The sequence below is a fragment of the Bacillus sp. FSL K6-0138 genome (assembly GCF_037982765.1).
GTDB lineage: Bacteria > Bacillota > Bacilli > Bacillales > Bacillaceae > Bacillus > Bacillus glycinifermentans.
This window is the reverse complement of record NZ_CP150286.1, coordinates 446472-504142: the sequence shown is the minus strand read 5'-3', so window position 1 is coordinate 504142 and position 57671 is coordinate 446472. Positions and strand designations below refer to the sequence as shown.

Sequence of the window (57671 nt, the reverse complement as noted above, 5' to 3'; positions counted from 1 at the left end):
ATCCGAACATGGCTCCGCCGCCTAAAATGATAAAAAGAATAATTACGATGATCTTGATGCCTGACAGCCAAAACTCCGCCTCACCGAAAGCCTTTGCCGACAGGGCATTCAGCAAAAACAGCAGCCCGCAAAAAATCAGGCACCAAATCCAGGCGCTCGTATTGGGAAACCACCGATTCATCAGCTGTCCCGCGGATAGAAATTCCAAAGCCGCTGTGACCGCCCAGCCGAGCCAATAAATCCAGCCGACGGCAAATCCTGTCGCCGGTCCGATAAACTTAGTCGCATACGTTTGAAAAGAGCCTGAGACGGGCATTGCCACCGCAAGCTCGCCGAGACATAACATTGTGAAATACATGATCAGCCCGCCCGCCAAATAGGAGAGGATCGCTCCAACGGGTCCGGCTTGACTGATCGTAAAGCCGGTTCCCATAAAAAAACCGGTACCGATCACGCCGCCGAGCGAGATCATAAATAAATGCCTCGATTTCATCGTCCTTTTCAATGTGTGTTGTTGATCTTTTTCATGGTTCAAACCTTTCACACCCTTCAAATACTTCTCCCTGTATTATGCACCCCTTATGCGTCTACCTGATACTAAAATCCCTTAAATCCGACAAAATCATTATTTTTAAAATCTTCTGAATCATTCCCTTATATTTCAATTTTTGACAATTTTCGCAGACCGGGCGAAAAAACGGGCTGAACAACCCCTTATTGCTCAGCCTTTCGCCTTACTTCGACAACACGCGGGAAATTTTTGCGATGGCCCAATCAAGATCCTCTTTGGATATGACAAGAGGAGGCGCAAAACGGATAACCGTCTCATGCGTTTCTTTGCAGAGCAGTCCCTCTTCCTTCAAGCGTTCACAGTAAGGCCTTGCAGCCTCTGAAAGTTCAACTCCGATGAAAAGGCCTTTTCCGCGAACCTCTTTGATTTTCGGATTGTCGATTTGCGAAAGCTTTTCTTTAAAATATTCTCCAAGCTCCAAAGAACGTTCGGCAAGCCTCTCATCTTCCAATACGTCAAGCGCGGCGATAGATACGGCGCATGCGAGCGGATTTCCGCCGAAGGTCGATCCGTGGGAGCCTGGATTAAATACGCCGAGAACGTCGCGGTTTGCCGCGATGCATGAAATCGGAAACACGCCGCCCCCGAGTGCCTTCCCTAAAATGTACATATCCGGAACAACTTCTTCCCAATCGCAGGCAAACATCTTGCCCGTACGCGCCAAGCCTGATTGAATTTCGTCGGCGATAAACAGGACATTATGCTCCTTGCAAATCTCGGCTGCCTGCTTAAGATAGCCTTCCGGCGGAATGACGATTCCAGCTTCCCCTTGGATCGGCTCAAGCAGGAACGCCGCCGTGTTAGGCGTAATCGCTTCTTTCAGCGCCTCGGCATCCCCGTACGGAATCAGCTTGATGCCAGGCAGCATCGGTCCGAAGCCGCGCTTGTATTCTTCTTCTGATGAGAGAGAGACCGCAAGCATCGTCCGCCCATGGAAGTTTCCTGTACAAGCGATGATTTCCGCTTGATTGTCGGCAACGCCTTTAACATCATACGCCCAGCGCCGCGCCGCTTTGACCGCAGATTCAACCGCTTCTGCGCCGGTATTCATCGGCAGCACCATGTCTTTTCCCGTCAATGATGCGACCTTTTCATAGAAAGGGCCGAGCTGGTCATTGTGAAAAGCTCTTGACGTCAAGGTGATTTTATCGGCCTGATCTTTCAGCGCCTGAATGATTCTCGGGTGTCTGTGCCCCTGGTTGACTGCGGAGTATGCGCTCAGCATATCCATATATTTGTTTCCTTCAGGATCTTTTACCCATGCCCCTTCAGCCTCGGAAATGACGATCGGCAGAGGATGATAATTGTTGGCACCGTATTGTGCCGTCTGCTTCATAATTTCTTCGGACTTTGATAAAACAGTCATTCAGATTCCTCCTTCTTGTGTGGCGGACAACAGCCAGATGTTGTTTTTCTTTCTCGCTCTTTCATATTTGCAAGTTTCGTGCCAAGTGAGAAAACTGCGAATTGTGAAGGAATGCCGGCGGTCCCTCCGCAAATATTTTTGCACTTTTCAAAGGGAGTGCAGAATTTCTATGTATAAAAATTTTGCACACTGAAGCGTTCGTGGCTTACAATAAAAGCAGTTTCAAACAAAGGGGGAAATACATGTGCTAAGGGATTTTGAACTGCTGAAGCTGATTTTTCAGCGGATTATCAATGAACTTGATATCGGTCTGCATATCGTCGATGAAAACGGCACATCTGTCGTTTATAACAATAAAATGATGCAAATCGAAGGAATGGATGTCGAGGATGTGCTCGGCAAAAACCTGCTAGACGTGTTTACGTTTGCCGATCAGCATGACAGTACGCTCGTCCAGGCTCTCCAGTACGGGAAAACGATCAAAAACGTCAAGCAGACATACTTCAATAATAAGGGCCAGGAGATTACGACCGTCAATCATACGTTTCCCATTTTGAAAGACGGGAATATTAAAGGTGCGATTGAGATTGCAAAAGACGTCACAAAGCTGGAGCGGCTCATTAGGGATAATATGAATAAAACGGAAAATGCGAAGTACACATTCGACAGCCTGATCGGCGCGAGCCCGGCGTTTACGGAAGTCTGCGAACACGCAAAGCGGGCGACCCGCACCTCTTCATCCATCCTGATCGTCGGAGACACCGGAACGGGAAAAGAGCTGTTTGCCCAAAGCATACATAATGGAAGCCAGAGGTCAACAGGTCCGTTCATTTCGCAAAACTGCGCCGCCCTCCCCGAAAGCCTTGTCGAGGGCCTTTTATTCGGAACGGCAAAAGGAGCGTTCACGGGTGCAGTCGACCGCCCCGGCCTTTTTGAACAGGCACAGGGAGGCACGCTGCTGCTTGATGAAATCAACTCGCTCGATTTAAATTTGCAGGCGAAACTGCTGCGCGCCATCCAGGAGAAAACGATCAGACGAATCGGCGCTTCAAAAGACACGCCGATCGACGTCAGAATCATCGCGACGATGAACGAAGATCCGGTCGATGCCATCAGCGCCCAGCGGCTCCGCAAAGATCTGTTTTACAGGCTGAGCGTCGTCACATTGTTCGTCCCGCCGTTAAAAGACAGAAAAGAAGATATCATCCCTCTCGCAAACCATTTTATTGATAAATACAATGTGCTGTTTCAAATGGAGGTCAAAGGATTGGAAAACGATGTCGCCGATTTCCTTCTTTCTTATGATTGGCCGGGAAACGTCAGAGAGCTTGAGCATTTGATCGAGGGCGCGATGAATTTAATGACATATGAAGAAAAGATCGATCTTACGCACCTTCCTTTGCAATACCGGGCAAAATCGAAAGCATCGGACAAGCTGCCGAAACATCCGGGCTTCGACCTTTTTGCCCAGCAGCCTTCCGGATCGGCTCCTCCTTTAAAAGAGCAGATCGAGAATGCCGAGAAATATTTTATTCAAAAAACGATCAAAAAATGCAACAACAACATATCCCAAGCGGCACGGTCGCTCGGAATCAGCAGGCAGAGCCTCCAATACCGTTTGAAAAAATGGGGGATCCGGCCTGATCGGGAACGGGGATGAAGCTTCTTTATTTTCATCACTAAAAACGTATTTCTTGACTCATACTAAAAAAAGTTTATGCTTTACTTTTGGAAGACCCTTAAGTAAAATCATATCAAATAAATCCAATAAGAAAAGTGGGGAATAAAATGAAAAAAGCAATATTCGCAGTTCTCATGACGCTTTTGATCACCGTAGCTGCAGCTTGCGGAGCCTCCGGTGACAATGCTGACAATAAAAACACAGGCAGTGACAAAAACCTTTGGTCACAAATTAAAGATAAAGGCGTTCTCACCATCGGTACGGAAGGAACGTACGAACCTTTCACATACCATGACAAAAAAGCCGACAAATTAACCGGGTACGATGTTGAAGTCATGCAGGAAGTCGCAAAGCGCCTCGGACTGAAAGCAGAGTTTAAAGAAACGCAGTGGGACAGCATGTTTGCCGGTCTTAACTCAAAGCGCTTTGATGTCATCGCGAACCAGGTCGGAAAAAAAGGCCGTGAAGACAAATACGATTTTTCTGATCCATATACAACATCACAGGCAGTCGTCGTCACAAAAGCCGACAACAACAGCCTGAAATCTGAAAAAGACGTTAAAGGAAAAAAAGCGGCACAATCATTGACGAGCAACTACAACGACCTGGCTAAAAAAGCGGGCGCGAATATCGAGGGCGTTGAAGGAATGGCCCAGTCTTTCCAATTAATCCAGCAAGGCCGCGTTGACCTCACATACAACGATAAGCTCGCAGTGCTCAACTATTTGAAAACATCAGGCAACAAAAACTTGAAAATCGCTTTTGAAACAGGCGAACCTCAGACGACTCATTTCGCTTTCCGCAAAGGCAGCGGCGAGCTGGTTGACAAAGTGAATTCAGCGCTTAAAGACATGAAAGAGGATGGCACGCTTTCTAAAATCGCGAAGAAATGGTTTGGCGAAGATGTTACTCAATAATATTCAGACGGCCATCGGTACAGCCATCCCGTGGGATCTTGTACGGGAATCGTTTTGGCCGATTTTTGTAAGGGGAATCTATTATTCGATTCCCCTTGCCATTCTCTCTTTTATATTCGGGATGATCATCGCCCTCATTACGGCGCTGGCGAGAATGTCAAAATCGCGCATTTTAAGGGCGATTTTCGGCATTTATGTTTCGGCGATCCGCGGAACGCCGCTGCTCGTCCAATTGTTTATCATTTTTTACCTATTCCCGGCGTTTCAGGTCACGATTGATCCGTTCCCAAGCGCTGTCATCGCGTTTTCATTGAACGTCGGCGCTTATGCGTCAGAAATCGTCCGCGCTTCCATCCTGTCGGTTCCAAAAGGGCAGTGGGAAGCCGCTTACTCGATCGGAATGACCCAGAAGACGGCGCTCTCAAGAGTCATTTTGCCGCAGGCTGTGCGCGTTTCGATTCCGCCATTATCCAATACATTTATCAGCTTGATTAAAGATACATCTCTCGCATCGCAGATTCTGGTCGCCGAATTGTTCAGAAAAGCCCAGGAAATCGGCGCCGCCAATCTCGATCAAATTTTAGTTATTTATATCGAAGCCGCATTCATTTACTGGATCATCTGCTTTGTGCTGGCGATCGTTCAGCAGCTGGTTGAGCGGCGCGTGGACCGGTATGTGGCCAAATAAGGAGGGATCAGACAATGCTTTCGATCAAGGGGCTTAATAAATCGTTCGGTGAAAACGAAATTTTGAAAAAGATCGATTTGAATATCGAAAAAGGAAAAGTAATCGCCATTTTAGGACCTTCCGGTTCGGGAAAAACGACGCTGCTCCGCTGCCTGAACGCGCTCGAAATTCCAAACCGCGGCATTCTTTCGTTTGACGACTTTACGATCGATTTTTCAAAGAAACAAAAACAGGCCGACCTGCTTCGCCTGCGGAGAAAGTCGGGAATGGTGTTTCAGGCGTATCACCTGTTTCCGCACCGCACTGTACTCGAAAATGTGATGGAAGGACCCGTCAAGGTTCAAAAACGCGATAAAGCGGAGGTCAAAAAAGAAGCGATCCAGCTTTTGCAAAAAGTCGGCCTTAAAGAAAAAATGGATCTTTATCCGTTTCAGCTTTCGGGCGGACAGCAGCAGCGCGTCGGCATTGCCCGCGCCCTTGCGATCAAGCCGGAGCTGATGCTGTTTGACGAACCTACATCCGCCCTCGATCCCGAGCTGGTCGGAGAAGTGCTGAAGGTCATGAAAGACCTGGCAAACGAAGGCTGGACAATGGTCGTCGTCACCCATGAAATCAAATTCGCGCAGGACGTCGCGGATGAAGTCGTGTTTATCGACGGAGGCGTGATCGTTGAACAGGGGCCGCCTGGGCAAATCTTCTCTGCCCCGAAGGAAGAGCGGACCAAACAATTTTTAAATCGGATTTTGAATCCGGTATAAACGAAAAAACAGCCTGACCGGTCAGGCTGTTTTTGTCGTTTATTCGGCTATTTTAAAGCGGGATGCCGCTTTATTCAGCTCCTCAGACAGAGCTGAAAGCTGCTCGATCGCTGATGCGATCTCCTGCATGCCTGCGCTTTGCTGCTCGGCTGCTGCCGCCACTTCTTCAGAACCTGCCGCCTGCTCTTCTGTAACAGCGGAAATCTGCTCCATGGCTGAAGAGATCTTTTCATACGATTCCTCTACTTTTAACAGCGATTTCAGCAATTGATCCGTTCTCTCGGCAAATTGAGAAATCCCTTTAAAGATTCCTGAAAAATTCTCATACGTTCCATTGATTAAAATCTGTCCTCTATCGACGGCTTCATTGCCCTCTTCAATGCGCTCCATCACAAGACGGCTGCTTTCCTGCGTTCCCGCCACCAGCTGTGAAACGGATAAAGCGGCTTCAGCCGAGCGTTCGGACAGCTTTCTGACTTCCCCTGCGACGACCGCAAAGCCCTGACCTTCTTCTCCGACGCGCGCGGCTTCAATCGAAGCATTCAACGCCAGCAAATTCGTCTGTTCGGCAATTGAAGAAATCATTCCGATGACTTTTTCGATTTCGTCGGTATGGTTCTGCATCTCTTTAGCGGCTTGCTTCGACTCTTCCATGACGTTTTTGATCGTATTGGTTTGCTGCAGCGTTTCTTCCACAAGCTCCTGGCCTGTTTTGGAATCTTTGCTGACGCCTTCGGCAACCTGCTTCATTTCGTTCACTTTTTCGGTCACGTGCGAGATCTGTTTGTCTATTTCAGCAGTGGATGTACTGCAGTCAGTAACCGATGAAACGACCTCGTTGATTCCCTCGCTCATGCTGTTCATCGATTCTGCGACCTGAACCGCGCTCTCGCTCGATTCAGAGGAGACATTTTTCAGCTGAAGGCTCGTTCTTGATACCTCTTCGGAAGATGCTGAAATGTGCCCGATCAAATTCCGCAAATTATCGCTCATCCGCTCGAACGAAGCCGCTAATTTGCCGACTTCATCGCTGCTCTTAACGGTTACTTCAGCTGACAGATCACCGTCTGCGATTTTTTCCGATGCATTCATCAGCTTCCGAATCGGCTTGGAAATGTATGTACCGAGGAAATAAGCCATCAGCATCCCGATCAGCATCACAAATAACGAAATGCCGAGCGTATACCATTTCGCTTTCTCAGCCGTTTGCGGAATGACGGAAGCATCAAGGTCAATGCCCAATATGCCGGTCTGCTGCCCTTGAGAGTCAGTAAGCGGCAGAAAAATCGATTGATGAATTCCGTACTTGTCTTTATATACATCGCTTACCGTCGTTTTATTTTCAGCCAACGCCTCTTTCATCTCAGCTGAAAAAGCATATGGCGTCCCGAAATCATCGGCCGTATCAGATAAAATGATGATTCGTTCTTTTCCTCCCTGATTGGAAAGGATGTAAAGATTTTCGAGCTTGTTTTTCTTTTTCAGCTCATCCACCGTTTTTTTCGTCTGTTGATACAGATCGCTGTCTGCGGATGTAATGTCCAGTTTATTGCCTTTTATCCGATTGATTTGGTCTTCCGCAAGATTAATGTCTGTGTGAAGACGGTTTTGAAATTGCTGTTTTAATTGCTCTGACAAGTCCTTGCTGATCACATTAAAAACGGCCGAAAAGCAGGCGATCGTAATGATCAAAACCAACGCGACGCCGGCCATGATTTTAACGGAAATGTGTCCTGTCAACTTTTTCTTAAGCGTATTCATCATCCATATCCCCTTTTACTTCGTCATGGCAGATTCAAACTGCCGGCAGACTTCTTCTATTTTTTCTTTTAAGTAGGCGACGATATGCGGCACGTGCTCAGGCAATGTATAAGGAGAAATCACGAAAAATTTGCTGACGTACAGCGGAACTTCGATCCCTTCCCGCGTCCCGGCGATCAGGTGCTTTTTCGTATCGCCGAAAAACATTTTGTCCCGATGCTCCCCAAGCTTCTCGAATAATTTTTCATTCAGCAGATTGTTCCTCTTTAGCTCCTGAACGCTGCATTCTCCCGACATCTCATCGGCAAACCTCGGCGCCCCTTCAGGATAGATCCGGAACAGCGTTGACATCCCGTGGTTGTCGGGGTTCATAATGTCCGCCTGCGGAATCTGGCGGATGAGCTCCCCGCGGAAATGATGATTGACGTCAAGGAATTGGCCGAGGAGCTTTTGATAGCCTTCTCGCCCAAACGACAACAGCGCACTGTACATGCTGATGGAGCTGGCCATCCGTGAACATTCCAGCGTATAGCCCGTATGATACTCGCCATAGCCGCGGTGGCCGACATAAGGCGTCTCCTCAGGATCGAGGTCAATTCGTTTCAAATCATTGGCATCTTTGACAAGGAACAGGCTTGTGACATAAGGCGTCTGGCCGAGCTTTTGAAAATCAAAACAAAGCGAGTCGGCTTCGTGCAAGTGCTGCATTTTCTCCTTGATCGGCTTGATCATGCTGAGGACGCCCGGACTGAAGGATAAAGCGTTCTCATCCAGATCATAATCATTAAAAAACGCAAAAAATCCGCCAAGTGCAGAATCGGCGTGAATGTGCGGTACAGGCAGTTCAAAATCGCGGGATACCTCTTCAGCGGCAAGCCGCACGGCACGGACGTCATCGATCCCGATCGCATCCGTTGTTCCCGTCGTGGCGACGATATAAACCGGAATACCGCCATTTTCGCAAACCTCTCTCATCTTTTTCCGCAAATCGCCCGTGTCCATTGAGTGATCAAGGTTGGTTTTGACTTTGATCAGGCGATCGCTGCCGAGCCCTGTCGCTTCCATTGACTTAAACAAGCTGTAATGCGCAGCTTCTGAACAGAAGGCATAGAAGTTCCCAGGAACGCCTTCCTTAAGTGCAGATGGCGCCATTTTCGCAATCGCGATCCGAAGTCCGGTGAAGACCGCGCCTTGTCCGCCCCACGTCGTATAACCTCCGCTTTTTTCGGCATCATAGCCCGCCAGCTTTGACATCATCGCGATGACCTTCACTTCAGCCTCTGCGCCGGCCGGCCCGTACACATCCCACAAATTATTGCCGTTGACCATGAAGGCCGTGATCATTCCTAAGATTCCCGGAATGCTGGCCATCGGAAGAATGTTGGTAAAAAAGTATTTTGAATGGTACGGATGGCTGTGCAAAAGCTTCAGCAGCTCTTCATTGACATCTTCCATCGGACGTCCTGAAACCGGAATTTTGCTTTCGGAAATCAATTTTTCATAAAAAAGCCCTTCCCGGTCCTTCACTCCATTGAGGTTGACCTGATCCGGATTTTTCAAATCGTCGACTCCGCGGATCAGCTGCTCGATGAGCGATAAAAATTCGCTTCTCTTCGCTTCATTTCCGTCTTCGCTCGGAAACCATTTCTGTACATCTGATGTCTTGCTTTGCTGCATGTTTCTCTCTCCTGACTGTATTTATGTTTATTTCAAAAAAATATCTCACTCGCCATATCGGGCAATATACCTAATTTTTTAGGATTTCTAGCCAATTTTCTTTAAATTGTTTTATTTTTGCGGTTTTTGCGGTTTTTGCGGTTAATGTAAAAAACTTCTTAACGCATTGTTAAGAAGTTTAAGTAAAATTATGTTTAAAAACATGTTCTATTAACCTTTAAAAAGAAGCTTTCGGATTGAAGGGCTTAAACGCGGGACAAAGGCGAACAAGAGGGGGCAAACCTGCCGGCTAAAAGGCAAAATAACGATAAATCTCCATTCTATTTCATTCGGAAAACCTTTCGTTTCTATTCATTGTACATAAGCGACTGGGTAAGCTCTCTAAACTGCTTTTCGATCGGTGTCAGCTGATGATGCAAACGGGTGATCATATACGTATTGACGTATCGGCAGGAAGGCGGCGCCTCCAAAAACGGCCCGGCCTTAAAGCGTTTTGCGACTCTTTTGGAAACGAGGGAAATGCCCATGCCGATTGAAGCAAGCTGGACGAGCGTCTGCATGTCGCCGACCTCGATCGTTTCGCCGCGGGTGATGTTCATGTCCGCGAACATATTGTTCAAGATCGAGAGATACAAACATTGATCTGAAAGGATAAGGACGTTTTTGCCCTCTATGTACTCTTCCAATCTCGTCCTTTCTTCAATCCCTTCCCCGATGATAACCATTTCCTCCACACCCGATTGTTCGTAATGGATGTTTTTGTTGTTCATTGATCCGATCGTATATGCTATATCAATATTTCCCAGAAGAAGCTGTTCCTCGATATATTCCGTCGATCCCGTTTTCAGCGTCACTGATAAGTTCGGATACAATTGATAAAGCCTGCTTAATGACGAACCCGCCAATTTCGTTCCCCCGATCGATAGCATCGTGCCGACCCGGAGCTGTTCATCGTACATTTTCATTTTATTTTCTGTTTCTTCCCATAACAGCAGCATTTTTTTAAACTGCCGGTAGAGGATTTCCCCTTCTTTTGTCAACCGGACGCCTTTCGAACTTCTGATGAACAGCTCCTGTCCGTAATGAGCTTCTATTTTTTTAATCTTGGCCGTCATATTGGATTGCAGATGATTCAGTTTAACGGCGGCAGCCGATATGCTTTGCAGCTCCGCTGCGGAAACAAACGCCTTCATGTTTTCTATATCCATCAGTTCCCTGCCTTCCCATCAAAAAAATTGATATAAGCATCATATATTAACATTTTTCATGATCATCATATCTCATTATACTGGTGAAAAGCACATAATGGAATTGGAGGGATCATTGATGAAGCATGGTATGATCAAAACGGGAATCATCGGAGGCTCAATGAATAATCAATGGGCCAGCCGGACTCATATTCCGGTTCTTACGGAACATCCGGATTTTCAGATTACGGCGATCGGAACGTCCAACATGGAATCCGCAAGAGTGAGCGCAGCGGCAATCGGCGCACCGCTCGCGTTTGCAGATCACCGGGCATTGGCGGGATCTAAGGATGTCGATTTAGTCGTTGTCAGTGTAAAGGTTCCGTTTCATGATGAAGCAGTCACCGCAGCAATTCGGGAGCAAAAGCACGTGTATTGCGAATGGCCGCTTGCGATCGACACAAACCAAGCGAAGAAGCTGGCTGAATTGGCAAAGAAAACGGGCATCCGCCATGCCGTCGGACTGCAGGCAAGGCAATCCCCGGAAATCAACTGCTTAAAGCAGGCGGTTCAAAAAGGCGACATCGGAAGGGTGCTGTCTTGCACGATGCACGTCTCCACGCACGGAAAAGGCGGGGTAACGGACGAGAAAAGCAGCTATCTGCTGCAAAAGGAAAACGGCGCTGATCTGCTCGCCATCAACGGCGGTCATTCGCTTGATGCACTTTGCTATATACTCGGCGGCTTCAAAGAACTGTCCGCATTGATGAATATCAATTATCCGGAAGCCGTCATCACTGAAACAGGCGAAACGATTGCCAAAAATACCGCTGATCAAATCGTCATAAACGGAACGCTTGCGAGCGGCGCATCAGCATCCGTTCATATTCAAGGCGGCGTGTACCCGGCATTTCGTTTAGAAATCCAAGGGGAAAAAGGCGCTTTCCGGCTTTCACAGCAGCGTTCACTCGGACATGTGCAATTCGGCGGCCTTATACTTGAAAAAATGGCCTATCCCGAGGTTTCAGCTTTGTTAACAGGCGCTGACCATATCCGTTGGCAGCACGTCAGACAGTCAGCAGAAAAAGACGCTCACCCGGCTGGATATGTTGAAAAAGCGTATCGCGTGCTGGCGAAAGATATTCTTGAAAACGAGCGGAACATTCTCGACTTTGATGATGCCGTGAAGCTGCACATGCTGCTGGATGCGGTTCGGGAGTCTGCTGAAACAGGGCAAACCGTCGTTTTGAATTAGCCAAAAGGCTTGTTTCACAGGCTTTCGGTCGATAATTCCTATTCTGATCGGCATCGGATTGTGTTACAATAACACTCGATTGTTTTTTTCGGAAAGAGGGGAATCGATTGAAGCGGGAATTCGTTCTGCGCTGGCTTTTTTATTTTGTCGGATTGATTGTGTTGTCTTTTGGGGTTTCTCTTACAATTGAAGGAAAAGCGCTCGGCATCGGTCCGTGGGACGCGTTCCATTATGGACTGTTTGTCCTTTTGGGGCTGTCCGTCGGCCAATGGTCGATCATTGTCGGAGCAGTCATCGTCGGCTTGACCTCGCTGTTTACAAAGGCTTGGCCGAAAATCGGCGCCTTGTTAAACATGCTGTTGATCGGTATTTTTATAGATTTTTTTAACTTCATCCTTCCAGACCCTGAAACACACGTCTCAACGGCCGTCATTTTTCTTTTAGGCATCGTTTTTACCGGTTATGGCGTCGGCATTTACGTGTCAGCCAATCTCGGCGCGGGTCCGCGCGACTCCCTGATGCTTTTGATCTCTGAGAAAACGGGCTGGAATGTGCAGTGGGTCCGCAACGGCATGGAGCTGACGATTTTGTTTATCGGCTGGCTGCTCGGCGGCCCGATCGGCATCGGCACCGTACTGACCGCAATTTTGACAGGCGTGATTTTGCGCTTTTCGCTGCCGCAGTCCAAACGGCTCCTTGCATACGCTGTATCAGGACGCCGTGCTGAAGCGGCCCGGCCGGTTCAGTTTTCATTGAGGAAAAACGGATAAGAGGAAACCAGGACGACTGTTCCGGTTTCCTCTTTTTTTACCGCCGGCTGTTCACCTAACTGCCGATCCTTTATCTCATTGTACATTTCCTCAATCTCGCATTTTCCGGATTTTTGCTTTTTGACGGATGGTCAATTTGAATAAATCAATCATATATATTTAGCGTTTCTTCACAATCGGAATCCAAATCTGTGTGACATGGTCTTCAGCCAGGATGTTCCCGTCTACCGGGTAGGTTTCTAATTCGGGGACGTCTGCATGTTCATAACCTGTAGCCGCAAACCATTCCGAGAAAATCCGCTCCCATGTTGCCTGAACGGTTGGATTCACGGGACCTGCGGCATCGAACACGGCCCACGTTAATGCGGGGACTTCTTTCACGATACAGCCCTCAGGAAGATCTTCGGTCGTTTTTTCGACGCCGATGACATAGGTGAATGTGTCGGCTTGCTCGCTAAAATCCATGCATACACCGAGAAAGCCGAGCGGTCCGGCGAACGGTTTCAATGATTCTGTAAAGCCGTTTCGGTTCAGCTCATCCCAAAACGCCGGAATCTCGACTTTGTTTTGCTCCATACTTACATTTGTCTGAATAGCTTTGCCCATGATGTGAAACGATTCTTTCTGGACGATCTTATAATTCATGTCCTCTGCTCCCTTGATTTGAATTTGAAAGGAAAGACGGGGAAATGCCTTGAGCGTCCGGCCTTTTTCTCGCGCCTGTGAAGGGCTCATTCCGTGAAGCTTGCTGAACGCTTTAGAAAACGATTCAGGTGTGTTGTATCCATACTTCAAAGCGACATCAATGACTTTTGCATCTGATGAAGCCAGTTCCTGGGCTGCAACGGTCAGCCTCCGTTTGCGGATGTAGTCAGCGAGCGTACTGCCCGTCAGCATATAAAACATGCGCTGAAAATGAAATTTTGAACAGCAGGCGATCTTTGCAATATCTTCATGGCGCAATTCCTTGTCAAGATTCTGTTCGATAAAATCAATGCTATCAGCCAAACGATTCACGACTTCCATTGTTGTTTCTCCTTTCAGTTCCCACCATATCAGTCAAAGGTCAGGAATTCCTGTCATTCTGTGCTTTGTTGTGACAGAAAAGGCCGGCTGTCTGCAAACAGCCATTTGACCGCTTCCGGAAAACGCTTCGCAAACCGCTCGAATCTGTGCGCTCCGCCTTCATCAATGACAAATTTGAGATGTTCCCCTGACACCCCGCTTTCTGATAAAATGCGGAAGGCTTCCTTTGTTCTCGGAATCATTTCTTTCTGAAGATTGTCCCGGTCTGTTCCCTCCGTGCTCCCCACATCCATATAAATGCGCAGATCTGGATTTAGAAAGGTGTGTCCGCGCATATATTCAATCATTCCTTTAAACCAAAAGGAACCCGACAGGCTTCCGATTTTCCCGAACGTTTGCGGTTCCAAATATGCTGTATACATCGAGATGAGCCCGCCGAACGACTTCCCGATGATCCCGGTGTTTTCGCGGCTCCCATCTGTCAAATAGTTCCGGTCGATAAACGGCTTTAGCTGCCTTGCCAAAAATTCGGCGTAATGAGCGCTGTTTCCTCCGTATGTATGATCCGTTTTTTTTAAGTGAGGCTGCGGAAAAGGGGTATACTCGTTTTCCCTGTCTTCTGAAGCCACGCCGATCATGATCAGTTCCGGCATTTCCCCGCGGCGGCAGAAATGTTCAATCATCTCTAAGCTATCGCTAAACCCCGGATTAAACAGATCCCCCCTGTCATGAACGTAAAGCGCCGGATAGCGTTTTCGGCCAGTCTGATATGAAGGAGGCAGATAGATCTATAGCTCTCTGCCGGAAAACGTGTCATTTATCAGTGTTCCATTCATCGTTTTTTAACTCCTTTCGTCTACCTTTCATGTTTGCTACAATCAAAATAGATTAAATTTCATGTAAAGAGGTTGCACGTGATGAAGATTTACGCTGTTTCTATGAATGAGCTTCCGAATTCCGGCCAGTTCGAACGAATGATGGCCATGGTGTCTGAAGAAAAGCAGGACAAGGTGAAGCGATACAGATATCCGGAAGACGCCAATCGGACGCTGATCGGGGAAGTCCTCATAAGAAAGATCATCAGCGAAACGTTCGGCCTGGCGAATGAACAAATTGCATTTACCTCCGGCCGGTATGGGAAGCCGTCTGCTCTCGGCTTGCCGAACTTTCATTTCAATATCTCCCATTCCGGAAAATGGATCTTATGCGCAGCCGGAAGCTCCCCGGTCGGAGTGGATGTCGAAAAAATCAAACCGGTCAATTACGATATTGCTGAACGTTTTTTTTCCTCCGAAGAATATCGCGACTTGATGGAAAAAAGCGAGCCTGAACGGCTATCCTATTTCTATCATTTATGGACGATGAAAGAAAGCTTTGTCAAACAGGCGGGAAAGGGCCTGTCTTTGCCGCTTGATTCGTTTTCCGTCAAGCTCGCAGAAGACGGCCGCGTTTCACTGAAGGTTCCTTCAGGCCACCCGCCTTGTTATATGAAAACGTATGAGCTTGACCCCGATTATAAAATGGCGGTCTGTTCCGCTGAGCCCGATTTTCCCGGCAAAATTGAAATTAAAGGGTATGATGAGCTGTAAAAGGCTGTGATCTAAAGAATCACAGCCTTTTTTTAATAACGCGATGTGCAGATCGTCTGTTTTAACAGCTCGATACCGCGCGGAATATCCTCCTCTTTTACATTGGTGGTATTGATTTTCAACAAATTTCGTTTTTGAAAACCTGCTAAATAATGGGCATCGACAGGCTCCAGCAAAACGCCGCGCTTTCTCATGTTTTTGATGATCCGGGACGCCGGGAGTTTGCGGTCCAAGACGAGATGGGTATGGACGCATGGCTGATCAGGAAGGTGAAAGTCAACAAGTTCTCCCGCTGATCCGGCGAGCTCACTCAGCAAGCCATGCAAAAGGCGCGACCGTTTTTCGTATGAAGCGCGGATTTTTTGCTTATGCCTTTCGAACATTCCGCTTTTTAAATAGATTTCCAAAGCGGCCTGCGACAGCATCGAACTGTCGATATCCGTCAGCCGTTTGTATTGATTAAACGCCTCTGTCAAAGAATCCGGCAGCACGGCAACACCGACGCGCAGCCCGGGAAAAATGATTTTAGAAAAACTTTTCAAATAAATCACGCGTGAGGAAACATCGTAGGAAAACAGCGGGTCCGCCTTCTGATTCCCCTCTAAATCTCCTAAAAAATCATCCTCGACGATGAAAACGCCGTACTTCTCCGCCAATCGGACGATGCTCTTTTTTTCTTTTTCGGTATAGGAGCTTCCGAGCGGATTGTGAAACCTGGGCATCGTATAGAAAAACTTAATATCTTCTGTGCGAAAAAGCAGCTCTAACCGCTGCAGATCGATTCCTTGCGCCGTCCGTTCGATCCCGGTCACCGGAAGCCGGTGAACTTCAAGATATTTGAGCAGCAAATGGTAGGTTGGCTGTTCAATCAGGATTTTCCGCTTCTGATCGGGAAAAGGGATCGAAGCAAGCAATGACAAAGCCTGCTGAACGCCTGACGTGATGAAAATATTGTCCTGCTTCGTAAAGACCTGTGCATTTGCGAGCTCTTTTTGGACGACTTCGATCAAAGACGGAAGGCCTTTCGGCGTTCCGTATATAAATAAATCGTTTTTGTACGTATCAATGGCTTTGTTGATGCAATGCTGAAAATCGAGGTACGGAAAAACATCAGGATCAGGGGCGGATGCCGCGAAATCAATGACGCTCCTCTCCCTGTTCAGCAGCTTGTTCGTCTTTTTCACGACGTAATAGCCGCTTTTTGGCACCGAGTAGATCATATGCCGCTTTTCCAGCTCGCTGAGCGCCCGGATCACCGTGCTTTTGCTTACGCGAAACTCGCCTGCAAGCGTACGGATTGACGGGAGCTTATCCCCCTCTTGAAATGAGCGTTCCTCGATCAACGACTCCAGTTTATTCATCAGCCCGACGTATTTTTGCATGCTTGTCTCCTTCTCCAAATCTGTATCGGTACAGATATGCTTTTTTTGTATTGTATCAAACTTTTCCGCCGTATATGATGACAGAGACCGGTCAAATCACATGTATTGCATGCATACGATTCGGGGTGATCCTATTTGCATAAATCTGCTTATGTTGCAGCTTTGTTATACGCCTTTATCATCGGTTTTTCATTTTTGTTCGTAAAACTGGCGCTTGCAGCGGCGGGACCGCTTGACCTGCTCGCACACCGCTTTACCGCCGCATTCTGCGCCGCGCTCATTCCCCTTTTGTGCGGCTGGGTCAAGATCGGCATCCGCGCGAAGGACGTGCTGTTGATTTTGCCGCTCGCTTTATTTTATCCGGTGATGTTTTTTGGTTTTCAAGCCTTTGGGCTCGTCTATACGTCTTCCTCGGAAGCGGGGATTATACAAGCCTCGATCCCGATTTTGACGATGCTGTTGGCTTCTTATTTTTTAAAGGAACGCTTCAGCAGGCGGCAGTTCTTTTTCACGGTTTTGTCAGCGGCTGGCGTGGCTTTCATTTTCTTAATGAAAAGCGCGGGCGTTAGCAGCACCAATGTAAAAGGAGCTGTACTGATCCTGCTGTCGGCGTTTTCTTCAGCAGGCTACAGCGTCTTGGCCAGAAAGATGACAAAAAGATTCAGCTCATTGGAATTAACGTATGTGATCACGGCCGCGGGCTTCGTCTTTTTCAACGGAATCGCCGCGTTCGGCCATATGACTGATGGGACGCTTAACGATTTCTTCGCGCCATTCCGGCATCCGGCCTTTGTACTGGCGATTCTTTATTTGGGTGTGCTGTCATCGTTTGCGACATCCTTCTTGTCAAACTATGCTTTATCGAAAATTGAAGCTGCGAAAATCAGCTTGTTTAATCATTTGGCCACATTGGTGACGATTTTGGCGGGTGTTGTTTTGCTGCGGGAAACGCTCGCATGGTATCATATCGCCGGTTCGATCGTGATTATTGCCGGAATCATCGGCGCTACAAGAAAAGAAAAGCGTCCTCAATTAAAAAAACGCGGAAAATCGGCTGACAATCGCCGATTTTCCGTTTTATCGTATTGTTTGGCCCGCTTCCGCGAGGATCGACCTGATGCATGCTGCAACTTCCTCCGTTTTTGAGAGGAGAAACATGTGCCCGCCTTCAAACGTATGAAATTCGGCTTCCCTGACCCACTTTTTCCAGCCGGAAGCGTCTCTCATGCATTTCTCATCTTGATCGCCGTTCAATATGTATACAGGCGAGTTGACAAGCGAATGATCGGTGTGAACAAACGACTCCAGCGCGCGGTAGTCTGCCCTGAAGGATGGGAGGAAATAGTTGATGACTTCCCTGTTCCTTACGAGCTCATCGGGGATTCCGCCAAGCTGGATGATATGGTCGAGAAAGGCATCATCATCATAATGGGACACCTTTTTCCGCTTGCAATCAGGGGGCTGGATCGCCGAAATAATGACGGCGCTCGGAAAGATTCCTTCCTTTTCGAGCTTCTGCGCCATTCTGTATGCGACTATTCCCCCCATGCTGTAGCCGAACAGCAAAAACGGACGCGTCAGCTTCGGCTTCAGTGCCGTCTTGTACATCCCGATGAGCGCCTCCAAATCATCGACAAGCTCCATTTGATTCGTCCCGTGGCCGGGCGGTTCGATAGCCATCATGTCACAGTCCGCTTTTAAGCAGTCATAAAGCGGCCGGAATGATGCAGAATAGCCCCCTGCATACGGAAAACAAATCAATTGCATGCCGCCCGAAGACGGCCCGAAAGTTTTCAATATATCGTTCATGATTATACACCCCCGTTTACAACGGCACGCTCGCTTAAAGCCCGTCTGACTATCTCCGCGTTTTGTTTTACAAAGCCGTCAGCGAGCATTTCATCATGCGTTCCGTACCCTTGATATTCTCGATAAGACGCCCTTGTTCCTTCTTTCCACGAAGAAAGCCATACCGGGAGCGGTTTTTGCGACTCGGATTGAATAAAGTGAATATCGGAGTCAACCTGTCCTTGATGGATCAAGCCGACAAAATACGAATAGTACGCTTCAAGCTTTCCGGCAATGCCTTCCGCAACTGCTTCGATTTGCATGTATTCGTTGTTTTTGTTGACTTCTAGCAGCGCTGCGACGTCATCTTTGACAGTGCGGCCTTCCAAATCGCTGACATTGTTTTTCATATACGAATCGATCATGATCAGCCTGTCGACTTCACGGCCGCTTTTTTCAAGCTGCTGCGCCACTTCAAAGGCAAGACCGCAGCCTGCAGAGTAGCCGAGCAATGTCAGCGGACCTTCAGGCTGAAGCTTCGTGATCGTGTTCGCAAAACGCTCGACTCTGTCTCCCGCTTCGATAAAATCAAAGGCGCAAATCTTATATTCCGGCAATTGTTCGGCAAGCTTGCCGTACATAATGCCGTATCCGAGAACGGGCGGGAAAGCGAATACGTATCGGCCGGCTTCCGGATTGAACACGGTTCTATCGGCTTCATCCGTTTTGCCTCCGCCGTCTATATACGCAGCCATTGCCGCAATTGTCGGAGATTCGAATATGATGTTCACCGGAACTTCCGCCCCCAGCTCCTTCAATATCCGGGAGATGACAGCCATCGCCTTCAATGAATGGCCTCCGATTTCGAAAAAGTTCTCGTCTATGCCGATGTGCGGACGGCCGAGCACATCTGACCAAATCCTCTCCAGCTTGGCTTCCGTTTCATTGCGGGGTTCCCTGCGCTCCTCTCGTACCGAGGCTTCTCCTGCTTCCGGAAGAAGGCGCCGGTTCACTTTTCCGTTCGGCGTCAGCGGCAATTCTTCAAGTATGAAATAGACAGGCGGCACCATATAGGCCGGCAGCTTTTGCGCAAGGCGGCCGCGAATCGCTTCTTCCGTGACGCCGCCGGAAGCCGGAACGACATAAGCTGTCAGCGTTAAATCGCCGCTTCCGCTTCGTGCAGCAAGGACAACAGCTTCTTTTACGCCGGGACAACGGGTAAGCTGTTCCTCAATCTCGCCAAGCTCAATCCGGTGCCCCCGGATTTTCACCTGATCGTCAATCCGTCCGGCAAATTCGATATTGCCGTCCGGAAGCCATCGGGCCAAGTCCCCGGTCCGGTACATGTTTTGGCCAGGGATAAACGGGTGCGGGACGAATTTCTCCGCTGTCAGATCGGGTCTGTTCAAGTAGCCGAGCGATACGCCGGCTCCGCTCAGGCACAGCTCGCCGACCGCTCCGAGCGGCTGAAGCTCGTTTTTCTCCGTCAAAATGAAAGCCGCAGTCTGATTCAATGGTTTGCCGATCGGAATCGAAACTGCTTCACTGCTCACGCTGTCGACGGGATAGAATGTCGCAAACACGGTCGTTTCGGTCGGGCCGTATACATGGATGATCCTTCCCGGCCCCATTTCCGCCAGCGCCTTTCTGACATGGCTGACAGACGAGCGTTCGCCTCCGAACAGCACTTTGCGCAGTCCTTTCATCCAGCCGGTTCCTGAGTCGACGAGAAGATTAAACAACGCCGTTGTCACAAACATGACAGTAATCTTTTCTTTCTCTATCGTTTCCGTGAGCCCGCTGATATCGAGAATGGTGTCCTGACCTGCGACCACCAGTTTTCCGCCGTTCAAAAGAGCGCCGTACAGGTCAAACGTAAATCCGTCGAATGCGTAGTTAGACAGGGACAGCAAGGTGTCCTGGCGGGTGATGTCGATGTAATTCGTGTCTCTGACGACTCTTGTGATGTTGGCGTGTGTCGTCAGGTTGCCCTTCGGTTTTCCGGTCGTTCCCGATGTATACATGATATACGCAAGATCGTCAGGGTCAATGGCTATCCCAAGGTTTTCTCCGCTTTCACCGGAAACGGCCGGATCATTGATCAACACCGTTTCGTTTTTAAAGGAAAGCGACACGGTTCGTCCGGCGAGCTCCTCTTGAGTCAGCAGGCACAGCGCACCGCTGTCTTCAAGCATGTATTGGATGCGGTCATCGGGATATTCCGGATCGATCGGCACATAAGCCCCTCCCGCTTTTAAAACAGCGAGAATCGCGGCGGCCATGTCCGGCGAGCGGCGGAAAAAGAGGGCTACCGCCTTCTTTCGGCCCACTCCTTTTTTTCTCAAGTAGCGGGCGAGCCGGTTGGCCCGGTCGTTCAATTCACGATATGTAAGCGTGCAGCCCGCCGCCGACACGGCCGGTTCGTTAGGCATGAATTCAGCATAATGCTCAAACCATTGCGGAATCGCCATAGCGGATGTTGTTTTCTCCTCAGGCGCATTAAAGTCATACAGCAGTTGCTTTCTTTCGTTTTCAGGGACGATGGTGATGTCATTAAGCGGCTGATCCGGATTGCCGGCAATCCGGCTGATCGCTTCTATGAGCTGATCCTTTAAGCGCTCCACAAACGATGTATCAAAGACATTTCCGTTGTAAGCGAACTTCAGCATCATTTCTTCGCCCGGCGATGCAAGCAGATTCAAGTCATAGTTCGATTTTTCAAACACGCTGACACGCCCCATTGAAAAGCCGAGATCGTCTTCCTCCTGCTGTTTGTTCGCTTCCTGGAGCGGATAGTTTTCAAACACGATGATATGATCGATCAGATCAGGCGACGCCGTTTTGCTTTGGATATCGTAAAGCGGCACGTATTGGTGCGGCTCTGATTCGAGCGTCTGCTTCTGCAAGCGGGCGATCAGCTCCGAAAAGGTCGTTTTGTCGCCGAATGTGACCCGCTTCGGAACAACATTAATAAATAAGCCGACCATATGCTCGACGCCTTTTATTTCGGCGGGACGCCCCGAGACCACGGTTCCGAATATCAAGTCGCGCGAACGCTGATAGCGGCTGAGGAGCACCGACCATACCGCCTGAAGCGCCGTGCTCAGCGTCGTATTGCGGGCTTTTGCGAGTTTTGCAAAAGCTTCCGTTTCGGCTTTCGGCAATGTAAACAGCAGCTCTTCAGGCTGATAGCCTGTTTGATTCGTCTTTTTCCGCTGTTCGGCAAACGTCGTCTGCCCCTCAAATCCGGCTAAATATTCTTCCCAATAGGAAAGCGATTTTTGTTTGTCCTGTTGTTCGAGCCATTTGATATATTCTTTGTACGGTTTGACAGGTTTCAAGCTGTAAGACTTGTTTTTCCGGAGTGCATTGTACACTTTGAACAGCTCTTGAACGACAATGCCGAAGCACCAGCCGTCAAGCAGGATGTGGTGGTAGCTCCACACCCATTCATACGCATCTGCTCCCGTTTTGAAAATCGCCGTTCGCATCGGGATGTCTTTTGACAGATTAAAGCCTTTTCGTTTGTCTTCCTGTTTATAATCCTCGATACGCTCTTTCTGCTCCTCTTCGGAAAGCCCTGATAAATCGACTTCTACCACATGAAAATGCCTTTCTTTTAAGACGACTTGAACAGGCCTTTTCATTTTTTCGTGAACGAATATGGTCCGGAAGATATCATACCTTTCGACGATCACGTTCATGCTTTTTTCCAATAGATCTTTTCGAAAAGAGCCTTTTACCTGCATGCTGATCTGTTCAATATAAAAGCTCTGTCCCGGATGCAGCAGAGTATGAAACAGCATCCCTTCCTGCATTGGAGATAAGTAGTAAATATCCTGCACATGCTCTTTTTTAAACTGGCTCACGTTTTGTCCCCCTTTCACGGAGTTGCCCGCTTGGGAAGCGGGCAACTCGCACAATGTTTATTTCAAATTTTCTTCAAGCACATCAAACAAGTCGCCCATCTCTTCCATTTCAAGACCGCCGGCGCTGAAGTCGCTAGGCGTGAACTCCCGCTCCTTTTTGGCCGTGCAATGGTCGATCAATGAAAGCAGATGATGCTTAAACCGTTCGATCCTTTCCTGCACGGTCGACCTGTCAAACTCCTTTGTATTAAAGGAGCAGGACATGATGAGTTTTTCATTGCTGATGATGCCGCTGAAGCTCAGGGCGTAGAGGGCTTCCGATTCTTCCGAAACCTGATGTCCCATATCGTATGGAGACGGGCCGAAAAATTCAGTCTGCACTTCATTGTCTATCTGCCCTAAATAGTTAAAGCTGATCTCCGGCTTGATGGAGAAATCGATATCGCCGGCTTTTTGCCGGTCTGTTACATACCTGAGAATGCCGTAGCCGACTCCCTTATCAGGGATCTGCCGGAGCGTTTCTTTTACGGTTTTAATAAGCTCCGGCAAACCTCCCTCGCCGGCTTTTAAGATAACCGGATATTGGGCGGTGAACCATCCCACTGTTCTCGAGATATTCATATTCGGCATGATTTCTTCCCTGCCGTGCCCTTCCATATTGATACAGACCCCCGATTGATTCGTCCATTCCCGGATCGTCAGGCTCAAGGCGGAAAGGAGAATATCATTGATATCCGTACCGTACGGCTCATGAACTTTCGTCAATAAGAGACGCGTTTCTTCCTCGGTCAGCTCGAACTTGGCAGCGGCTGTGTCTTTTGTTTTTCTCTCGCTGACAATGCGGTCTTTCGGCAATGCCGGCACCCGTTCTTTTTCCAGTTCGCGCCAATAGCCGCACGTCTTGAGGAACTGTTCGGACTGCGCATAAACCGCAAGCTCTTCGGCCCAGTCTTTAAACGAATCGGTTTTATCAGGGAGGACAATATCCTGATTCTTTGCGGCTTGCTGATAGCCCGCTGCAAAGTCTTCCAGCAAAATCCGCCATGACACGCCGTCCACGACGAGATGGTGGATGACGATCAGCAAATGGTCCCCATCAGCCGTCAGATACTGCTCTGCTTTCATCAGCGGGCCTTTCGCGATATCAAGGCTTGCCTGCAACCGCTCCGCTTGGGCAGCGATCTCCGCTTGAGCGTCTGAGACGTACTGGAGATTCACCACTCGGAAGGCAAAAGCCCTCTCATCCGGTCCGCGGTTGTATTGAATGATCCGGCCGCCTTCTTTTCTGTAAACCATGCGCAGTGCGTCATGATGACCGGCTAATGATTGCAATGTTTGTTCAACAATCTCAGGGTCGAAGCCTGACGGCGCGTGAAGCATAACCGACTGATTCCAGTGGTGCTCATTCGAAAACGAGCGTTCGAAGAACCAGCGCTGAATCGGTGAAAGTATCACTTCGCCTTCGACAGGCCCCTGGTCGGCCGGCTTTCCTTCCGTCGATTCGATATAAGAGCTGATCCCGCCGATCGTCGGGTGCTGGAACAAGTCTTTCATCTCAAGCTTCAGGCCGTGCTGCTGTAAGCGGCTCGCCATTTGAATCCCCTTGATCGAATCCCCGCCGAGCGTGAAGAAATTGTCGCTGATCCCGATTCGTTCGACGCCGAGAACCTCCTGCCAAACATCCGCCAACAGCTGTTCGGTCTCACTTCGCGGCGCTTTGTATTCAGCTGTCTGCACGGTAAGGTCCGGCTGTGGAAGCGCGCGTTTGTCGACTTTTCCGTTCGCCGTAATCGGCAGCTCGCTGAGCTGCACCCAATATGCGGGCACCATGTAATCAGGCAGCGTCTTCGCTAATTGGTCCGCGAGGCGTCCTGTATCAAGCGGTTCGGCTGATGTCACATAGCCGCAGAGCGCTTTGTTGCCATGCGCATCCTCGATGTCAGTGACGGCTGCTTCTTGTACTCCTGGAAGCTTCGCAAGCTGTACTTCGATTTCAGAAAGCTCGATCCGGAAGCCGCGGATTTTCACCTGCTGGTCGATCCTGCCGATATATTCGATCCGGCCGTCCGGAAGCCACTTAACGGCATCGCCCGTCCGGTACATCCGCTCGCCCGGTACAAACGGGTCTGCCGTAAAGCGCTTCTCCGTTTCTTCCGGCTTGTTGAGATAGCCGCGCGCTAAGCCGCGGCCGGCGATGCACAATTCACCCGTGACACCGGCAGGCTGTACCTCATTGTGCTCTCCGAGCACGTAAACGCGGGTGTTGGCGATCGGTCTGCCGATCGAAAGCATTCCTTCGTCAGGGTCAATCGCCGTGCTTGTCGCCACGACCGTGTTTTCCGTCGGGCCGTAGTTGTTGACGAGCGTATAGCCGCGCTTTTCGACCCGCTTCAGCTTGTCGCCGCCCGTCAGAAGCACGCGCAGCGATTTGTTGTCAAGCTCCATAAACTGCTCGCACAGCTGAGTCGGGAGGAACGTGATCGTGATGCCGTGTTCTTCAAAATACTGATTCAGGCGGACGATATCCATCCGGATCGCTTCATCGATCATGTGCAGCTCGCTTCCGGCGATCCAGTACGGGAACATCTCCCACACGGATGCATCAAAGCCGAAGCCGGCGTATTTCGCGCTCTTGTCGCGTTCAGTGACAACGAATTCGTCATTGTGCCAATAGCACAAGTTCACAAGCGAATGATGCTCGACCATGACGCCTTTCGGCCGGCCCGTCGTACCTGATGTGTAGATTAGGTAGGCCAGGTTGTCCGGTTTTGCCTCTGACTGCGGATTCACCTCGTCTTCTGAAGTCACTTCCCCGGCTAACACGGCATCAAGCAAAATTGTTTCCCCGCAGAAGCCGTCAGGCACGGCTGTACCCGTTTGCGTCAGCAGGAGCTCCGCTCCGCTGTCTTCCAGGATGTATTTGACCCTTTGTTCAGGATAGGCGGGATCGATCGGCACATAAGCCGCTCCTGCTTTCAAAATCGAAAGCACTCCGGCCGCCATTTCGAGGGAAGGTTTGACCATGATGCCGATCCGCTGTTCCGGCCGCGCTCCCTTTTCGATAAGCAGGCGGGCCAGACGGTTTGCGCGGGCGTTGAGCTCCCGGTACGTCCAGCGGCGGCCGTTGAATACCGCTGCACCGTGATCAGGCGTGCGGCTGACCTGTGCTTCGAACAGCTCGTGGATCGTTTTGTCTGACGGAACGTCAAGCGCCGTGTCGTTCCACGCTTCGACGATCCGTCGTTTTTCCGCTTCATCCAGCAGGGAGAGTTCTGAAAGGCGGATATTCGGATTGTCAGCAACCGCTTCGAGCAGATTGAGCAAATACCCGCTCCAGCGCCTGATCGTTTCTTTCTTAAACAAATCTGTCGCATATTCGAATTGCAGACCGATTTCGCCGTCTTTCTCAAACGCTCCCAGCGTCAAATCGAACTTGGCAGCGGCGTGCGATATGTCATACGGCTTAATCGTTACACCGTCCAAATCGAATGTTTCCTTATCAGGATCTTCCACCGTCAGCATGACATTGAAAAGCGGGTTTCGGCTCATATCGCGGGGCAGATCAAGCTTGGCAATCAGATCTTCAAACGGATAGTCCTGATGATCAAGCGCAGCCAGGCTTCTGTTTTTAACATCTTCCAAAAACTCGCGGAATGTCGCGTCCTGCGGCACATGGTTTTTAAGAGCCAGCGAGTTGACGAACATGCCCGGCATGTCTTTCAATTCTGAATGTGTTCTGCCGGCAGTCGCAGACCCTACGACAATATCTTTCTGGCCGGTGAGACGGTTTAAAAAGATATTGAAAACGGCCAGCATGACGATATTCAGCGTCGTTTTCGTCTCCGTCGCAAGCCTCCGGATGTTGAGCGCTGCGGGCTTCGATGTTTTAAAGTGAACCTGATCCCCGCTAAAGCTTTGCACCGGAGAGCGCGGGAAGTCCAGCGGCAGGCCGAGTTCCGGCACGGCTTCTGAAAACTCGTTCAGCCAGAATTGTTCCTGCTTCCGAATGGTTTCCCGCTGCACGGGCCCGGTTTGCCATACGGCATAATCTTTGTAATGCAGCTTACGCTCAGGCAGAGATTCGCCTCTGTAGAGCCTTGCAATTTCTTTCACAAAAAGGCTTCTCGAAACGCCGTCGGCAATAATGTGGTGCGTATCGATCAACAGCAGGTGGCGTTGTCTCCCGACTGACAGCAGCTCGGCGCGGATGAGCGGAGCGCTGCTTATATCAAACGGCCTGATAAAGCGGCTGATTTCTTTTTCGGCTTCGCCTTCTTGAACAGGCGTGACCTTCAGCTCGATGTCCGCTTTGTCATGGACTTTTTGAACAGGGCTGCCGTCGATTTCGGCAAACGATGTACGCAGCGACTCATGGCGATCCACCAATGCCAGAAGCGCCCGTTTTAAGCGCTCGATATCAAGGTCGCCTTCCATCAAGAACACTGACGGCATATTGTAGCCGGTGCCGTTTTTTTCGAGATGATGAAGGACGTACATCCGTTTTTGTGCGGATGATACCGGATACCAGTCGCTTTTTTCAGCAGGCTGTATCGCGCTCTGTACGGATTGATCTTCAGACGACTCGATATAGCGGGCAAGACGGCGCACTGTCGGATATTCGAAAAGCGCTTTAAGCGGCACCTTTTTGTGCAGCTTGGCTTGAATATCTGCAGTCAGCATCATCCCTTTCAAAGAATGTCCGCCCAAATCGAAGAAGTTGTCTTCGGCACCGATCGGCCTGATGCCGAGAACGTCTTCCCACATAAGGCACAGCTCTTTCTCGAGATCTGTTGACGGCGGCTCATAAGAGTCGCTTTCGCCGTTTGGCGCCTGCGGCTCAGGCAGGGCATTGCGGTCAACTTTGCCGTTGGCCGTCAGCGGAATCGCATCGACGGTGACAAAGTATGACGGCACCATGTACGCAGGCAGTCTTTCGGAAAGATGCTCCCTCAGCTCGGAAGATGCGATTGTTTGCTTCGACTGAATATAGGCGCACAGCTCCTCCAATCCCGAATCCGGCGCAAAAGCGAGGACAACCGCTCTTTCCACATCCCTGCACTCTTTCAGGGCGTCTTCGATTTCCTTCAATTCAATCCTGTATCCGCGGATTTTCACCTGATCATCGGTACGTCCTAAAAATTCGATCTCCCCATTCGGAAGACGGCGGACGAGATCGCCCGTTTGATACATGAGAGTCCCCGGTGCATAAGGGTTTTCTATAAACCTCTCGGCTGTCAGCTCCCGTTTGTTCAAATAACCGCGCGCAAGCCCTTTTCCGGTTATAAAAAGCTCACCCGGCGCTCCGGCGGGGACAAGGCGGCGGGATTTATCCAATACCAATGCTCCCGCACCCGGAATCGGCCGCCCGATCGCCGGACGTTTGACAAATTCGCTAAGCCCGTCTGCATCGATCGGTTTGGCGATCGTGCCGATCGTCGTCTCCGTCGGCCCGTAATGGTTGATAAAACGGGCTTTCGGATAATGGAAATGGTACCGCTCCACATCGGCCGGATTGATCTTTTCTCCCCCGAGCACGATCAGTCTCAGCGGCTCAAGCGCCTTAGATAAAGCAAAGCTTTGCGTCTGCACGATCGTATGGAACAGCGACGGCGTCAGCTTGATATATGTGATCGCTTTTTCATTGATATAGCGGCATAGCCGGTCCGGTTCCGTGTATGTTTCTTTCGGGATGATATGAAGCTCCCCTCCGGCAAGAAGGACCGGGAACAAGCCCGTATACCCGAGATCGAACGCGAAGGATGACAGGAGCACCGACTTATCCGATTCAGCAAGCTCCGCTTCGCTTACAAACCAGGAAACATAGTTCACAAGATTGCAATGTTCAAGCTGAACGCCTTTTGGAGCGCCCGTCGTTCCTGATGTGTAAATGATATAGGCGAGACTGTCCCCGTCATTGACTGAATCAGGACGCTCCTTCTTCACACCCGGATCAATGTCTTTCTCAATATCTATGAATATTCCTTTATATATATCAGAAAGGGATGCTTGATAGGCTGATTCCGTAACCAGCAAGCTGGCTCCGCTGTCTTCAAGCATATACCGGATCCTGGCAGGCGGCATTTCCGGATCGATCGGCAAAAATGCGCCTCCGGCTTTCATGACGCCAAGGATGGAGACGATGACGTCAGCGGAACGGTCGAGCATAATGCCGATGACATCTTCTTTGCCGGCGCCTTTTCCGCGAAGAACGTATGCAAGCTGATTGGCTTTTTCATCAAGCTCCCGGTATGTGAGCTTTGTGTCTCCGCACACGACGGCTGTCCGCTCAGGCGTTTTTTCAACCTGCCGTTCAAACAGTTCATGAAACGGTGCGTCTTCCCCCCGGTCTGCCCCGCTGTGTACTGCTTCAGCAAGCAGCGCCTTCCGTTCGTTGTCAGAAAGCAGATCGATATCTGCAAGCTTGACGCCGGGGTTTTCACAGATCGTTTTGACCACGTTCAGGAAGTGTCCGCTCCAGCGCCTGATCGTTTCCTCCTTAAATAGAGCGGTCGCATAATCAAAGCTCAAACCGATTTCCCCGTCGTGTTCGACGGCTTCAAGAGACAGGTCGAACTTTGCGGTGCGATGGCGCACGGAATAGGAAGAAATCTGCAAGCCTCCCAAACTCAAAGCAGCCATGTCCATGTTTTGCATGTTGAAAAATACGCTGAACAGCGGGTTCCGGCTCGTGTCTCTCTCCAGAGGCAGCTTTTCGATCAGCTCTTCAAGCGGGTAGCTTTGCTCGGCAAACGCTTGAAGGCTCGTTTCTTTGACCTCCTGCAAAAACTCTTTGAACGTTTTTTGCCCTTCAGGACGATTGCGGAGGGCGAGTGTGTTGACAAACATGCCCGGGATGTCATTCAGATCGGGATGGGTTCTCCCGGCAACAGGCGATCCGACAATGATATCGTCCTGTGCCGCATACTTCGCCAAAAAGATATTGAACGCAGCAAGCAGAAACATATAAAGCGTTGTATCAGACTCGGAAAGGAGCCTCTGAATCTCGCTTGCAAGCTTTTTATCAATTCCAAAGACAACCCGCTCTCCTTCAAAGCTGCGTTTTGCAGGACGCGGATCGTCGTACGGCAGATCCAGCACAGGGAGCTCGCCTTTGAATACGTCAAGCCAATATTGCTCCTGTTTTTTAAGCTTGCCCGTTCGTTCCTGTTCGTTTTGCCAGACGGCGAAATCTTTGTAATGCAGCTTTTGGGCAGGCAAATCGCCGCCATGGTAAAGCTGCGCAAGATCGCGGATGAAAATGCCTGTCGAGCTTCCGTCCGTAATAATATGGTGCATATCGATCAACAGCAGATGGCGCTTTTCCTCCAATTGAACGAGCTCCGCCCGGACGAGCGGCGCCTGATCCAGTTGAAACGGGCGGATAAACCCGTCGATTTTCGACTCGGCCTCCGCTTCTTCCGCTTGTGAAACCGTTAGCGTAAACGGCACGTCCTCATGAACGTGCTGGACGATGTCCCCGTCTATGACGGCAAACGAAGTCCGGAGTGTTTCATGACGGCTGATTAAAGCCCGAAACGCAGATTCGAGACGGTTTTGGTCCAAGTCGCCCTCCAGCAGCAGCACCGCCGGCACATTGTAGCTTGTGCTCGCTTCTTCGAGCTGATTAAGAATGTACATCCTCCTTTGCGCGGAGGATACCGGATAATAAGAGCTTGACGGGGCTGGTTCGATCGGATGGACGACTTCCTCTTTTGATTCCCCTTGAAGAAATTCGGCAAGCCCTCTGATCGTCGGCGTTTCAAACAATATCTTGATAGGGACCTCTTTTTGCAATTGCTCTTGAATCTTGGCCGTAAGCATCATCGCTTTCAGCGAATGCCCGCCGACTGAGAAGAAATTGTCATCGATGCCAGGACGCTTGATGCCGAGAATCTCTTCCCAGATCGCGGCGAGAATTTCTTCCGTTTCATTTTCAGGAGGTTGGTATAGGGCATCCGCTTCCTTTGCAGCCGGCTCAGGAAGCCTGCGTTTATCGACCTTTCCGTTTGCCGTAAGCGGCATCGCCTCAAGCCGGGTGAAATGAGACGGGATCATATACTCAGGAAGCGGCTTGGACAGCTCTGAGCGCACGTCAGCAGCTGACCGATCGCCCGTATAATACGCGCAGATTTCGTTCTCGCCCGCATCGTTTTCCTGGATGATGGCCGCTGCTTCACGAATGCCGTCAAGCTGCGCCAACCTTGCTTCGATTTCGCCTAATTCGATCCGGAAGCCGCGCACCTTCACCTGGTGATCAATCCGTCCGAGAAATTCGATGTTTCCGTCGGGAAGCCGTCTTGCCAAATCGCCTGTCCGGTAAATCCGCCCTCCTTCTCTAAATGGATCGCTGACGAATTTTTCGGCGGTCAGCTCAGGCCGATTCAAATAGCCGCGCGCCACGCCGTCTCCGCCGACACACAGCTCGCCGGGCACGCCGATCGGGAGAAGCTGTTGTTCGTCATCAAGAATATAGGCCGTTGAATTTGCAATCGGCTTTCCGATCGGGATCGCGTGCTCATATTCCCGGTCGATGCAAAAGCATGTCGAAAATGTCGTGTTTTCCGTCGGGCCGTAGCCGTTCCAAAGGGAGAGTGCGGGACATGCGCGCCTGACCTTGTTGACGATGCCCGGTACGAGCGCATCTCCGCCGATGATGATATCTTTTGCGGTATTGAACATGTTCGGATCTTGATGTGCGAGCTGATTGAAGAGCGGTGATGTCAGCCACATCGTCGTGATGCCGTTCTCTTCCAAAAACGCTTTGAACGCTCTCGCATCAAGAAGCGTTTCTTTCGGAACGGGAAAGAGGGTCGCTCCGTTCAATAATGCGCCAAACACCTCGAACGTACTGGCGTCAAAGCTGACCGCTCCCGTCTGCGCCATGTTCACTTCGGCATGAAGCGGAATATATCCGGCGTTTTTGACGAGGCGGACGATATTGCGGTGCTCGACCATGACGCCTTTCGGCTTCCCTGTCGAACCAGATGTATATATGCAGTACGCGAGATCATCAGGCTTCGCGATCGTTTCAAGATTGGCGGAATCTTCACGTTCAAGCGAGTTATCATCAGCCGCAATCGTTTTATACCCGTCGAAAGAGCGCTTTGTTCCCTGCTTGATGACGACGATGTTTGCACCGCTGTCTTCCAGCAAAAAGCGGATTCGATCTTCGGGGTAGTCCGGATCAATCGGCACGTATGCGCCGCCTGCTTTCAGCACCGCCAGCATGCCGACGGCCGATTCAAGCGACCTCTCCATCATGACCGCTGCCCTTCCCCCATGCATCAGGCCGTTTTCCTGCAAACGCCGCGCAAGCTGATTGGCTTTTTCATTGAGCCTGCGGTACGTGATGCTCGATCCGTTGTAAACGACAGCCGCTTTTTCAGGCGTCTGTTCCGCCTGTTCCTCAAACAGTTCCGGAATCGACTTGTCCCGCGGATAGTCCGTTTTTGTATCATTGAAGGCAAGCAGCGCTTTTTGTTCCTCATCTGATAAAATCCCGGCCCGCCTTGCCGGTGATTCCGGATCGGACACGGCGATCCTGGCGAGCCTTGTCAGGTGCTCCGCCGCCTTCTCAACGAAGGAGGCGTCATAAACCGCACTGTTGTATTTCAGCTTGAGCGTCCATTCTGTTCCCGGGTATACGATCAGGTTAAAATCGTAGTTCGTTTGTTCAAAGGCCGCTCCCGCTTTGATGGAAAAGCCTAGACGCTCCTTCATCGCCCCGTTTTCCAACTCTTTATCCAATGGGTAGTTTTCAAACGCAACCAGATGGCTGATGAGACGGCCCTCTAAAGCGGAGCTCTTTTGAATCTCATACAGCGGGAGATAATCGTATTGCTCCGCTTCGATGGCATGCTGCTGCGCCTGCTTGAAAAGTTCGGCAAATGTAGCGTTTTTCCCGATTTTTAAGCGGACCGGGATCGTATTGATAAATAAGCCCGCCATATGTTCGATGCCGTTGACCTCGGACGGGCGTCCGGACACAACCGTGCCGAACACCACGTCATCTGCGGCATTGTATTTGGCAAGAACCGCTCCCCACATCGCCTGAAACAGATTAGGCGCCGTCACGTTATAGCGGTTGGCCGCCCTTTGGACGGCATCGACCAAATCCCGCTCCCATACCAATGTGAACTCTTCATTCTGATAGACCCCTTCGGCCTCTCCCGCTTTTCGGCCCGGGATGACACTCGGGCTTTCCACATCGCCGAGGCGCTTTTCCCAATAGGCCCCGGCTTCTTCCTTGTCTTGCCGGCCGAGCCATTTGATATAGTCGGCATAAGGCCTGCCTTGATCAAGCGGAGCCGGACGGTTTGAACGAACCGCTTCATAGTTTTCAAAAAGCCGCTTCATCAATATGCCCATGCTCCAGCCGTCCATCACGATGTGATGATTGCTCCAGATGAGCTGATATTGCTGATCGGCAAGCCGGAAAACCGCCACTTTAAAGAGCATATCTTTCGCAAGGTTAAATCCGGCTTTCTGAACGTCCTGTTTATATTGTCCGATGCGCATGTTTTGCCGCGCTTCATCCCATCCGGCGATATCTTCAAAATGAACCTTCGTTCCGCGCTCGGCCAGGACGACTTGACGCGGCTTTTGCAATTGCTGATAAACGAAAACCGTTCTGAGAATATCGTAAGAACGCACGAGCAGATTCACGCTTTTTTCAAAGATCTCTAAATCAAAATCCCCGTCTATGAAAAGCTCCAGCTGTGTGAAGTAAGAGGAAGATTCCGGATCAAGCATTGCGTGATACAGCATCCCTTCCTGCATCGGTGTCAAAGGATATACCTTTTGAATCTTTTGTTTCCCCATAAGCCACCTCGTATGTTTTGTTAGAAAATTTCCATCAATTTATCAAGTTCTTCAAGTGTCAAATCGTCGTCTCCAAGATCACTCGGGGTCAACTCGTCTCCATCTTGAGTCAGACAATGATCGATCAGTTGCAGCAAATAAGCTTTAAAGCTGCCGGCGACAGTTGAGATTGTGCTTTCTTTAAATTCCAATGAATGATAAGCGATCGACATCGTCAGCACGCCGTCCTCGATAAAACCGACGATGTCAAGAGCGTTCGGCTTCTCAGTATCGGGGCTCAGAGGATCGCCGGACGGGAGTTTCGACCGGGTGAACCGACCCGATTCAGACATTTCCGTGAACTGGCCTAAATAGTTGAAGCTGATCTCCGGTTTGACCCGCCCGCTTTTTTTGCCTTCTTCTGTTAAATAGCGATAGATGCCATAGCCGATTCCTTTATGCGGGATGTGGCGCAGATCTTCTTTGACCTGTTTGATTTGATAGCCCATATCATCGGAATGGCGCATCTGAATCAGTGCAGGGAACTGGCTCGTAAACCAGCCGACGGTTCTTGACATATTCAAGCCGTCAATGATGTCCTCACGCCCGTGTCCCTCCAGCGTGACGATGAAATCGCTTTGTCCTGTCCATTCTTTTACGGCAAAGCCCAACGCCGTAAGCAAAATATCATTCATTTCCGTGTTGTACGCTTCGTGGACTTTTGTCATGAGCTGTTCCGTTTCTTCTTTCGTCAACGAGAATTCAACCGTTTTCGTATGGCGCATCCGCTTATCGTCTGCTTCGGCATCTTTAGGGAGCGGCACGGCCGCCGTCTTCTCGATTTCCTCCCAATAGCCGATCTCCTTGGCAAACGTCTTGGAACCGGCATACTCACTCAATCGTGCCGCGTATTCTGCAAAGGAATGTGATTTTTCCGGAAGGACGATCGGCTCGCCTTTTTCAGCTTGAAGCAATCCTGCCGCAAAGTCCTCCAGCAAAATCCGCCATGACACACCGTCCACGACAAGATGGTGAATGACGATCAGCAAATGGTCGCCTTGGCCGGTTTTGAAGATTGCCGCTTTCAGCAGATGTCCCTGCGACAAATCGATGCTGCTTTGAATTCGATTGGCTTCTTCCAAAATGGAAGCCTCCAATTCAGCGCCTGATTGGTGCAGGTGAATGACCTCAGGCTGAACCTCCGCAGCTTCAAGCCCTCTGTTGTATTGAACAACGTTCTCTCCATCACGCTTATAAATGATGCGCAAGGCATCATGATGCGCCATCAGCCCGCTTAAAACCTGTCCAGTAATCTCAGGGTCGAAGCCTGACGGTGCATGAAGCATAACCGACTGATTCCAGTGGTGCTCATTTGTAAACGCACGTTCGAAGAACCAGCGCTGGATCGGCGTAAGCATCACTTCGCCTTCGACAGGCCCCTGATCGATTGCTTTATCATCAGCCGTCTCTACATAAAAACTGATCTGTTCGATTGTCGGGTGCTGGAATAAATCCTTCATCTCAAGCTTTAAGCCGTGCTGCTGAAGGCGGCTCGCCATTTGAATCCCTTTGATCGAATCCCCGCCGAGCGTGAAGAAATTGTCGCTGATCCCGATTCGTTCGACGCCGAGAACCTCCTGCCAAACATCCGCCAACAGCTGTTCGGTCTCACTTCGCGGCGCTTTGTATTCAGCTGTCTGCACGGTAAGGTCCGGCTGTGGAAGCGCGCGTTTGTCGACTTTTCCGTTCGCTGTAATCGGCAGCTCGCTGAGCTGCACCCAATATGCGGGCACCATGTAATCAGGCAGCGTCTTCGCTAATTGGTCCGCGAGGCGTCCTGTATCAAGCGGTTCGGCTGATGTCACATAGCCGCAGAGCGCTTTGTTGCCATGCGCATCCTCGATGTCAGTGACGGCTGCTTCTTGTACTCCTGGAAGCTTCGCAAGCTGTACTTCGATTTCAGAAAGCTCGATCCGGAAGCCGCGGATTTTCACCTGCTGGTCGATCCTGCCGATATATTCGACCCGGCCGTCCGGAAGCCACTTAACGGCATCGCCCGTCCGGTACATCCGCTCGCCCGGTACAAACGGGTCTGCCGTAAAGCGCTTCTCCGTTTCTTCCGGCTTGTTGAGATAGCCGCGCGCTAAGCCGCGGCCGGCGATGCACAATTCACCCGTGACACCGGCAGGCTGTACCTCATTGTGCTCTCCGAGCACGTAAACGCGGGTGTTGGCGATCGGTCTGCCGATCGAAAGCATTCCTTCGTCAGGGTCAATCGCCGTGCTTGTCGCCACGACCGTGTTTTCCGTCGGGCCGTAGTTGTTGACGAGCGTATAGCCGCGCTTTTCGACCCGCTTCAGCTTGTCGCCGCCCGTCAGAAGCACGCGCAGCGATTTGTTGTCAAGCTCCATAAACTGCTCGCACAGCTGAGTCGGGAGGAACGTGATCGTGATGCCGTGTTCTTCAAAATACTGATTCAGGCGGACGATATCCATCCTGATCGCTTCATCGATCATGTGCAGCTCGCTTCCGGCGATCCAGTACGGGAACATCTCCCACACGGATGCATCAAAGCCGAAGCCGGCGTATTTCGCGCTCTTGTCGCGTTCAGTGACAACGAATTCGTCATTGTGCCAATAGCACAAGTTCACAAGCGAATGGTGCTCGACCATGACGCCTTTCGGCCGGCCCGTCGTACCTGATGTGTAGATTAGGTAGGCCAGGTTGTCCGGTTTTGCCTCTGACTGCGGATTCACCTCGTCTTCTGAAGTCACTTCCCCGGCTAACACGGCATCAAGCAAAATTGTTTCCCCGCAGAAGCCGTCAGGCACGGCTGTACCCGTTTGCGTCAGCAGGAGCTCCGCTCCGCTGTCTTCCAGGATGTATTTGACCCTTTGTTCAGGATAGGCGGGATCGATCGGCACATAAGCCGCTCCTGCTTTCAAAATCGAAAGCACTCCGGCCGCCATTTCGAGGGAAGGTTTGACCATGATGCCGATCCGCTGTTCCGGCCGCGCTCCCTTTTCGATAAGCAGGCGGGCCAGACGGTTTGCGCGGGCGTTGAGCTCCCGGTACGTCCAGCGGCGGCCGTTGAATACCGCTGCACCGTGATCAGGCGTGCGGCTGACCTGTGCTTCGAACAGCTCGTGGATCGTTTTGTCTGACGGAACGTCAAGCGCCGTGTCGTTCCACGCTTCGACGATCCGTCGTTTTTCCGCTTCATCCAGCAGGGAGAGTTCTGAAAGGCGGATATTCGGATTGTCAGCAACCGCTTCGAGCAGATTGAGCCAGTACTTGCTCCAGCGACTGATCGTTTCATCTTTAAAAAGAGCTGTATTATACTCCATTTCAAACCGGACAATATCGTCTTCTTCGGCTGCGGCCAGCGTCAGATCAAACTTGGCCGTTTTGTGTTCAAACTCGTATGGACGAAGGGTGACGCCTTCCATTGACAATGCCCGCAAATCGGCATTTTGCATCGCGAATACGGCATCGAACAGTGGATTTCGGCTCATATCGCGCCGGACTTCCAATTTTTCAACCAGTTCTTCAAACGGATAATCCTGATGCTCATAGGCACCAAGCGAAGTTTCCTTGACTTCCTTTAAAAACGCGGCAAACGTTTTTTCTCCTTGCGGATGCGTCCTCATCGCAAGCGTATTGACAAACATCCCGATGATCTTGTCCAGATCACCGTGCGATCTTCCCGCTGCCGGAGAACCGACCACAATGTCTTTCTGTCCGCTGAGCTTCGACAAAAACGCGCTGTAGGAAGCGAGAAGAACCATATACAGAGTCGTTCCCGTTTCTTGGGCAAGCTTTCTCAAAGCCCGGACAAGCTTCTGATTGATCGTAAAGGCGATGCGGTCGCCTTCAAACGTTTGAACGGACGGACGCGGATAATCTGTCGGCAGCGCGAGAACCGGCAGTTCGCCGCCAAGCTCTCTCAGCCAATATTCTTCAAGCTTTTTGTCGCGTCCGGTTTGCAAAAATGCCCGCTGCCAAACGGTGTAATCCTTATACTGAATGCGAAGCGGTTCAAGCGTTTCCCCGGCATAGAGCCTTGTCAGTTCATCGATCAGCACGCTGACGGACGCGCCGTCTGAAATGATGTGGTGCATATCGACAAACAAAAGGTGTTTCTCTTCTGCAAGGCGGATGAGATTCATCCTGAACAGCGGCGCTTCGGCCAAATCAAACGGCCTGATGAATTCCTTGATCAGCTTTTCGGCTTCACGCTCCTCAGCGTTGATTACGTCAACCGTAAAGCCGGTATCCTTCCGTATCCGCTGTACAGGCTCTCCATCCTCGATGTGAAACGATGTTCTGAACGCTTCATGGCGCATGACGAGCATTCGTGCTGCCTCTTCCAGCCGTTTCAGATCAAGCTTTCCTTCAAGCCGAAGAACGGATGGCATGTTATAGCTTTTCTCGGCGCCCTCAAGCTGCTGAAGGACATAGATCCGTTTTTGAGCCGATGATACCGGATAAGCCTCCTGTTCTTTAGCGGGGTCAATACGGACGGAAGAGGTTTTCCCCGCCTGTTCCGCGGTTTTCGCCAGGCTTTCAACCGTCGGCGACTGGAACAGATCTTTCAGCCGCAGTTCGACATTCATCTCCTGCTGAATGCGGGCGATGAGAGCCATCCCGAGCAAGGAATGGCCGCCGAGTTCAAAGAAATTGTCGTGCACGCCGACTTTCGGAACGTTGAGCACCTCTTGCCAAAGCCCGGCAAGCTGCGCTTCTGCGCGATTTCTCGGCGCTGTATATTCCGTTTGCGCAATTTGCGCTGCATCAGGTTCAGGCAACGCCCTTCTGTCGACTTTTCCGTTGCCTGTCAGCGGAAGCTCCTCCAATTGCATAAACACCGACGGAATCATATAGCCCGGCAGACCAACGGCTGCGTGCTGGCGAAGCTCGCGGTTTGACAGCTCCCGGTCGGCAACGATATACGCGCAGATCATTTTGTCTCCCGCTGTCCCATTGACCGCCAAAACGGCGGCTTCCTGAATCGCATCATGCGACAGCAGATGATGCTCGATTTCGCCGAGCTCGATTCTCTGACCGCGGATTTTGACCTGATGGTCGATCCGGCCGATAAATTCGATGCTTCCGTCGGACAGCCATCTCGCCAGATCGCCTGTGCGATATATCTTTTGGCCCTTTTTAAACGGATGCGGAACGAATTTTTCCGCCGTCAGATCCGGCCGGTTAAAATAACCGCGGACAAGTCCGTCCCCTCCGACGCACAGTTCTCCGGCAACGCCTCTCGGCTGTATGTTTCCGAACGGGTCAAGAATCAAAACCTCCGTATTGCTGACAGGCTTTCCGATCGGAACGGTCTGCGCATTTTCAGGCACATCATTGACCGGATGATAAGTCGTGAAGACGGTGCTCTCAGACGGCCCGTACATATGAAGGAGCTTTCCTTTTCCGGCCGCCTTAAGCGCCCTTTTGACATGGTCGACCGACGCCCGTTCGCCGCCGAACAGCACCCTGCGCAGGTTCTTCATACAGCCGGGGCGCATATCTGTCAGGAGATTGAACAAAGCGGTCGTAATCATTAAAACGGTGACGTTTTCTTTTTCGATTGCACCGGCGAGCCGCTCCATGTCAAGGATCGTCTCCTTGGAAACGATGACAAGCTTGGCGCCGTTTAAAAGCGACCCGAAGACATCAAACATAAAGGCATCAAACACATAATTTGAAATGGACAGTACGATATCGGTACCCATGATCTCCATATAGTTCGTATTTTTCACCGTACGCAAAATGTTCCGGTGGGTGACCATGTTTCCTTTCGGCATTCCCGTTGTGCCTGATGTGTACGTCAAGTTCGCCAGCGCTTCAGGAGAAACCGGTACGTTCAGGTTGCGCGCGTCTCCCCGGTAAAGATGTTCATCATCAAGGATGATGGTCCCGCCCGTAAATTCCGCTGCCTCGGCCAGCGGCTTCAGCGCCTTTTGCGTTAAAAGAACAGAGGCTCCGCTGTCATGGAAAAAGTGTTTGATCCGCTGCTCCGGATGATCCGGATCAATCGGAACATAAGCAGCTCCGGCTTTTAGCACCGCAAGAATGCCGACGACCATTTCGGCCGATCTGGCGGTAAGAACAGCGGCTGTCGTACCATTTTCCACCCCGTTGTCCCGCAGATGTCTTGCCAGTTGATTCGCTCTCTCGTTAAGCTCTCCATAAGTGAAGACAGTACCTTCAAATTGCAGCGCCGGACGGTCTTCCGCTTTTTCCGCCTGTTCTTCAAACTGCTGAATGATCGTTTTCTCTATCGGATAATCGCTTGCGCCCGGATTGAATTCGACGAGCTGCCGATTCGTTTCTTCCTCTGTCAATAAGCCGTACTCCCCTATTTTCCGGGACGGGTCGGCCGTAATTTCCCGAAGCAGATGGAGATAGTGTTTCAGCATCCGTTCAGCCGTTCCTTTTCTAAACAGCTTTGTACTGTAATCCAAATCGATGACGATTCCTTCCCGCTCTTCTTTCGCCTGGAGCGTCAGATCAAATTTTGCGATCTTGACATTCGTCTCATGGATTGACAGACGCAAGTCGCCGATCAGCGGTATGTCATCCATTGCATTCTGCAAAATAAACATCGTGTCAAAGATCGGATGGCGGCTTAAATCGCGCGGGACATTCAGCTTTTCGGCAAGCCATTCAAACGGATAGTCCTGGTGTTCAAAGGCATCAAGCACTGTTTGACGCACATCGTCAAGCAATTCGGTGAACGTGTGCTGCCGGTCTACTTTCGAACGGATCGCCAGCGTATTGACAAACATTCCGACGATGCCTTCGAGGTCTGAGTGTCTGCGGCCCGCTGTCGGCGTCCCGACGATTACATCATCCTGTCCGGTGTATTTGGCAAGCAGTGCATTGTAAGCGGCAAGCATGACCATATACAATGTCGCACCGTTTTTCTCGGCCAGTCCGTTCAATTTATCCTTCACCGCTTTCGGCAGTACGGCTGACACCCTGTCTCCTTCAAAGCTTTGGACGGCCGGTCTCGGCTCATCCGTCAAAAGCTGCAATACAGGGAGTTCGCCGGAAAAGACGTTTTTCCAGTACTCCTCTTCCTTTTGAAAGCCGCCTTCCGCCTCATCCCTTTGCCAAGAAGCATAATCTTTATAATGGAGGCGCACATCCGGCAGCTGTTCGCCGTTATAGAACTTGGCAAGGTCATGCAGAATGATCGAGATGGACACCCCGTCTGAAATCAGGTGATGCATATCAAACAAAAGCATGTGTCTTGTATCTTCAATACGGACGAGCCCGACTCTCATCAAAGGCGCTTTCTCAAGATCAAAGCGGCGGACGAATGATGTCAGCATCCGTTCTTCATCCATGCTTCCGCCCTCGATCATCTCAAGTTTGAACCGGACCTGTTGATGAATTTTCTGCCTCGGCTCCCCATTGACCGATAGAAATGAAGTGCGAAGCGCCTCATGCCTGTCGACAAGCTTTTGAAACGCTTCTTCAAGACGATGGAGGTCAAGCGTTCCTTCAAGCATGGCAGCGGCCGGCATATTGTAGCCGATTCCGGCATCCTCCAGCTCGCTCACGATATAGATCCGCTGCTGGGCCAATGACAAAGGATAATGTTCGCTTTCAGCCGCAGGCTTAATTTCGGCAAACCCTTTCCGCTCAGCTTCAGCAATATACTCACTAAGACCGGCTACAGTCGGTTTTGCAAACAGGACGTTGAGCGGAACTTCGACGCTGAACGCTTTATGGATTTTTGCCAGCATCGTCATGGCTTTCAGCGAATGTCCTCCCAATTCAAAAAACTGGTCATGAATACCGACTTGTCCAGCGCCGAGCACATCCCGCCAAATATCAGCGATTTTTTGTTCGCGGTCGTTTCTCGGCGCGGTATATTCGGTTACGCCTGATACCGTCACTTCGTGGCGGAGCAGCGCTTTCCGGTCCACTTTGCCGCTCGGCGTCAGCGGCATGTCGTGAAGCTCGACAAAATAAGAAGGCAGCATATAATCAGGCAGATGTTTGGACAAGTGCTCCCTTAATGCCGGCGCTGAAACCGCGCCGCCTTTTTTCGGAACGACATATCCGCAAAGCTCATCACCGCCTGCGCTCGGGCGGGCGAGCACAACCGCTTGTTCGATATGTTCCATCCCTTGCAGAACCGATTCGATTTCCCCAAGCTCAATCCGGTATCCGCGAATTTTCACCTGATCATCTTTCCGGCCGACAAATTCTACCGTGCCGTCGGGAAGCCATTTTACCGCATCGCCCGTTCGATACATGATGCCTCCCGGAACAAACGGATCAGCCGAAAATCTTTCCGCGGTCAGCTCCGGAAGTTTCAAATATCCGCGGCCGACTCCGGCGCCTGCTATGTACAATTCGCCTTCGGCACCATCCGGCAAAAGCGCCCCGTTTTCATCCAAAATGTAAAAGCGGTTGTTGCCGATCGGCTTGCCAATTGGGACATAGGCGGTGTTATAACGGACGTGTCCGTCATTTGGAATCGTAAACGCCGAAGCATCGACACACGTTTCCGTCGGTCCGTAGACATTCGTGATGAGCGGCCTTGAATCGGCCGTTTTCGAAAACAATTGAAGAAGCTTATCGACCGTGTTCCATGACAGCGCTTCTCCGCCTGTGAGGATATGTTTCAGCTTGATTCCATGCAGATCATCCGCCGCAAGCAAAAGCTGCAAATGAGACGGTGTACAGTCTGTAATATCAATGTGATGGCGGCGGTAATAAGCGGCCAACGCGCGGCCGTCGGAAACGGTCTTTTTCGGAACGATGTACAATGACTTACCCAGTATAAGGGATAAGAAAATCTGCTGAACCGAAGCATCGAAATGGAACGGAGCCAAAAGCGCCAGCTTCAAGTCATCCTCCTTCAACGTATCGACTGCCTGCTGAAGCCCCCTGACAAGGTGGTGAACCTGCCTGTGCTCAATCATGACCCCTTTCGGGCGGCCGGTTGTACCGGACGTATAAATGATGTATGCGAGATGCTCCGCCCCTGCCGAAGAAGGCAGATTCCCGGCCTCTTCCGTTTCGGCGACCGCTTCGGCAAACAGCAGCGTTTCAGCTGTCTCAGCGTGAAATTCGCCGTCGGCAATGACCACTTTGGCATTTGAATCCTTGAGCATAAAATGAATTCTTTCTTCCGGAAAACCGGGATCGATCGGCACATAAGCGCCCCCTGCTTTGAGGATGCCCAAAATGGCTGTCAGCGTCTGTTCAGACCGCTCCATCAACACGGCGGCCGGCTTATCCGGACCGATTCCCCTTTTGCGAAGCGCCTTTGCCAAGCGGTTTGCCTGCTCGTTTAACTCCCGGTATGAGAGGTGTTTCCCTTCATAGAACACCGCTGTTTTATCGGGAATCTCGGCCGCTTTTTGTTCAAACAAACCGTGCAGCGTCATCTCTTTTTCGTTTTTCAAAAGAGAAGCGGATGACCGCTGCAGAAGCATTTCTTTTTCTTCATTCGAAACCACGGCAAGGTCGTTGATTCGTTTATGCGGCGAAGTCAAAGCATCCTCCAATAACGTCATGAGCCGCTCGTACAAAGCGGACATTTCACGGCTGCTGAACAATTCGCTTCTGTAGTCAAAGTCGATCGCAAGCGTTCCCGTATCCCATCTTTCTTTCACATGAATGGAAATATCATTCATTTCGCTTCCGCTGAAAATCGGCTCGGTCAAAAACGAAACCGTTTCTTTTTGCTGCCATTGCATGACCTGATACTCAAGCGATACGGCGAACAGCCTGTTGATATTCGGCTCTCTTTCCCGCAGATCATTGATCAGCAGATTGTACGGATATTTTTGATGCCTGATGACTTTGAGCTGTTCTTTCATCCTTTCCTGCACAAATGCAGTAAAGTCCTGGTGCGCATCAATGTGCGCTTTCATCGGAATTGTCGAAACGAACATCCCAAGCATCTGCTTTTCTTTTGCATTTGTCCGGTTTCCCATAAAGGTGCCGAGCACAATATCGTTTTGGCCGGTTACCCTGTGCATATAAATGTGTAAGATTGACAGGAACAAGGAGAGTACGCTTATGTTGTTTTCTTTACAATACGTTTGAATTTTTTTATGCAGGGAAGGAGAAATCTCTTTCGAAAGTCGAACCGCCTCAAGACGGATTTGGTAAGAATCGCTTTGCTTCAGAGATACGGGTTCAGGAATCGATTCATATTGAGCGTTCCAATACGCCCTATCTTTTTCGAACCGTTTGGACCGTTCATATTCTAGTTCACTCTGAATGTGCTCCGTAAATGATGCCTGAACGGCTTCGAAGTCTTGTTCCCCTTTCTCCAGTTTCAAGTAGATGTCTGTGATGCGGTTTCCCAGGAGCGTCATAGAAATGCCGTCTGCAATGGCGTGATGAACTTTTGTAAAAAACCAGCTTTCTTCCGGACTGATGCGGACGACGGCAAACGTAAACAACCGGCTTTCATACAGCGGTATAGGCCGCTGCGCTTCAGCTTGTCCCCATCTCAAAACCTCGTCCACACCGCCGTATTCTTCAGCATCAATGTATTCGATATCAAAAGGTTCATATTCGGCTATATACTGCTTCGGTTCGCCTCCTTCAGCCAGCTTCAGCCTGAAGCGCATCGTTTCATTCGTGCGGACGAATTGCCGGATGGCTTCGGTCAATAAGCCTGGATCTATTCCCGATTCCGATTTCAGCTTTCCAAATCCGCTTAAATTCGACACGCTTGTACCGGGATAAAACGTCTCTGTATACCAAATTCGTTTTTGAGCATGTGTCAGCGGGTAATACACCGTGTTGTCCATTTCTTATGTTCCTCCTTCATGCGTTTTATGTATCACGGCTTAATGGCACCGCAACCCACATTGCGGTGTGCCGGTGAGTGAAAAAAGCTTCCACAGATTCGCCATATCCATTAAAATGTTATATTTCCAATAAAATGAAATAGTCCACCCGAATAAAAAACGGGTGGACTCCCTGTTTATTCGGCAACCTGTCAACCGTAGCGCCGTCCGCGCCTTAGGCCATGGCTTTGCGTCCCTGCGTTTCCGCAGGTTTGCCTTTATCTGTTTTTACTGAAATAAATTCATTTTCTGCTCACAGTTCACTTTAAATGAAAATATTGTTTTTTTCACCGAAAAATAGGCGAAAAGATTCATGCGCGATACCGAAAACTAGGCGGATGGATTGATGCGCGATTCCGAAATTTCAAAAAAATAATGCGGTAAAACGAAAAAATATCGCTTAAAACCGCAATTTTCAATCAGGAAGTAAAGAGTTTATGAACATTCGATAGGTATTATGATGGTAATATATTTTAGGAAAATCTTATCTTAAAAAATCATTAAGCCGGATTACACTGCGTTTTAATGAACTTTACAAATTTACCGAAAATAAAATGATATTGATATAATTTTTCTAGTCTGTCGTTTTTTTGAAGATAGACCGCAAAAACCGGTGCAAGCCTTGTGCTGATTTTCCGACCAGCAATCAGCCTTTTTCATTGCGGCATAAAAAGACCTGCCCGGCTCAGGGGCGCAGGGCTCAACATTTGAACCAGGGCGGCCGGGGTCTTTTGAACAGGTACTGCGGCTGTCCCTTTGTCACCGGGCACATGCCATTCTCTTCGAAACGCCTGTATCGCAGCGATGTTGTCCCGCTTGGCGGCTTCATTCTTTTTGACGCAAAAAAAAGCAAGCAGGCGGAAAAAACCTGCTTGCCATAAGAGCGGCAGTGCGCAACTTACATCGTCTTTGACAGCCCGATCGTCCGCTCGATGATGATGAGCGCGATCACAGAGACCGCAATGAAGATGACGGAAATCGCATTGACGCTCGGATCAAATGTCTGTTCAATATAGCTGAACGTCCTGACCGGAACGGATGTGACTGCCGGAGAAGAGACGAACAGACTGATAGAAATCTCTCCAAACGACGTCACGGCGGAAAATACGGCGCCTGCTACCATTCCCGGTTTGATCAGGGGCAGAGTCACCCTAAAAAAGGTTTGAACAGGACCTGCTCCGAGGTTCATTGACGCAAGCTCAAGCTTCGGATCTAAATTCGATACGCTGACGCCGACCGTCCGTACGACGTACGGGAGACTGATCAGCATATGCCCGATCACCAGCCCCGTCATGGTTCCGTTTATCCCCATCATCGTAAATAAATAAAGAAGAGCCACTCCCAGCACGATTTGGGGAATCATCAGCGGTGAGAGTATAAAAGATTGAATGGCGTTTTTCCCCGGAAACCGCAGCCTTGCCAAAGCATAGGATGCAGCGGTTCCAACGATGACCGTCATCGGCGTCACAATCACGAGCAAAATCCCGCTGACCCAAAGCGATTCCATCCATTCCGGACTGCTGAAAATCCCTTCAAACCAACGAAGCGAAAAATCCGTCGGCGGGAACGTCGGATACTCTGACGGACTGAATGCCGACAGAACAATCACGCATACAGGCAGCGTCAAAAAAAGATAAACGACAAGGCCGGCTGTCCACACGCATATATCAATCCACTTTCCTGAAGACTTGCGGCGGAATCTTTGACTAGCCATTCATTCTCGCCTCCCAGCGCTTGAGAATCATTCCGAGAAGGCCGACGATCAAACATACAGCGGCCAATAAAGTAAAGGACATGGCAGCAGCAAGCGGCAAATTAAACACTTGCAGCACCTGCTGGTAGATCGAGAGCGGCAGCAGGGGCTGCATTCGTCCTCCAACCAATAGAGGCGTAATATAGCTGCCGGCGGCAAGAGAAAACACGATGACCGCCCCGGTGATCATACCGGGAAGCGAGAGCGGCAGCGTAATGCAAAAAAATGTCCGCAGCCTTCCCGCGCCGAGACTCATTGAAGCATGCTTCACATTCGGACTGATATCGCTCAAAGAAGTCGCGATCGGCAAAACGGCAAACGGCAGCATCACCTGAACGTATGCAATGATGACCGCGTTCATATTCCACAACAGCGGGAGCGGCTTTTCGATCATATTCATGCTGATCAGCGTCTCATTGACAAGCCCGTTTTGCGAAAGAAGCACAATCCACGAAAACGTCCGGATGACGACGCTGGTCAACAGAGGCGAAACGAGCAAAATATAAAATAATGCACGCCATTTGCGGTTTGGCGCGTGAACGAGCAAATAAGCCGCCGGATACGCCATCAAAAGGCACAGGACGGTTGTTTTTAATGCCGTCCAAAGCGTAGTGCCGATCGTCTTCAGGTAGACGTCTGATGTAAACACCTCAATATATTGTGAAAAGCTGTACGTTTCCAGCGTATTCATCATCGCGTCGACGTCCCTGAAGCTTAAGATCAGCAAAAGAATAAACGGAAATACGAGAAACACACCGAGAAACAAAAGAGCCGGAAGCAGCAAAAACCAATGAAACCGCTTCTGATGGTCAGCCGCCATTTTCATCACCCTTTATTTCAAGAGGCACGAGGTCTTCCGGCTTCCACGAAATATAAACCCTGTCCCCCGGCTTCGGCAGCTCAGGAAACTGCGGATCCGGGGCCTCAATGACCAGCTCTCCCTTTGCAAAAGCCGCCTTCAGCCGAAGGGCGTTTCCGATATAGCTGACATCAGTCAGTATCACATGCTGCACATTCACCCGGGCTTCCGGCTTATCAAGGGAAACCGAAATCCGCTCGGGGCGCAGCATAAATAATACGGAGGAATAGGGCTTCTTTACAACACTCCGGCCGACCTCAAACAAAAGCGGAACACCTTCCCGCACTTCAAAGCCTGAAGCCCCATAACGATACCCGCCCGTCGGCTCCCCCGTATCCTCAGCCCGTGCTTCAATAAGATTGACCTGTCCGATGAATTCTGCGACAAACCGGTTGGCCGGTGTACGGTATACGTCAAGAGGGGTTCCAAGCTGCTGAAGTTTTCCATCGCCGAGAATCCCGACTCTGTCAGACAGGCTTAAAGCCTCCTCTTGATCGTGTGTCACCAGAATCGTTGTGATGCCGACGCGTTTTTGAATGCGTCGCAGTTCAAACTGCATGTCTTTTCGAAGCTTTGCATCCAGATTGCTTAACGGCTCATCAAGCAGCAAAACAGAAGGCTGAACCGCCAAAGCGCGGGCGATCGCCACCCGTTGGCGCTGACCTCCGCTAAGCTGGTGCGGCATCCGTTTTGCATACTGTTCGAGCCTCACCAAAGAAAGGCTTTCCATCACCCTCTCTTTAAGCCTCCGGCGCGGCACCTTTTGAACCTTTAAACCGTATGCGACATTTTCAAACACATTCAAATGCGGAAATAATGCATAATCTTGAAAAACCATTCCGCAGTTTCGATGATAAGGCGGCAAATCAGTTACGTCCTGTCCCCCTATAGAAATAAGTCCGGAGGTCGGTTTCAGAAATCCGGCTATAATATTAAGGAGAGTGGACTTTCCGCAGCCGCTCGGGCCAAGGAGAGAGAAAAACTCCCCTTCCCTGACTTCAAGCTGTACGTCTTCCAATGCGATGTTGTTCCCGAAATGCCGGCTGACATGCTGTATCTGAATCGCGCTCATGATTGTCACCTATTTCCCGCCAAGTACTTGATTCCAGCGATTTGTCCAATTGCTTAATTCCGCCGCTGCTGTTTCATAGTCGACCCATTTTAGATTTTTGTAATAATCTTCGCCGACTTTGACTTTGCCTTTCAGCTTGTCGCTGTATTTCACTTTTTTATTGGTCATGCCGTAAAATGTCCTGTCAGAAAAATCACTTTGGACATTCGGACTGATCAAATGGTTTAACAGCTTGTACGCATTCTCTTGATTAGGGCTCCCTTTCATCACAGCCCAGCTGGCAAGGGCTGCGACCGCACCTTCCTCAGGATAGGCAAATCCAAGGTCTAAACCGGAATCCTCAAGTGAAAAAGCCCGCCCGTCCCAAAACGGCACAACCCATGCATCGCCGCGCTCGAGAAGCGTCTGAATCGATCCCGGGTTATCGGGAAATGCCGTCACATTTTTCTTCAAATCCGCTAAACTGTTAAACGCTTTATCTACGTCTTTTTTATTGGATTCCAAGCCGCCTTGCGCATTAATTAACCCGGCAAAGAACTGAAGCCCGGCCGAATATGTCGGAGAAGAGATGGCGACATGCCCCCTGTAGCTGGAGTTCCAAAGATCCGTCCACCGCTTCGGCTCCTGGGGAACGAGATCTTTGCGGTAGGCGATCCCAAGCTGCCCCATGCTGAAGCCGGCTGCATACTGCTCGCCTCCTTCAGTGAATCGTTTTTGAACGGTGTGATACAAATCCTTTACATTTGGAACCTTCTTTTCATCGATCGGCTGCAACAGTCCTGCCGTTTGAGCTCTTTGAATCGTATCCGGCTGCAAAATCAAAAGGTCGTACGGCGGATTCTTCCCATTGGACGCTTTGACCTTTGTAAACCACTCAGAGTCCGTCCCAGAGACGACTTTAACTTTCAGACCGGTATCTTTTTCAAACGATTCGATGCTCGGCTTGATATGTTTTTCCCAATCGCCGCCATACACACCGATCACAACGGTATCGGACTTTTTGCCGCCCTGGCCGCCGCCCCCGCATGCCGAAAGAAGAAGCATACTGATAAGAGACAGAATAAACAAAGCAGATATTTTTCTTTTCATTGTTTCCTCTCCATTTTCGCATTATTTTTGCCTGGTCAGTTTCTCAAAGACGGCTCTGACAGCCTCTTTACTGATCGGGCCACAGTCTTCTTTTGAAACATAATCGTGCACGAGATGTTTAACATGCGATCTTTGATTTGCCGGAAGCTTTCGCAGCAATCTGGCGAGGGCGGAGCTGGCTTCTTCAGTCCAGCGGCGTTCATATTCCTCTCTCGCCTTCCCAAAGTCCCAAGGCTTTCTGGCTTTGGCGGCTTTTTCTTTTCTGATTTGATCCGTTTTTTCGCGATCAACGCTGAGGCTTCCGTCATCATGCCTCTCCAGCATGACGCCGTATTCTTGCAGAGCGGCTTCCTCGCTCAGCAGCTCTTCTTCAACTTCTTTCAGAACGAGGTCGGCATCCCTGCTGAACGGATCGCCCCATCCCCCGCCGCCGGGAGAATGAAGGCTGACGATGTCTCCTTGCTCCAGCTTCAAAACATCGATCTTCGGCATCGATTTTTCGTGCGGCAGATCCGGATGAAGACGGACACGTCCCAGCGCCCCCGCCCTTCCGCCGGCAAGGCCCCAAGGCTGAAAACGCAGGCGCTCCATTCCCCTTGCGGTAACAATCGACTCCGGCGCCGCCGCTTCAAAATCGAGACCGATCGCGTGGCCGCCGCGGTGCAGGCCCGCTCCGGCGGTGTCCTTGATAAGCTCATAACGGTGAACATAAATATCAATATGCTGTTCAAGGCTTTCGATCGGCGTGTTTTTTAAAAATCCGGATGCATGATCGATTCCGTCCGCACCGTCCATATCATGCTGTCCGCCTCCTCCGCCGCCCATCGGCTCGACCACCGCCATCTTCCTGCCGCCCGAAGATTCGTCGGGAACAGACAAAACGACGATCGCCGACTGTCCGGCGCCCGCTGCGGGAACGGCTTCAGGAAGCGCTTTGGCAAGCGCGCCAAGCACGGCATTATACAGCCTCATGGTGATCGAATGGCGTATGCCGACCGCCGCCGGATATTCCGGATGAACGAGCGTTCCTTTCGGCGCAATTACTTCAATCGGCCTCGTAAGCCCGCCGTTAACCGGAATAAACGGATCTTCACTGATGATAAAATTAATCAGACCTTGGAATAAAAATGAATGTTTTGATCCATTTGTAACGAGGTTAAAAGCCGTCTGTACCTGCGGATCGCAGTCCGAAAAATCAAGTGTGATCCTTCCGGCGGCGACTTTTGCCGAAACGGCAAGCCGTATCGGTACGTCAGAGATCATGTCATCATCAAGATAATCCGAAAAACTGTACGTTCCGTCCGGAATGCGGCCGATAACTTGAGCGGCTCTCATCGACGCCTGTTCGAGCAGGTCGTCCATTCCCTGCCGGACGGCTGCTTTTCCAAACTTCCCGATCATCGCCTTCAAGCGGCTTTCGCCTGTATTGACTGCCGCAATCATCGCATTGATGTCTCCTTCATTTAAATCTGGAACCCTGCTGTTGGCCCGGAGTATTCGCAATATTTCACGATTTTCCCGGCCCGCTTTGTAAACCTTCACAGGGGGTATTCTCAGCCCTTCCTGATGGATGTCCGTCGCCGTTGGCGAAATGCTGGCCGGCACCATTCCCCCCACATCGCTGCAATGGACGAAAGCCCATGCATAGCTGATGATCTCCCCGTCGATAAAAATCGGTTTAAAAACGTGAATATCAGGCAGGTGAGTCGCCAACCCGTCGGTTGAGTAAGGGTCGTTCGTGATGACGATGTCACCGGGTTCAAACGGGCCGCTTTCTTCAATTGTCAACTTTAGCGACAGCCCTAAAAAAATCGTCACGCCAACCGTCTTCGGATAAACGAAAAATTCTCCTTCAGGGGTTGCCAATGCGGTCGCAAAATCAGCAGATTCCTTCACAAACGTCGTAAACGAGGTCCGCTCGATGACATGGCCCATTCCAGAAGCGATAGCGTTAAAATAGCTTCTCATCATTTCCAGCCGTGCAGGATCTGTACGCATTACCGTCCGCTCTCCTTCCGTTCGATGATCAGGTTGCCCGCCTGATCTGCAGTGCCTTGCCAATTTGGCAGAATCAGCGTCGTTGTGTCATCCTGCTCAATAACGGCGGGGCCGTCGACCTTATGTCCGCACTGCAGGCTGCGGCGGTCAAAAACATCCGCCAGATGCGTTCTCCCTTTTATCACGATCGTTTTTCGGCCTGAAGCTTGCACATGCGAGCCGGCAGGCCGGCTGATTTTTTTCATCGGCGGCTTCGGCGTCCTTCCTATGATCCTGACGCGCATATTCATCAGTTCGATGCTTGTATTTTCGTCGCTGTGTCCGTATTGGCGGTCATGGAGCAAATGGAAGGATTCCGCGATTTCCCCGGCGCTGCTTGCTTCGAGCCATTCCGGCGAAACCGGCAGTTCGATCTCATATGCCTGTCCCTTATAACGGGCGTCTAGCAGGAACAAAAGAGAGGCGCCTGCGAGCGTCTTCACACGCTGTTCATCAAGCCATTTTTCGGCTTGCTTCGAAAGCTTTGCAAACTCCTCTTTTAATTCGGTCATCGTCACTTCTTCAAGCAGCACCTGTCTTGAAAAGACGGCATCATAGACAAAATCTGCGGTCAATGCCCCTAAGGCGGAAAGCGTTCCCGGACTCGGAGGAATCAGCACGTTCTTTGCCTGAATTTCCTCTGCGAGAAAATTCGCCGTCACAGGTCCTGCTCCCCCAAACGCCAGCAGGGTGAATTCCCGGGGATCAAACCCCCGCTGCTCCATCACGCTGCTTAATTCTGTGTACATATTGGCTACAGCCACCTGAATCATTTGGTCAGCAGCCCCGCGCACATCAGTGTCCAAATAATTTGCGATCGGCAGGAGCGCCTCTTCTGATTTTTCGCGGTAAAGCTTCATGTTTCCCGAAGCAAACCGGCCGGGATTCAAATAGTCGCAAACGAGAAATGCATCTGTAAGCGCGGCCTTTTTTCCCTTTCCATAGCAGGCCGGTCCCGGATCTGAGCCGACCGATTCCGGCCCGACCTTCAGGAGGCCCCCTTTATCAATCCAGGCAAAGGAACCGCCGCCCGCTCCAATCGAATACATCGCAACAGACGGGATGGTGACGGGAAAGCCCGAAATCTGGTTCGACTGCGTCAACGCCGCTTTTCCTTCTTCAACGATCGAAATATCGGCGCTTGTTCCTCCGACATCAAAGGTGATCACATTTCGCGTGCAAGCTGATTCCGCAGCACGGATCGCTCCGATGACCCCTGCGGCCGGCCCGGAAAACAGGGTTTTGACAGGCGCTTTTGCAGCCGTTTCAATGTCCATTAATCCGCCGTTCGACTGGGTGATAAATGGGGCCGCCGGAATTTCAGCCGAGGCGAGTCTCTCGTTCAGCGTGTCAAAGTAGTGTCGTACATTGGGCTTTATGTATAAATTTGCGACAGCCATAACCGTTCGCTCATACTCTCTCATTTGCGGCCACAATTCAGATGACGTGACCACTTCAAGCTCAGGAGCTTTCAGTTTGATTCGCTCAGCTGCCTGATGTTCGTGCAAAGGATTGCGGTAGCTGTGCAAAAATGATACAACGATGCCTTCCAAGCCTTCTGCCAAAGCTTTTTCGACCGCATGATCAACCTCTTCCAAATGGAGCGGAATTTTTTCTGATCCGTCGTGAAGCATTCTTTCTTTAATTGGAAATACGTATTTGCGGGGAATGAGCGGCTCCGGCATGCGCGACCTGAAATCGTACGGAATCGGAAGACGCAGGCGCTGAAGTGAGAGAATATCGCGAAATCCCTCGGTCACAAACAAAGCGATGCGCGCCCCTTTTCGCTGCAGCAGCGTATTCAAGCCTATCGTCATGCCATGGACAAAATAATGAATCTGTGAGGGATGAATCTTCTTCTCCTTTAAAAGGGCTAAACCATTTAGGATGCCCCTGGCCGGGTCGTCGGGGACTGTCGGCGTCTTGACCGCGGTCAGGCTCCCATCCTGGGGATTTAACAAAGAAAGATCGGTAAAAGTTCCTCCAATATCGATTCCAAGGCGGTATCCATCTTCATTCAAAGCCGTATCCTCCCTTTACTAGACAATTTTCGACAAAAATCCCTCAATTTCTAAAATATGTGACTATAATATTAATAAAGTGAAGGAAAGTAGTCAAATTCCTTTTTTTCATTTTTCCAAGTCTTTTTTCTTTTAAGATAGCATAAGAACCTAATTCTAATCGTGTTGTTCACAGTATTTCACATTTTTACCGAATGAAAAACTTCTTTCCCTGAGCGTCATTGGACTTCAAAATAACTAGGCATAACGACTTCCCGGGTCAAATATCAGGACAATAGAACCGAAAATAAGTAATCTAAAGGATTCATTTCCATAAAAATTCAGGATTTATTCACCATCTGCGTGATGCAAAGTGGTAAACTCATCACAAAAGGATTGAGAAAGGGCATGAAGCATGAAAGTCTATGAAGCAAATTCTCTATTAGCGGCTATGAAGAAGCGGCTGGAAGAGTACAAAAGTTTTAGAGAAGGACTTGTCAGCTTGAAACACGCTTTTCAAGGTGTTGCAGATTTGGATGACGAATTTCAAGGAAAAGGCGCGGACAACATCAAAGCGTTTTACAGCGGCCAAGCCGGGATCGTCGACGACTGGCTCGATCTGGTCGACATGCAGATCCAGTTTTTGAATGGCGTATCAGGTGCCATGGCGGATGCCAGGCTTTCCTCCGGGACATTTGTCGACATGGAATTTCTTGAGAACCAGCTCATTCTTGCCTGCACGAATTCCAAAACGATGGTGTCGGAACAGAAAAAAGAGCTTACAGGCATTTTAGAGAAAATCGATGATTTAATTACCTTGCATACCTTTTCGGCGTCTGAGTTCGAACAGCATATACACGCTGCTCACAAGGTGCTTACAGATACAATTCAAGCGGTCCATGATCTTGACCGGCTTCTCATGAAGGAATACGAAGCATCCGAGATCGCACAGCAGCTGATCAAAAAAGACCACGCCGCATTAATCGGCGCAACCGGCAAAGGAAAAAGCGCAGCACCCATCCTCTACAACCCAAAGGCTTATCAGGAAACGGAAGCCTATCGACTGAAAAAAGACATCCATAAACGGGCCGAAAACTATATCAAAATAAAAAAAGACGAGGCAAAGGCCCGGACGACGGCAAACATACATGAAGAGCCCGCTAATGGGACAACGGGATAAAACATTCATACGCTCCATATTACAGCTCCGCAGATCAGCGGAGTTTTTTTCTTGTTACCCTCTGTCAAACCGGGCCGTTATATCCGATATGTTAAATACACCGGAAATTCAGGGAGGATTGATATTTATGGAAAAACGGCTTAAGGTGAAATTGGGGACAAAAATCAATCTTCTCGTTCTCACCGTCATCCTTATATTCTCGGCTGTGCTGGGGATTTTTATCGTAGCGGATCTTTCGAAAAATCTGGAGAAGATGGCAACGGAAAAAGCCAGAAGCGATTTAAATCTCAGTTACCGTTATTTGAACGAAACGCTTCAAGGTGATTGGGAAATAAAAGGAGACAAGCTTTACTAAGGCGCAACCCTTATCAACGGCAATGAAGAGATCGTTGACAAAATCGGAAAAGACACCGAAGATACGGTCACCATCTTCCAAAACGATACACGCGTCTCTACAAATGTGATGAAAGACGGAAAACGGGCTGTCGGAACCCAAGTGTCGGCAGAGGTTGCAGACGTCGTTCTGAAAGAAGGAAAAAATTATTACGGAAAGGCTGAAGTCGCAGGAAAACTGTTTCAAACCGCTTATATGCCGATCAAGGACCGGGAGGGGCACATCATCGGCATCTTCTATACAGGAGCCAGCCAGGAGCTGATCACAAGCACTCTTCAATCCTTTTTGGGGATTTTCGCTATAGCCCTCGGCATTTCAGTCGCGATCTCCATTCTGCTTGTCATCCTGTTTACCAAAAGGATCAACAGACGGCTTAAAAAGCTGACGCACGCATTTGAACAGGCAGGCCAAGGCGATTTAACGTCCGAACTCGAAGACCTTTCAACCGACGAACTCGGTGATTTATCAAACCATTTTAATCAAATGAACACCAATTTAAATCATTTGATGAAGAACTTTTCACAATCATCGCACAAGGTGGCGGCAGCATCCGATCAGCTGACGTGTGGCGCTGAGGAAACGAGCAAGGCTTCAGAAAAAATCACGGAAGCCATTCAGCAAGTCGCAAGTTCGTCTGAAATGCAGACTTCCGGAATCCTCAGCAGCGAGCAGGCGATCGAGGAAGTGTCGGGAGACATTCAAAAAATTTCCGAAAACGCACGGGTGCTCTCGGAAAAAAGTCAATACGCGAAAGATAAGGCGCGGCAGGGAGGAAAGGACATTTCTGAAACGATGCAGCAAATCCACACGATGCATCAATCCGTCCATGAGAGCGGTGAAATTATTGAACTGCTGAACACCAGGTCAAATGAAATCGGCAGCATTTCCAACGCGATTACCCAAATCGCTGATCAAACCAACCTGCTCGCTTTAAATGCCTCAATCGAAGCAGCAAGAGCAGGGGAACACGGAAAAGGATTTGCAGTCGTGGCCGATGAAGTCCGAAAGCTTGCAGAAGAGTCCCAGCACTCGGCAAGCCAAATTTCCCATCTTATATCAGGAATTCAGTCGGAAATTGTGAGCACAACCGATTCGATACAAGGAGTAAAAGAGGAAGCGGTTAACGGCGTGAAAATGATCGAAAGAAACAAAAAGACATTTGAAGAGATTGTCGGCATAATGGAGGAGTTCAGCAGCAGAATCGATGAGCTGTCATCTTCCGCACAGCACATATCCGGAAACATCCAGGGCATTATGTCGTCGTTTGCCGATATTTCAAAAGAAGTCAGGGAAACCTCCGAACATTCCCGGCAAGTCGCAGGTCTTACGGAAGAACAATTTGCCGCGATGGAAGAGGTGACAGCCTCTGCAAACGAGCTTGCAAAATTGGCCGATGATCTGCACCGCCTTATCGGAGAAGTGAAGATGAAATAAACCGAAGCTGCCGGTCATGAAGTGACCCCCAAAAGTTAGACAGCTTATTTTCTCAAGTAACATGACTGGCATGAATCCGGTATTGTACTGGGCTCATGCCTTTTAATTTTGCCTTGATCCGTTTGTGATTATAGTAATCGATATATGTTACGAGCTCTTGTTTAAAATGCTCGATGCTTTGAAATTCGTTGAAATGGATAAACTCTGATTTTAAAATACCAAAGAAACTTTCAATGACCGCGTTATCGTAACAGTTTCCCTTACGAGACATACTTTGAATAATATTTCGTTCCTTTAGGGCGTGGCGATACTGTTTCATTTGATAGTGCCAGCCCTGATCGGAGTGAATCAACAGATTTTCTTTATCTGTCAGCTGTTCAAATGATTTTTCCAACATCTCGGATACCAATGAATACGTTGGCCTGGATCCAATTGTATAAGCAATGATTTCGCCATTAAATAAATCAAGCATTGGCGATAAATAGAGCTTCTCCCCAAATAATTTAAATTCCGTGATATCTGTTACCCATTTCATCTTCGGCTTTTCCGCCTTGAAATTCCGCTCTAGCCTGTTTGGTGCCACCGTGCCGGTTTCTCCTTTATACGAACGGTATTTTTTCATCCGTACGAGACATTTCAACCCCAGTTCCTTCATGAGGCGATATATTTTTTTATGATTCATTTGATATCCCCGGTTTTTAAGCTCGTCGCGTATCCGGCGGTACCCGTAACGGCCTTTATGTTCATGATAAATCGATTGAATCAGTGTTTTTAATTTGGCATCTTTGTCTGGAAGACCGAAGGTTTTGACCCAGTAATAATACGTACTGCGCGGAATTCCAGCCAGTTTAAGCAGGGCTTTTACCGGAAATTCAGTCCTTAGTTCAAATACTACTTGGGCCTTTTCTTGTTTTGTAATTTTTCCTTGTTTTGAACTAAGGTATTCAACTTTTTTAAGTAGGCATTCTCCATTCGCAGACGTTCAATTTCAGCCTGCATGGCTTCCACTGATCCTTCTTGCGGTGTTTGTTTCTTCGTTCTTTTTTGATTTTTCTTTGTCATTGACGGCCGCCCCTTTTTCATCGGTTTTAGGGCATCGATTCCTCCGGTTTCGAACAGTTTCTGCCATTGAGCCACCGTAGAAGGTGCTTGAATATTGAAGATGGCGGCTGTTTCACGGATCGACGTCCCATTTTCGATCATATAGTGAAGTACCTTCAGTTTATCTTCTACAGAATAGGTTGTATAGAGTTTTTGAAACGCACTTTCTCCATGGTAATGGTATTTGCGAATCCATACCTGAAACACACCTGACGAAACACCGATCTCTCTGGCGATTGTTTTATGCCCTTCCCTACCCGCAAGATACCTTTTGACCGCTTGTATTTTTTCCTCAGCTGTAAATTTAGCCATAAAAAACTGCACCTCCGATTGTTAGATGGTGTCTAACAATTGGGGTGCAGTTCATCAACCGGCAGCTTTATTTGATTGTACATTGAGAAAAATATTCACGCAGCTTCCGGGTATCCTGGTTACTGTCGGCAAGGCCGATGTACCCGTCCGGCCGGACAAGGTAGAGGGCGTCCTTCAGAAGCCCCGCCTTATGGCAGGCCCGGCTCCACTGAAATTCGCGCAGGGCCAGTTTAAGATTTTTAGCCGTTTCACGCAATCCCTCACTCGCCTTGCCATATATGTGAATCTGCCAGTCGGCGGTTTTTAGAGGCGCAAAGTTGTCTATCTCTTCAACCCATGGCAAACGATCCCCTCCGTGAAGCTTTCCGGCCTTTCCCATACTCAAAAAACTGTCCCGATAATGTATGCGGATTTGCGATACGGTGTTGAATGCAGCCTTTTTCACCGGCCGAAACCCGAGGAGAAACGGCGCAGCATAAGGCATCAGCACGGTCCGGACAAGCCTTCCGGCGGGATGTCGGCC

The 57671-nt window shown here is 49.9% G+C and carries 27 protein-coding genes, 3 pseudogenes and 1 riboswitch (2 of these 31 cut by a window edge); of the genes and pseudogenes, 10 read left to right on the top strand and 20 right to left on the bottom strand.

The window, feature by feature from the left end:
* On the bottom strand, nucleotides 1-535 hold the start of the coding sequence (locus tag MHB78_RS02730; protein ID WP_046130957.1) for an amino acid permease. 902 nt of this gene lie to the left of the window's left edge; only the first 535 of its 1437 coding nucleotides appear in the window; it begins with the start codon at nucleotides 533-535; its stop codon lies beyond the left edge, outside the window.
* A 199-nt stretch (nucleotides 536-734) separates the two neighbouring features.
* On the bottom strand, nucleotides 735-1937 hold the full coding sequence (locus tag MHB78_RS02725) for an ornithine--oxo-acid transaminase (protein WP_046130946.1): 1203 nt from the start codon (nucleotides 1935-1937) through the stop codon (nucleotides 735-737).
* Nucleotides 1938-2181: 244 nt separating this feature from the next.
* On the opposite strand from MHB78_RS02725, the gene MHB78_RS02720 reads away from it, so the two are divergent.
* The 4 genes from MHB78_RS02720 (at nucleotide 2182) to MHB78_RS02705 (ending at nucleotide 5981) form a co-directional block, all read left to right on the top strand.
* On the top strand, nucleotides 2182-3597 hold the full coding sequence (locus MHB78_RS02720; protein ID WP_046130945.1) for a sigma-54-dependent Fis family transcriptional regulator: 1416 nt from the start codon (nucleotides 2182-2184) through the stop codon (nucleotides 3595-3597).
* 128 nt (nucleotides 3598-3725) lie between these two features.
* Nucleotides 3726-4535, top strand: coding sequence for a cystine ABC transporter substrate-binding lipoprotein TcyA (gene tcyA / locus MHB78_RS02715; RefSeq protein ID WP_046130944.1), 810 nt, complete (start codon nucleotides 3726-3728; stop codon nucleotides 4533-4535).
* Nucleotides 4522-5223, top strand: a complete 702-nt coding sequence (locus tag MHB78_RS02710) for an amino acid ABC transporter permease (protein WP_046130956.1) — start codon at nucleotides 4522-4524, stop codon at nucleotides 5221-5223. The genes tcyA and MHB78_RS02710 overlap by 14 nt, the downstream gene beginning before the upstream one ends.
* Before the next feature lie 14 nt (nucleotides 5224-5237).
* On the top strand, nucleotides 5238-5981 hold the full coding sequence (locus tag MHB78_RS02705; RefSeq protein ID WP_046130943.1) for an amino acid ABC transporter ATP-binding protein: 744 nt from the start codon (nucleotides 5238-5240) through the stop codon (nucleotides 5979-5981).
* Nucleotides 5982-6020: 39 nt separating this feature from the next.
* Here MHB78_RS02705 and MHB78_RS02700 read toward each other — a convergent pair whose 3' ends face one another.
* The 3 genes from MHB78_RS02700 to MHB78_RS02690 form a co-directional block, all read right to left on the bottom strand.
* Nucleotides 6021-7742: a methyl-accepting chemotaxis protein gene (locus tag MHB78_RS02700; RefSeq protein WP_046130942.1), complete on the bottom strand. Its 1722-nt coding sequence runs from the start codon at nucleotides 7740-7742 to the stop codon at nucleotides 6021-6023.
* Nucleotides 7743-7757: 15 nt separating this feature from the next.
* Entirely contained in the window at nucleotides 7758-9419 is a 1662-nt protein-coding gene (locus tag MHB78_RS02695; RefSeq protein ID WP_046130941.1) for a pyridoxal-dependent decarboxylase, read from the bottom strand.
* Between the two features lie 347 nt (nucleotides 9420-9766).
* Nucleotides 9767-10627 (bottom strand): LysR family transcriptional regulator, encoded by an 861-nt coding sequence (locus MHB78_RS02690; RefSeq protein WP_046130940.1) that lies wholly within the window; start codon nucleotides 10625-10627, stop codon nucleotides 9767-9769.
* Nucleotides 10628-10745: 118 nt separating this feature from the next.
* Between MHB78_RS02690 and MHB78_RS02685 the strand changes: the two genes are divergently transcribed.
* A complete protein-coding gene (locus tag MHB78_RS02685; RefSeq protein WP_046130939.1) occupies nucleotides 10746-11861 on the top strand; it encodes a Gfo/Idh/MocA family oxidoreductase in 1116 nt (371 codons plus the stop codon).
* A gap of 107 nt (nucleotides 11862-11968) precedes the next feature.
* The gene (locus tag MHB78_RS02680) at nucleotides 11969-12631 is read left to right on the top strand and encodes a YitT family protein (protein ID WP_046130938.1); all 663 of its coding nucleotides are present in this window, start codon (nucleotides 11969-11971) and stop codon (nucleotides 12629-12631) included.
* 159 nt (nucleotides 12632-12790) lie between these two features.
* Here MHB78_RS02680 and MHB78_RS02675 read toward each other — a convergent pair whose 3' ends face one another.
* Nucleotides 12791-13657, bottom strand: coding sequence for an AraC family transcriptional regulator (locus tag MHB78_RS02675; RefSeq protein ID WP_046130937.1), 867 nt, complete (start codon nucleotides 13655-13657; stop codon nucleotides 12791-12793).
* A 53-nt stretch (nucleotides 13658-13710) separates the two neighbouring features.
* Nucleotides 13711-14439 (bottom strand): alpha/beta hydrolase-fold protein, encoded by a 729-nt coding sequence (locus tag MHB78_RS02670; RefSeq protein ID WP_231947468.1) that lies wholly within the window; start codon nucleotides 14437-14439, stop codon nucleotides 13711-13713.
* A 135-nt stretch (nucleotides 14440-14574) separates the two neighbouring features.
* Between MHB78_RS02670 and MHB78_RS02665 the strand changes: the two genes are divergently transcribed.
* Entirely contained in the window at nucleotides 14575-15246 is a 672-nt protein-coding gene (locus MHB78_RS02665) for a 4'-phosphopantetheinyl transferase superfamily protein (protein WP_046130936.1), read from the top strand.
* Between the two features lie 32 nt (nucleotides 15247-15278).
* Here MHB78_RS02665 and MHB78_RS02660 read toward each other — a convergent pair whose 3' ends face one another.
* Nucleotides 15279-16628 (bottom strand): PLP-dependent aminotransferase family protein, encoded by a 1350-nt coding sequence (locus MHB78_RS02660; protein WP_046130935.1) that lies wholly within the window; start codon nucleotides 16626-16628, stop codon nucleotides 15279-15281.
* 135 nt (nucleotides 16629-16763) lie between these two features.
* On the opposite strand from MHB78_RS02660, the pseudogene MHB78_RS02655 reads away from it, so the two are divergent.
* Nucleotides 16764-17636 (top strand): annotated as a pseudogene (locus MHB78_RS02655) (DMT family transporter); the annotation flags it as partial.
* A gap of 69 nt (nucleotides 17637-17705) precedes the next feature.
* On the opposite strand, the gene MHB78_RS02650 reads toward MHB78_RS02655, so the two are convergent.
* The 10 genes and pseudogenes from MHB78_RS02650 to MHB78_RS02605 form a co-directional block, all read right to left on the bottom strand.
* Nucleotides 17706-18437 carry an alpha/beta fold hydrolase gene (locus MHB78_RS02650; RefSeq protein WP_046130934.1) on the bottom strand — a complete coding sequence of 244 codons (732 nt, stop codon included), beginning with the start codon at nucleotides 18435-18437 and terminating at the stop codon, nucleotides 17706-17708.
* A 2-nt stretch (nucleotides 18438-18439) separates the two neighbouring features.
* On the bottom strand, nucleotides 18440-22285 hold the full coding sequence (locus MHB78_RS02645) for a non-ribosomal peptide synthetase (protein ID WP_046130933.1): 3846 nt from the start codon (nucleotides 22283-22285) through the stop codon (nucleotides 18440-18442).
* 57 nt (nucleotides 22286-22342) lie between these two features.
* Entirely contained in the window at nucleotides 22343-33106 is a 10764-nt protein-coding gene (locus MHB78_RS02640; RefSeq protein WP_065894154.1) for a non-ribosomal peptide synthetase, read from the bottom strand.
* Between the two features lie 20 nt (nucleotides 33107-33126).
* Complete coding sequence (locus MHB78_RS02635) at nucleotides 33127-43878, bottom strand: non-ribosomal peptide synthetase (RefSeq protein WP_065894152.1); 10752 nt, start codon at nucleotides 43876-43878, stop codon at nucleotides 33127-33129.
* Between the two features lie 179 nt (nucleotides 43879-44057).
* Nucleotides 44058-44144, bottom strand: a riboswitch (cyclic di-GMP riboswitch).
* A 671-nt stretch (nucleotides 44145-44815) separates the two neighbouring features.
* A complete protein-coding gene (locus MHB78_RS02630; protein WP_046132361.1) occupies nucleotides 44816-45631 on the bottom strand; it encodes an ABC transporter permease in 816 nt (271 codons plus the stop codon).
* A complete protein-coding gene (locus tag MHB78_RS02625; protein ID WP_082094158.1) occupies nucleotides 45624-46490 on the bottom strand; it encodes an ABC transporter permease in 867 nt (288 codons plus the stop codon). The genes MHB78_RS02630 and MHB78_RS02625 overlap by 8 nt, the downstream gene beginning before the upstream one ends.
* A complete protein-coding gene (locus MHB78_RS02620; RefSeq protein WP_046132367.1) occupies nucleotides 46480-47601 on the bottom strand; it encodes an ABC transporter ATP-binding protein in 1122 nt (373 codons plus the stop codon). Before MHB78_RS02620 ends, MHB78_RS02625 begins: the two co-directional genes overlap by 11 nt.
* Before the next feature lie 9 nt (nucleotides 47602-47610).
* Complete coding sequence (locus MHB78_RS02615; protein ID WP_046132363.1) at nucleotides 47611-48690, bottom strand: ABC transporter substrate-binding protein; 1080 nt, start codon at nucleotides 48688-48690, stop codon at nucleotides 47611-47613.
* Nucleotides 48687-50688 (bottom strand): annotated as a pseudogene (locus MHB78_RS02610) (hydantoinase B/oxoprolinase family protein). The gene MHB78_RS02615 and the pseudogene MHB78_RS02610 overlap by 4 nt, the downstream one beginning before the upstream one ends.
* A complete protein-coding gene (locus tag MHB78_RS02605) occupies nucleotides 50688-52748 on the bottom strand; it encodes a hydantoinase/oxoprolinase family protein (RefSeq protein ID WP_046132365.1) in 2061 nt (686 codons plus the stop codon). The pseudogene MHB78_RS02610 and the gene MHB78_RS02605 overlap by 1 nt, the downstream one beginning before the upstream one ends.
* Before the next feature lie 394 nt (nucleotides 52749-53142).
* Here MHB78_RS02605 and MHB78_RS02600 point away from each other — a divergent pair, with 394 nt between their 5' ends.
* Together MHB78_RS02600 and MHB78_RS02595 are read left to right on the top strand one after the other, a co-directional pair.
* Nucleotides 53143-53907: an LXG domain-containing protein gene (locus MHB78_RS02600; RefSeq protein ID WP_046132366.1), complete on the top strand. Its 765-nt coding sequence runs from the start codon at nucleotides 53143-53145 to the stop codon at nucleotides 53905-53907.
* Nucleotides 53908-54034: 127 nt separating this feature from the next.
* A pseudogene (locus tag MHB78_RS02595) lies at nucleotides 54035-55735 on the top strand (methyl-accepting chemotaxis protein).
* Nucleotides 55736-55787: 52 nt separating this feature from the next.
* Here MHB78_RS02595 and MHB78_RS02590 read toward each other — a convergent pair.
* A protein-coding gene (locus MHB78_RS02590; protein ID WP_099047013.1) for an IS3 family transposase occupies nucleotides 55788-57148 on the bottom strand; the annotation gives its coding sequence in 2 pieces (ribosomal slippage) (nucleotides 55788-56677 and nucleotides 56677-57148; 1362 coding nt in all).
* A 67-nt stretch (nucleotides 57149-57215) separates the two neighbouring features.
* Nucleotides 57216-57671 carry the end of an FAD-dependent monooxygenase gene (locus tag MHB78_RS02585; RefSeq protein ID WP_046132505.1) on the bottom strand. It continues 1041 nt past the right edge of the window, so only the last 456 of its 1497 coding nucleotides appear in the window; its start codon lies off the right edge, out of view — the gene reads right to left on this strand; it ends in the stop codon at nucleotides 57216-57218.

Excerpts from the sequence above, each read along its gene's own strand:
- MHB78_RS02725 (WP_046130946.1), bottom strand. The coding sequence starts at position 1,937 with ATGACTGTTTTATCAAAGTCCGAAGAAATTATGAAGCAGACGGCACAA.
- tcyA (WP_046130944.1), top strand. The coding sequence starts at position 3,726 with ATGAAAAAAGCAATATTCGCAGTTCTCATGACGCTTTTGATCACCGTA.
- MHB78_RS02710 (WP_046130956.1), top strand. The coding sequence starts at position 4,522 with ATGTTACTCAATAATATTCAGACGGCCATCGGTACAGCCATCCCGTGG.
- MHB78_RS02705 (WP_046130943.1), top strand. The coding sequence starts at position 5,238 with ATGCTTTCGATCAAGGGGCTTAATAAATCGTTCGGTGAAAACGAAATT.
- MHB78_RS02700 (WP_046130942.1), bottom strand. The coding sequence starts at position 7,742 with ATGAATACGCTTAAGAAAAAGTTGACAGGACACATTTCCGTTAAAATC.
- MHB78_RS02695 (WP_046130941.1), bottom strand. The coding sequence starts at position 9,419 with ATGCAGCAAAGCAAGACATCAGATGTACAGAAATGGTTTCCGAGCGAA.
- MHB78_RS02690 (WP_046130940.1), bottom strand. The coding sequence starts at position 10,627 with ATGGATATAGAAAACATGAAGGCGTTTGTTTCCGCAGCGGAGCTGCAA.
- MHB78_RS02685 (WP_046130939.1), top strand. The coding sequence starts at position 10,746 with ATGAAGCATGGTATGATCAAAACGGGAATCATCGGAGGCTCAATGAAT.
- MHB78_RS02675 (WP_046130937.1), bottom strand. The coding sequence starts at position 13,657 with ATGGAAGTCGTGAATCGTTTGGCTGATAGCATTGATTTTATCGAACAG.
- MHB78_RS02665 (WP_046130936.1), top strand. The coding sequence starts at position 14,575 with ATGAAGATTTACGCTGTTTCTATGAATGAGCTTCCGAATTCCGGCCAG.
- MHB78_RS02660 (WP_046130935.1), bottom strand. The coding sequence starts at position 16,628 with ATGCAAAAATACGTCGGGCTGATGAATAAACTGGAGTCGTTGATCGAG.
- MHB78_RS02650 (WP_046130934.1), bottom strand. The coding sequence starts at position 18,437 with ATGAACGATATATTGAAAACTTTCGGGCCGTCTTCGGGCGGCATGCAA.
- MHB78_RS02640 (WP_065894154.1), bottom strand. The coding sequence starts at position 33,106 with ATGGGGAAACAAAAGATTCAAAAGGTATATCCTTTGACACCGATGCAG.
- MHB78_RS02635 (WP_065894152.1), bottom strand. The coding sequence starts at position 43,878 with ATGGACAACACGGTGTATTACCCGCTGACACATGCTCAAAAACGAATT.
- MHB78_RS02630 (WP_046132361.1), bottom strand. The coding sequence starts at position 45,631 with ATGGCTAGTCAAAGATTCCGCCGCAAGTCTTCAGGAAAGTGGATTGAT.
- MHB78_RS02625 (WP_082094158.1), bottom strand. The coding sequence starts at position 46,490 with ATGGCGGCTGACCATCAGAAGCGGTTTCATTGGTTTTTGCTGCTTCCG.
- MHB78_RS02620 (WP_046132367.1), bottom strand. The coding sequence starts at position 47,601 with ATGAGCGCGATTCAGATACAGCATGTCAGCCGGCATTTCGGGAACAAC.
- MHB78_RS02615 (WP_046132363.1), bottom strand. The coding sequence starts at position 48,690 with ATGAAAAGAAAAATATCTGCTTTGTTTATTCTGTCTCTTATCAGTATG.
- MHB78_RS02600 (WP_046132366.1), top strand. The coding sequence starts at position 53,143 with ATGAAAGTCTATGAAGCAAATTCTCTATTAGCGGCTATGAAGAAGCGG.